At 64.8% G+C, this 42,838-nt stretch carries 33 protein-coding genes; 24 read left to right on the forward strand and 9 right to left on the reverse strand.

The features are described 5' to 3' along the window. Positions 1 to 153 precede the first annotated feature (153 nt). The 3 genes from ppk2 (at position 154) to pstA (D779_RS20010) (ending at position 4,827) form a co-directional block, all read left to right on the forward strand. The gene (gene ppk2, locus D779_RS20000) at positions 154 to 1,074 is read left to right on the forward strand and encodes a polyphosphate kinase 2 (protein ID WP_043757977.1); all 921 of its coding nucleotides are present in this window, start codon (positions 154 to 156) and stop codon (positions 1,072 to 1,074) included. A 155-nt stretch (positions 1,075 to 1,229) separates the two neighbouring features. Then, positions 1,230 to 3,590, forward strand: coding sequence for an esterase-like activity of phytase family protein (locus D779_RS20005; RefSeq protein ID WP_043757927.1), 2,361 nt, complete (start codon positions 1,230 to 1,232; stop codon positions 3,588 to 3,590). Positions 3,591 to 3,921: 331 nt separating this feature from the next. Continuing rightward, on the forward strand, positions 3,922 to 4,827 hold the full coding sequence (gene pstA / locus D779_RS20010) for a phosphate ABC transporter permease PstA (RefSeq protein ID WP_043757928.1): 906 nt from the start codon (positions 3,922 to 3,924) through the stop codon (positions 4,825 to 4,827). A 56-nt stretch (positions 4,828 to 4,883) separates the two neighbouring features. Here pstA (D779_RS20010) and D779_RS20015 read toward each other — a convergent pair whose 3' ends face one another. From D779_RS20015 to D779_RS21385, 5 genes are all read right to left on the reverse strand, one after another. Then, positions 4,884 to 6,587 (reverse strand): methyl-accepting chemotaxis protein, encoded by a 1,704-nt coding sequence (locus D779_RS20015; RefSeq protein WP_081763629.1) that lies wholly within the window; start codon positions 6,585 to 6,587, stop codon positions 4,884 to 4,886. Positions 6,588 to 6,826: 239 nt separating this feature from the next. Further along, on the reverse strand, positions 6,827 to 8,695 hold the full coding sequence (locus D779_RS20020; protein WP_043757931.1) for a methyl-accepting chemotaxis protein: 1,869 nt from the start codon (positions 8,693 to 8,695) through the stop codon (positions 6,827 to 6,829). A 104-nt stretch (positions 8,696 to 8,799) separates the two neighbouring features. Further along, a complete protein-coding gene (locus D779_RS21375) occupies positions 8,800 to 11,649 on the reverse strand; it encodes an EAL domain-containing protein (RefSeq protein WP_081763630.1) in 2,850 nt (949 codons plus the stop codon). Positions 11,650 to 11,664: 15 nt separating this feature from the next. Continuing rightward, on the reverse strand, positions 11,665 to 13,065 hold the full coding sequence (locus D779_RS21380; protein WP_052348319.1) for a diguanylate cyclase domain-containing protein: 1,401 nt from the start codon (positions 13,063 to 13,065) through the stop codon (positions 11,665 to 11,667). Continuing rightward, positions 13,065 to 13,973 carry a phosphate/phosphite/phosphonate ABC transporter substrate-binding protein gene (locus tag D779_RS21385; protein WP_052348320.1) on the reverse strand — a complete coding sequence of 303 codons (909 nt, stop codon included), beginning with the start codon at positions 13,971 to 13,973 and terminating at the stop codon, positions 13,065 to 13,067. The genes D779_RS21380 and D779_RS21385 overlap by 1 nt, the downstream gene beginning before the upstream one ends. Before the next feature lie 363 nt (positions 13,974 to 14,336). Here D779_RS21385 and pstS (D779_RS20040) point away from each other — a divergent pair, with 363 nt between their 5' ends. The 13 genes from pstS (D779_RS20040) (at position 14,337) to D779_RS23035 (ending at position 28,623) form a co-directional block, all read left to right on the forward strand. Further along, entirely contained in the window at positions 14,337 to 15,383 is a 1,047-nt protein-coding gene (pstS, locus tag D779_RS20040) for a phosphate ABC transporter substrate-binding protein PstS (protein WP_043757935.1), read from the forward strand. An 82-nt stretch (positions 15,384 to 15,465) separates the two neighbouring features. Then, positions 15,466 to 15,744 (forward strand): hypothetical protein, encoded by a 279-nt coding sequence (locus tag D779_RS20045; protein WP_052348321.1) that lies wholly within the window; start codon positions 15,466 to 15,468, stop codon positions 15,742 to 15,744. Positions 15,745 to 15,915: 171 nt separating this feature from the next. Then, the gene (pstS, locus tag D779_RS20050; protein ID WP_043757937.1) at positions 15,916 to 16,977 is read left to right on the forward strand and encodes a phosphate ABC transporter substrate-binding protein PstS; all 1,062 of its coding nucleotides are present in this window, start codon (positions 15,916 to 15,918) and stop codon (positions 16,975 to 16,977) included. A 221-nt stretch (positions 16,978 to 17,198) separates the two neighbouring features. Continuing rightward, on the forward strand, positions 17,199 to 18,173 hold the full coding sequence (gene pstC / locus D779_RS20055) for a phosphate ABC transporter permease subunit PstC (RefSeq protein WP_043757939.1): 975 nt from the start codon (positions 17,199 to 17,201) through the stop codon (positions 18,171 to 18,173). Then, a complete protein-coding gene (gene pstA, locus D779_RS20060) occupies positions 18,170 to 19,075 on the forward strand; it encodes a phosphate ABC transporter permease PstA (RefSeq protein WP_043757942.1) in 906 nt (301 codons plus the stop codon). The genes pstC and pstA (D779_RS20060) overlap by 4 nt, the downstream gene beginning before the upstream one ends. A 29-nt stretch (positions 19,076 to 19,104) precedes the next feature. Continuing rightward, a complete protein-coding gene (gene pstB / locus D779_RS20065; protein ID WP_043757945.1) occupies positions 19,105 to 19,929 on the forward strand; it encodes a phosphate ABC transporter ATP-binding protein PstB in 825 nt (274 codons plus the stop codon). Between the two features lie 22 nt (positions 19,930 to 19,951). Next, positions 19,952 to 21,016 (forward strand): phosphate ABC transporter substrate-binding protein PstS, encoded by a 1,065-nt coding sequence (gene pstS / locus D779_RS20070; RefSeq protein WP_043757948.1) that lies wholly within the window; start codon positions 19,952 to 19,954, stop codon positions 21,014 to 21,016. A gap of 93 nt (positions 21,017 to 21,109) precedes the next feature. Next, positions 21,110 to 21,814 carry a hypothetical protein gene (locus tag D779_RS20075; RefSeq protein WP_052348322.1) on the forward strand — a complete coding sequence of 235 codons (705 nt, stop codon included), beginning with the start codon at positions 21,110 to 21,112 and terminating at the stop codon, positions 21,812 to 21,814. A 59-nt stretch (positions 21,815 to 21,873) separates the two neighbouring features. After that, positions 21,874 to 22,980 carry a carboxynorspermidine decarboxylase gene (gene nspC / locus D779_RS20080; protein WP_043757950.1) on the forward strand — a complete coding sequence of 369 codons (1,107 nt, stop codon included), beginning with the start codon at positions 21,874 to 21,876 and terminating at the stop codon, positions 22,978 to 22,980. Between the two features lie 17 nt (positions 22,981 to 22,997). Next, a complete protein-coding gene (locus tag D779_RS20085) occupies positions 22,998 to 24,338 on the forward strand; it encodes a saccharopine dehydrogenase family protein (RefSeq protein WP_043757951.1) in 1,341 nt (446 codons plus the stop codon). Positions 24,339 to 24,519: 181 nt separating this feature from the next. Further along, on the forward strand, positions 24,520 to 26,772 hold the full coding sequence (locus D779_RS20090; RefSeq protein ID WP_043757954.1) for an arginine/lysine/ornithine decarboxylase: 2,253 nt from the start codon (positions 24,520 to 24,522) through the stop codon (positions 26,770 to 26,772). A 181-nt stretch (positions 26,773 to 26,953) separates the two neighbouring features. Next, complete coding sequence (locus tag D779_RS20095) at positions 26,954 to 27,418, forward strand: bacteriohemerythrin (protein ID WP_043757957.1); 465 nt, start codon at positions 26,954 to 26,956, stop codon at positions 27,416 to 27,418. Between the two features lie 104 nt (positions 27,419 to 27,522). Then, on the forward strand, positions 27,523 to 28,623 hold the full coding sequence (locus D779_RS23035; protein ID WP_232424256.1) for a hypothetical protein: 1,101 nt from the start codon (positions 27,523 to 27,525) through the stop codon (positions 28,621 to 28,623). Positions 28,624 to 28,787: 164 nt separating this feature from the next. On the opposite strand, the gene D779_RS20110 is transcribed toward D779_RS23035, so the two are convergent. Beyond that, a complete protein-coding gene (locus tag D779_RS20110; protein WP_157726477.1) occupies positions 28,788 to 29,594 on the reverse strand; it encodes a hypothetical protein in 807 nt (268 codons plus the stop codon). 228 nt (positions 29,595 to 29,822) lie between these two features. On the opposite strand from D779_RS20110, the gene D779_RS20115 reads away from it, so the two are divergent. The 8 genes from D779_RS20115 (at position 29,823) to D779_RS20150 (ending at position 37,352) form a co-directional block, all read left to right on the forward strand. Then, a complete protein-coding gene (locus tag D779_RS20115; RefSeq protein ID WP_043757961.1) occupies positions 29,823 to 30,782 on the forward strand; it encodes an AraC family transcriptional regulator in 960 nt (319 codons plus the stop codon). Positions 30,783 to 31,005: 223 nt separating this feature from the next. Continuing rightward, on the forward strand, positions 31,006 to 31,812 hold the full coding sequence (locus D779_RS23040) for a hypothetical protein (RefSeq protein WP_043758007.1): 807 nt from the start codon (positions 31,006 to 31,008) through the stop codon (positions 31,810 to 31,812). A 93-nt stretch (positions 31,813 to 31,905) separates the two neighbouring features. Continuing rightward, entirely contained in the window at positions 31,906 to 33,624 is a 1,719-nt protein-coding gene (locus tag D779_RS20125) for an alkaline phosphatase family protein (protein ID WP_052348324.1), read from the forward strand. A 91-nt stretch (positions 33,625 to 33,715) separates the two neighbouring features. Further along, positions 33,716 to 34,783 carry a DUF1214 domain-containing protein gene (locus tag D779_RS20130; RefSeq protein ID WP_081763633.1) on the forward strand — a complete coding sequence of 356 codons (1,068 nt, stop codon included), beginning with the start codon at positions 33,716 to 33,718 and terminating at the stop codon, positions 34,781 to 34,783. 18 nt (positions 34,784 to 34,801) lie between these two features. After that, positions 34,802 to 35,818, forward strand: a complete 1,017-nt coding sequence (locus D779_RS20135; protein WP_043757965.1) for a DUF1214 domain-containing protein — start codon at positions 34,802 to 34,804, stop codon at positions 35,816 to 35,818. 48 nt (positions 35,819 to 35,866) lie between these two features. After that, positions 35,867 to 36,196, forward strand: coding sequence for a glycine zipper domain-containing protein (locus D779_RS22445; RefSeq protein ID WP_043757968.1), 330 nt, complete (start codon positions 35,867 to 35,869; stop codon positions 36,194 to 36,196). A 43-nt stretch (positions 36,197 to 36,239) separates the two neighbouring features. Next, positions 36,240 to 36,545: an HdeA/HdeB family chaperone gene (locus D779_RS22450; protein WP_157726478.1), complete on the forward strand. Its 306-nt coding sequence runs from the start codon at positions 36,240 to 36,242 to the stop codon at positions 36,543 to 36,545. A 102-nt stretch (positions 36,546 to 36,647) separates the two neighbouring features. Further along, complete coding sequence (locus tag D779_RS20150) at positions 36,648 to 37,352, forward strand: DUF3313 domain-containing protein (RefSeq protein ID WP_052348325.1); 705 nt, start codon at positions 36,648 to 36,650, stop codon at positions 37,350 to 37,352. 24 nt (positions 37,353 to 37,376) lie between these two features. On the opposite strand, the gene D779_RS20155 is transcribed toward D779_RS20150, so the two are convergent. The 3 genes from D779_RS20155 to D779_RS20165 all read right to left on the reverse strand — a co-directional run bounded on the left by D779_RS20155 (position 37,377) and on the right by D779_RS20165 (position 42,674). Beyond that, positions 37,377 to 39,053 carry an aspartate:alanine exchanger family transporter gene (locus tag D779_RS20155; RefSeq protein WP_043757973.1) on the reverse strand — a complete coding sequence of 559 codons (1,677 nt, stop codon included), beginning with the start codon at positions 39,051 to 39,053 and terminating at the stop codon, positions 37,377 to 37,379. Positions 39,054 to 39,463: 410 nt separating this feature from the next. Beyond that, the gene (locus D779_RS21390; protein ID WP_232424257.1) at positions 39,464 to 40,414 is read right to left on the reverse strand and encodes a hypothetical protein; all 951 of its coding nucleotides are present in this window, start codon (positions 40,412 to 40,414) and stop codon (positions 39,464 to 39,466) included. Positions 40,415 to 40,478: 64 nt separating this feature from the next. Continuing rightward, positions 40,479 to 42,674, reverse strand: coding sequence for a DUF1156 domain-containing protein (locus D779_RS20165; RefSeq protein ID WP_043757974.1), 2,196 nt, complete (start codon positions 42,672 to 42,674; stop codon positions 40,479 to 40,481). Between the last annotated feature and the right edge of the window lie 164 nt (positions 42,675 to 42,838).

The raw sequence follows: 42,838 nt of genomic DNA on the forward strand, positions 1-42,838 counted from the left end.
CCCTAATACCGTGGGGCCGCGTTAGCGACCCCTTGCCGCTTTGAGCGGCTCACGAATTCAAAGCCCCCGGCTTTGCCGGGGGATGGTTACTCACAGCCGCCGGCTTCCAGATTCCGGCAGCCAGCTTTACACAATCACGACCGGAGCATGCCCATGAGCAGCGACGACACACAATTCGAGGGGATGGACTGGATCAGGGCCGAGCTCGAGGACACGCTCGACGAGGATTTCGAGCTCGAGATCTCGGAGCCGGCCCTGTCGATGGAGCTGCGCAGGATCTACAAGCGCAGACATCCGGACACCCTCGACCGGCGGGTCTATTTCACCGAGCTGCTCGCCCTGCAGGCCGAGCTGATCAAGCTCCAGGACTGGGTGGAGCACACGGGCGAGAAGATCGCCGTCATCTTCGAGGGCCGCGACGCCGCCGGCAAGGGCGGCGTCATCAAGCGCATCACCCAGCGGCTCAACCCGCGCGTCTGCCGCGTGGTCGCGCTCACCAAGCCGAGCGAGCGCGAGCGCACCCAGTGGTACTTCCAGCGCTACGTCTCCCATCTGCCCTCGGGCGGCGAGATCGTGCTCTTCGACCGCTCCTGGTACAACCGCTCCGGGGTCGAGCGGGTCATGGGGTTCGCCTCCGAGGATCAGGTCGAGCAGTTCTTCCAGGACGTCCCGGAGTTCGAGCGCATGCTGGTGCGATCCGGCATCCGGCTGATCAAGTACTGGTTCTCGATCACGGACGAGGAGCAGCAGCTGCGCTTCCTGATGCGCATCCACGATCCGCTCAAACAATGGAAGCTGAGCCCCATGGATCTCCAGTCCCGCGTCCGCTGGGAGGCCTACACCAAGGCCAAGGAGGAGACCTTCGCCCGGACCAACATCCCGGAGGCCCCCTGGTTCATCGTCGAGGCCAACGACAAGAAGCGCGCCAGGCTCAACTGCATCCACCACCTGCTCCAGCAGATCCCCTACGAGGAGGTGCCGCACGAGCCGATCACGCTGCCGGACCGCGTCTTCGATCCGAACTACGAGCGCGAGCCGCTGCCTCCCGAGCTGCACGTTCCCCGGCGTTACTGAAGCGTCCTAACGGCAGGGATGCCGCCAGCGTCACCCCATCGTCACCGTCCCGTCACAGAAGCTCAATAGAGCCCCCGTAGCATCGGGGCCACCTTCGCCATGCACTCGATGAGCGCGCGGTATCCAGGGTCAATCCACAGCACGAGACGACAACGATGCAGTCACGCACACGGGGAATCCTGCTCACATCCATGCTGGCCGCGGGAATGGCCGGATACGTCCAGGCCGACACGGACTCGCCCTTCGGCCTCGCCACCGCCAATGCACTCGGATCCCATGACAGGATCGAGAGCTTCCGGCGGATCGCGACGCTCGGCAACTATCGGAATCTCGCTCCGGCCGACATCGGCGAGGAGACGGTCTCCGAGATCGTCGCCGCCACCAAGAACGGCAAGACGCTGGTCTACACCGACAGCCCGGGCGAAGCGATCGGATTCGTCGACATCTCGGATCCGTCCAAGCCCTCCCCGCTCGGCCGCGTCGACATGGGCGGCGAACCGACCTCGGTCGAGGTGATCGGCAATCTTCTGGCCCTGGTCGCCGTGAACACCAGCGAGGATTTCGTCGACACCGGCGGCCGGCTGATCGTGGTGAACATCCCGCGCCAGACCATCGTCGGCTGGATCGAGCTCGGCGGCCAGCCGGACTCCATCAAGCTGAGCCCCAAGGACGACTATGCCGCCGTCGTCATCGAGAACGAACGCGACGAGGACGTCACGGTCGACGGCGTCGAGGGCGGCCTGCCCCAGTCGCCCGCCGGCTATCTGGCCATCGTCGACATCCAGGGCACCGACCCGAGCGGCTGGGACCTGCGCCGGGTCGAGCTGACCGGACTCGCCAGCTACGGCAGCAGCGATCCCGAGCCCGAGTTCGTCGACGTCAACAGCCAGGATCAGGCAGTCGTCTCGCTGCAGGAGAACAACCATCTGGTGGTCGTGGACCTGCCGACCGGCGCGATCGTCAGGGACTTCGACCTGGGCACGGTGGACCTCACCCGGATCGACGCCACCGAGGACGGCATCATCTCCCTGACCGAGAGCCTCGACGCCGTCCCGCGCGAACCGGACGCCATCGCCTGGGTCCCGCTGGACCTGCGCCGCACCCGCCATCTGATCGCCACCGCCAACGAGGGCGACCTCTTCGGCGGCAGCCGCGGATTCTCGCTCTTCGACCCCGAGGCCAAGCTCGACCCGCTGGTCTACGACAGCGGATCGAGCTTCGAGGCGATCGCCGTCCGCCACGGCCACTACCCGGAGGAACGCTCGGAGAACAAGGGCTCCGAACCCGAGGCGGTCGAGTTCGGCCGCTTCGGGCGCGACGACTATCTCTTCGTCGGCTCCGAGCGCGGCAGCTTCGTCGCCGTCTACGCCATGGAGGATGGCGAACCCAGGTTCACCCAGCTGCTGCCCGGACCTCTGGGGCCGGAAGGACTGCTGGCGATTCCGTCGCGCAACCTGCTCGTCGCCTCGGGCGAGGAGGACGATCCCGAGTACGGCGTGCGCTCGAGCATCATGATCTACGAGCTGGGACTCGGCTATCCGACCTATCCCCAGATCCTCTCGGCCGACGACGCCAACGGTTCGCCCATCCCCTGGTCGGCGCTCTCGGGAATGGTCGCAGACCCGAAAGACCCGAACCGCCTCTACGCCGTCTGGGACTCCTTCTTCTCGGAGAGCCGCATCCTCACCATCGACGTCTCGGGCTCCCCGGCGGTCATCACCGATGCCATGACCATCCGCGGCGGCACCGGCAACTATGACCCCGAGGGCATCGCCATCGCCCCGGACGGCAGCTTCTGGATCGCCAGCGAGGGCAACAAGGACGACTCGCGCCCCAATCGTCTGCTCCAGGTGAGCGCGGACACCGGGGAGGTGCTGCAGGAGATCGGCCTGCCCGAGGAGATCCTGGCCTGCCGCGCCGCCTCCGAGTCGACCGCGACCCTGGGCTCCGGATTCGAGGGACTGGCCGTGCAGGCGACGGCATCCGGATACCGGCTGCTCGTCGCCCAACAGCGCGGCTGGGACTACAGCACCGCCGCCTGCGAGGATCTGGACGACGACGCCGGCGGTCTCGACGCCAACGGACAGCCGAGACGCGCCCGTCTCTGGACCTATGATCAATCCAGCGGCGACTGGGGCCACATCGCCTGGGAGCTGTCGAACGTCCCCGAGCGTGCGAGCTGGGTCGGGCTCTCCGAGATCAGCGCCACCCCGAGCGGCTCCTACATCCTGATCGAGCGCGACAACCGCACCGGCGATTTCACCGAGATCAAGAATCTGGTCGAGGTGAACGCGGCAGCCATGACCGACGGGCTCGTCTCCGCATCCGAGAAATCGGCCTTCGATCTCATCCCCGAGCTCGAGGCCACCAACGGCTGGATCACCGACAAGCCGGAAGGCGTGGCCGTCACCGGCCGCGGTGTCGTCTATCTGGTGACCGACAACGACGGTGTCGACGACTGGTCGGGCGAGACCTGGTTCCTCAACCTCGGCTACTACCGGAACCTCTTCCGCTGAGCCTCACGCGCCCCTGAGCGGTCGGACCCCGGAGGGGCGAGCGGAGACGGACGGAATCCGCTCGACCCTCGCGACTGGCGCATACCGGAAGGTCTGACCCCGATCATGGCGGCCGTCCGGCCACGCCTGATAGGATCCCCCGCGTCCGCTTCCCTGCCCCATCAGGAATCACCGAACCAGCCGTAGACAGCCTCCCTGGCAGCCCGCAGGACTGCCGATGCCTAATGACGATCCCATGTAGGTTATATTTCGGCGATGCGACCCGCACGCCGCCGCGAACGCGTGGCCCTGGGTCCCAGCCGGCACACATCAGCCAACACCAGGAGTATCAATGGTTGAACAGGACCCAAGAACCGGTTTGAGACCGGTTCTGTCGCACCCCGACCTCACCCGCAGATTCTGGGAGCGCCGGTCGCTCACCAACGGCATTCTGACCGGCCTCACCTGGCTCGTCGCCATCGCCGCGGCCATCCCGCTGGTCTCCGTCATCTATCTGCTCCTGGTCAAGGGCGGAACACGGCTCTTCAGCGCGGATTTCATGGAGATCCTGACCGGCCTGCCGCCCGCCGGATTCGAGATGGGCGGCGGGATCGGACCCGCCATCCTCGGCACCCTCGCCATGGTGGGGATCGCCTGTCTCATCAGCATACCCATCGGGGTGCTCGCCGCCATCTATATCGGCTTCCTCGAACCCAAGAGCCGCATCGCCGGCGCCTCGCGCTTCCTGGCCAAGGTACTGACCGGATTCCCCTCGATCATGGCCGGCGTCTTCGTCTACGCCATCATCGTCATCCACTGGGGCTACTCGGCCTGGGCCGGCGGCGTCGCACTCGCCGTGCTCATGCTGAGAACCGTGGTGCTCGCCTCCGAGGAGGCGCTGGCCCAGGTGCCCCAGCTGATGAAGGACGCGGCCTACGGCATGGGCTGCACTCGCAGCCAGGTGGTCTGGAAGGTCGTGCTGCCGACCGGTCTGCCCGGGATCCTCACCGGCGTCATGCTGGCCATCGCCGGCGCGGCCGGGGAGTCCGCCCCGCTGCTCTTCACCGCGCTCTTCAGCAACTACTATCTGTCCGAGATCAGCGAGCCCACGGCCTCGCTCTCCATCCTCATCTACAACTTCTCGGGCATGCCCTTCGAGAACCAGATCGAGCTCGCCTGGACCGCCTCCCTGGTGCTGGTGCTGATCGTCCTGACCTTCAACATCCTGGCGCGTCTGCTGGAAAAACCGAAGGTCTGAGCATTCTCGGGCGAAGATACCCGCACGAAGCGGGACTTCGCCCAAGCTCCCGAGGCTCAGGCATGCAACGTCTGCATGCCCCAGGCCGGATCGATCTCGGTCGCAGGCGCATTCTGGCCGCTGGAGATTCCCCGGAACAGACCGGCCCGATTCCTGAGTTCGTCCGCAAGTCCGTTCAATTGGGCGCCCGCGGCCTCCAGCTGCGTCATGCCTGCGCTGCCCTGGTGGGTGGCGTCTCGGATCGCGACCACGTTCTGGTTGATCTCGCTGGCGACCGCGGTCTGCTCCTGGGTGGCGGAGGCGATCTGGGTCATGAAGTCGGAGATGCCGCCGACCGCGTCCCGGATGTCCGCCAGCGCCTCTCCCGCCTTCCTGGCCGCGTCCATGGCCTGGCTGGTTCCGCGCTCGCTTCGGTGCATGACCTCGCCGACGCGCTGGGAGCTGTTCTGAAGCTTCTCCACCATGGATTCGATCTCGTTGGCCGAGGTCTGGGTCCGCTGGGCCAGGGTCCTCACCTCGTCCGCGACCACGGCGAATCCGCGTCCCTGGTCGCCGGCGCGCGCCGCCTCGATGGCGGCATTGAGCGCCAGCAGATTGGTCTGTTCGGTGACACCCTGAATCACCTCGAGGACCTTGCCGATCCCCTGCATCTCGGCCCTCAGCGATTCGATGCTCTCGCCGGCCTGGGCGATGTTCTCGACCAGCGAGGACATGGCCTCCACGGTCTGGCCGACCGCGCCATTGCCCTGCTCGGCCAGTTCCCTGGCCTGCCGCGCCGCGCCGGCAGCATCGGAGGTGTTCCGGGCCACCTCCTCCGCCGTCGCCGTCATCTGCTCCATGGCGGTCGCCGCCTGCTCGGTCTCCTGGGTCTGACGGTTCGCCCCGTTGCGGGCGTCCACCAGTGAGGTCGTCATCTGTGAGGTGGCGGCCGAGAGGGTCAGGGCCGAACCGCTGATCTGCTCCACGAGATCGCGCAGACGCTCGACCATGCGATCGAAATCGGAGGCGATTTCCCCGATCTCGTTGCCGACGTCCAGATCGGCTCGGAAGGACAGATCCGAATGCTCGAGGATATGGGCCATGGCGAGACGCAGCCGTCCGAGCTGCCCGATCACGGAGCGATAGAAGAGCCAGCCCAAGAGGGCTACCAGCAGCAGCGCCGCCGTCGTTCCCGCCGCGAACAGCGTCAGGGACTCGGCGTAGAGGTGCTCGGCGTATTCCTTCTCCTCGTGGGCGACGCGCAGCTGGAGCGAGACGAGCTCGTCGATCTTGTTCGTCACCGGGTCGATGATCGCGTACAGGGGGCCGTCGAAGGCGTTCAGCTGACCGGCCACTCCACCCCGCAGACGGCCGAGCTCGGCCGTCAGGCGGTCGATGGAGGCATCGGCCGTGGCGAAGAGCGTGCTCGCCTGCTCGACCAGAGCGGCCTCCTCCTCGGTCAGCTCGGTCTGAATATAGGCCTTCCAGCGCCGATCGATTCCCTGGCGGGCCTGCTCGACCATCCGCAGCGACTCCTCGGCCGTCAGCAAGCCGCCGTTGGCCTTATTGACCGCATCGATGACCCTGACCGCGTAGTCGTCGGAGATGGCCTTCAGCTCCTGCAGCGGAACCACGCGATCGAGATAGATCCGATCGACGCCCTGATTGACCAGTCGCAGCAGATTGACCGAAACCATGCCCAGGGCAAGCATCGCCAGGCTGGGGATCAGCGCCAGCAGGATGAGTTTGGTGCGGATCTTCGTATGATCGATCCATTTCATTCGGGACACTCCCAGTGTTCGTATTGGATGTGCCCGAAGGGGACGGTCGATTCGGCTGCCGGATGCGTCCGCAGATCGCCAGGCGCGACTCGGATCGGCGCAGAACCTCTCTAGGCACGCACCGCAAGATACAGAGCCATGGGTCCGTCCGCGGTGAGATGCGTCAAGACAGGAACCGATGGAGTCGGGGAAAGGCGGTCCATTGCGTCGAACGACGGGATCGGAGCGCCCGGAGGATCTCAGTGGAGCCTGAAATAGGCGACCTGCTCCCGGAGCGCATTGGACATGCGATTCAGATTGGCGCACTGGGCGAATCCCGAATCCGCCGCGTCGGCATGATCCTGGGCCAGCTGCGCGATCTCGTTGACGCTGGCGGCGATGGTCTCGGCCATGCGGCTCTGCTCCTCGGCCGCGCTGGCGATCTGGTGGGTCATCTCCATGAGTCTCGCGACCGAGTCGGCGAAGGCGTCCAGGTTCTCGACCGCCTGTCCGTAATGCTCGACGCTCTGCCTGGCGCGATCTCGGTTGGCATGGATGACGCAGACCGCCTCCTTGGATCTGGACTGGAGCGCGCCGATCAGACCCTCGATCTCCTCGATCGACTCATGGGTGCGCAACGCCAGCTGACGCACCTCGTCGGCGACCACGGCGAAGCCCCGTCCCTGCTCGCCCGCGCGCGCCGCCTCGATCGAGGCGTTGAGCGCGAGCAGATTGGTCTGGCTGGCGATGGCACGGATGACGTCCAGCACCTGGCCCACGGCATCGCTGCGGTCGGCGAGTCCCAGGACTACGTTCGCCGCCTCCTCGATCTCGGCGCCGAGACGCTCGATCAGCTCGGTCGTCTGTTGCAGGATGCGGCGGCTGCCGATGATCCGCTCCTCGGCCTCGGTCGTGGTGCCGACCGCCCGGCTGGTGTGATCGGCGACGATCTGGGCCGAGCTGGCCAGCTGACCGACGGCGACGTCGACGTTGCCGGTCTCGGCCTTCTGGCGGTCGAACTGGATCTTGCTGGTCTGCGCCAGACGCTCGATATCGCTGGCCGAGTCGTGCAGATCGCCGCTCGCCGCATGCAGATGGGTGACGATCTCGCGAATGCGCTCGACCATGGCCTGGAGGGCGATCATGAGGACGCCGACCTCGTCCTTGCGCCGGGTCGCGAAGGAGACGTTGAGATGCCCCTCGGCCACCTGCGAGACGGCCCTGACCGCATCGTCGAGCGGACGCAATGCGCGGCGCATGTAGAGATAGAGCCCGATCGAGGCGGCCACCAGGAGCAGGAGCACGCCCGAATAGGCGATCCGCTCGAAACGGCGCTGGGCCTTGAACCCGGCGGTATCGTCCGCGATGGAGACCAGGTGGGCGATGGGTTCGCCGTCGACGCCTCGGATGGGCAGGATGGCGACGCTGTAGGCCAGATCGCCCGACAGCCTGGTCTCGCGGGCGATCCGGCCCAGAGGCGGAATCGAAGGGGCCAGCGTTTCATAGAGCGCGTTCTGGGTGCCGTACTGGAGCCCGCCGTCCGCCCCGACCAGAAAGGCCTCGGCACCATCGATGGACTTGAGTTTGGCCAGGGCCGATGCGATCGGGGACTGGAAGACGACCACACCGATGGGATCGTGACGCGAACGCAGCTGGAAGCTCAACAATGCAACCGGAGCCCCGTTACGATCGAGCCCGACACCATGATGCCGCTCGCCATCCCCCTGAGCAGCCGTCATGAGGAACCTGACGGACTCGGGCAGTTCGGCCACATCGCCGCAGCACAGTTGTTCGCCCTCCGTGTCGAACAGATGGAGGCTCCGGTAGTAGCCCTGATCGCCGATGAGATTGTCGAGCGAGGCGACGGCCTTCTCCAACCCCTGCGGGTCCCTCTTCTTGAGTGCCTGCTTGAGATAGAAATCGCGCTCGAAATCGCCGATGCCCAGCTCCATGCGCTCGAAGACGCGATCGGTGACCTGGCGCCAGACCAGGTTTTTGCCGAGCGCGACCTCCTCGGCGACGCGCGCCTCGATGCGCGCATTGCCGGCCCGCGCGACCAGAACCAGGACGGCGGCCACCGTCAGCGTGACCAGGATTGCAGCCAGAGTGACGCTCCGACGGATACTCATGTACGACTCCAACAAACATGGATGGAGCAACGGCCGGTTGGACCGTCCGCTCCTGGATCTCTAGAAATGAAACAGGCCGGGGCAGACGGCTCTTCGGCCGTTAGTTAAGCAAGCGAGCATGACCCCCTAATGACATCGGCCGGCGGATGCGATCCGGATGTCCGCTCGACTTCCTCGGGGTTCGTGCGGAACGGCCAGCCGCCGTCATCCAGATGCGCGACGAATGAGTCGAGCGGCATGGGTCGGGCGAAGAGATAGCCCTGGAAGAGGTCGCAGCCTTCCTCGACGAGCCGGAGGTGCTGCTCGCGGGTCTCCACCCCTTCGGCGATGACCTTGAGCGAGAGCGCCTTGGCCATGGCGACGGCGGCGCGCAGGATGGCCCTTCCGCGTCCGTCGTCCATGATGCCCTGCACCAGGGTGCGATCGAGCTTGAGCGCGTCGATCGGCAGCGACTTGAGCGCGCTCAGCGACGAGTATCCGGTGCCGAAATCGTCGAGCTCGATCCCGATCCCCATCGCGCGAAGCTCCTCCATCACCTTGCCCGCGTGCTCGAGATCCATGAAGAGGCTGCTTTCTGTGAGCTCCAGCTTGAGGCTCCCGGTACAGACGCCGTTCGACCGGATCACATCCCGGATCTTGCTCGCCAGGGTCGCATCGGAGAACTGCCGCGGGCTGATGTTGATCGCCACCGAGAAATCCGGCGGCAGATCATGGCGCGCCATGAGGGTCAGATCCTGGCAGACCTGGGCCATGACCCATTCCCCGATCATCAGGATCAGCCCCGTCTCCTCGGCCAGGGGTATGAAGTCTTCGGGGGGAATCAGATCCCCGTCCGGGGGCAGCCAGCGCAACAGCGCCTCGGCACCGATCAGCTCGCCCGAAATCGAGATCTGGGGTTGATAATAGAGGCACAGCTCGTCGTTCTGCAGCGCCCCCTTGAGCGCCTGCAGCATGGAGTTGCGGGAGTTGATGGCCGCCTGACGCGCATCGGTGAAGAAGCAGATGCGGTTGCGTCCGGACTCCTTGGCCTCGAACATGCCGATGTCGGCCTGGCGCAGGAGGTCGTCCACCTTCATGTCGCGCCATCCGAACAGGGTCACCCCGATACTGGCCGAGGTCTGGTGGGCCTGATTCTTGTCGCCGATCCGATAGGGCTGGATCAGGGCCGAACGGATCTTCTCGGCGATCTTCGACGCCTGAGCACGGGCCTCGGCAAGATCAGTTCCCAGCGATTCGAGCACCGCGACGAACTCGTCGCCGCCGAGCCGGGCGATGGTGTCGGAATCGCGGACGTTGTCGCGCAGACGCCTGCCGACCTCGATCAGGAGCGCGTCGCCGGCGTCGTGACCCTGGGTATCGTTCAGGGACTTGAAGTTGTCCAGATCCAGCATCAGCACCGCCCCGATGGAACAGGTGCGCCTGGAGGTCGCCACGGCATGCTCCATGCGGTCGCGCAGCAGACGCCGGTTGGCCAGCCCCGTCAGGGGATCAAACAGCGCCAGCTTGCGGATCTGATCCTCGGTCCGCTTGCGGTCGGTGATGTCCCAGATGTAGCCGTGCCAGCGCGTGCCGCCATCGGACAGACGCTCCGGCGTGGCATGTCCCTCCACCCAGACCGTTCCCAAGGCGGGATGGACGGCACGGAACTGGTCGCGCCAGATGCTGAGATCGCGCGACGAGGTCTGCAGCTTGTTCAGGACGCGCTCCACGTCCTTGTGATGGAAGGCGGCGAAGGCGGGCGTGGCGTCCTCGCGGATCTGTTCCGGCCTGACGCCGAAGAGGTCGCGAATCCCGGGACTGCAGTAGGGAAAGCGCGACGAGCCGTCGGGAAGCAGCCGGTATTGAAAGAGGAATCCGGGCACGTTCTCCGACAGCTTCTCGAGACGACGGGACAGCTCCTTGCGCTCGGTGATGTCATGCACCACGCCCGAGACCCCCAGCAGCCGATCGTCGGAACCGCGCCGGGCGACCACCTGCTGATAGACCAGACGCTCCTGTCCGTCCGGCTGGATCAGCCGGCACTCGAACCAGACCGGGGTCAGGCCCTCGCGCGCCCTGGCGATCGCGGCCAGGCAGGCGCCCCGATCGTCCGGGTGGATCAGCTGCATCGTATTGTCCGGGGTCGGCTCGAAGCCCTCGGGCGAGATGCCGAAGATGCGATAGGTCTGGAGCGACCAGGAGAGCCTGTCGCTGCCCTCGTCCCACTGCCAGTCGCCGACCATGGCCAGCTGCTGGGCGGCGATCAGACGCTCGCGGGTATCCTTGAGCTCGCTCACCGTGCGCTTGAGCGAGGAGACCGCCTCATGGATACGGCGCTCGAGCGGACGGAAGATGATCAGCGCCTCCAGGATGAGCGTGCAGAGCGCGGCGATCCAGATGCCGAGTTCCAGCCGCTCGATTGAGAGGATGGCCCGGTTGCCGATCCGCTCGTACTCGTCGACCGCCGCCTCGAACATGGGATCCATGGCATGGGGGCCATAGGTGATGAGGAAGACGTAGGGCGCGGAACCGAGGCCGAGATCGCCCTTGTCCATGTCGTAGAGCGCGCGGGCGCGCTCCAGGAAGCGGTCGAGCGCCAGATCGAGGCCCGCCACCGGATCCTCGTAGACGAGTTCCAGCCCCTCGCTCTCGACCCGGGGAATCCCCTGCTCGGCAGACCCGTCGCGGAGCACCCGGTTGGCCGATCGCATCTTGTTGATGGCCTGTCCGACCTGGGCGCGGGCGACGTTCAGCTCGACATCGTCCTCGGTGGTGACCATCAGGGTAGCGAAATAGGCGATGCGATTGGCCAGCCCGCTCTGATGGCTCGCCAGGCTGATCAGCCGCGCATAGTTGCGCTGCTCGGAGATCACCCGCTGCATGGTCATGTAGGAGGCTGTGACCAGGAGTGCGATGACACCGAGTCCGAGAAGATATCTGAAGCGCAGACTGCGCTCTGGCGAGAAGATCGTCATACGCGGTAAGGCCTCTTAACTTGCGCGGTCGTCGAGCTCATGCCGGTCGACCGCGCGTCGCAGGACGTGCGCCAGCGCCAAGCGCCGATGCGCGATCTCTTGGAGCTCTCGGGTGAAGAAGCGGAAATGTCCCGGACCCAGGGCCTTGGCCGCATACATGGCGGTATCCGCATGCTTGATCAGGGTCTCGAGACGCTCCGCGTCATGGGGATAGATGGCGATGCCGATACTCACCGAGACGACCAGCTGGCGGCCGGCGATCGCAAAGGGTGGTCCGAAGGCATCGATCATCTTCCGGGCGATCGAGTGCAAAGGGCGGTCGTCCAGAATGCCCTCGACGATGAGGGTGAACTCGTCTCCGCCCATGCGCGCCAGGGTGTCCGTATCGCGGACGATCGCGCTCAGTCGAGCGGCGACGCCGCTCAGGAGTTCGTCGCCGACGTCGTGTCCCAGGGCATCGTTGATCTCCTTGAATCGATCCAGGTCGAGAAAGAAGAGCGCGACCTGGCAGCGCCCGCGCTTGGCCTTGGCGATCGCCAGACGCAGACGGTCGTAGAAGAGATGCCGGTTCGGCAGACGGGTGAGGTTGTCGTAGTTGGCGAGCAGCATCAGCTGATCCCGCGCCCGTTCCTGCTGGCTCGCCATCTGGTTCAGGGAACGCGCCAGACGGCCGAGCTCGTCGTGCGAGCGTTCCGGAAGCTTGTGCTCCAGGTTGCCGGCGGCATATTGCTCCACCACCCGGTTCATGTCGCGCAGGGGGCGCGACAGCGAAACGGACAGACGCCAACCGATCAGCAGACTGACGACGACGGTCACCAGCACGCTGATCCAGGCGATCGACACGAAACGACGGACGAAGCTCTGCCAGGCACCGGCGACCCGGGTATGCATCGCTTGGAGCAGGACGCGATTGCGCGCGTTGGAGAGCGCGATGCGCGCATAGCCGATGATCGCTTCTCCGTAACCGATGGTGAAATACACCAGCCGACCCGAAGGGACAGTCTCGACCAGGGGCGCGCCGGGCGACAGATCCCCGGGAAGCGGATAGCGGCGGCCGTGCTCCGGATTCTCGCGGGTGCCGTCGGTGACGACGCCTCCGTCGGCATCCAGGATCAGGACCGAATCCGGGGACAGCCAGGATTCGATCCGCGCGATCTCCTCGTTCAGCGCGCTCACGTCCAATGCATAGAGGGGATCGAACAGGCGGTCTCCGAGATAGGCGCCGCTGGCGCGCAGCGCATCGATGTCATGGCCGATCTGCACCGAGGAGAAGGATTCGGTCAGATCGGCGCGCAGGCTGTTGGTGCCCTCGAAGACGAAATAGCCGGCGAGCAGGAGCACCAGTCCCATGGCCGCCAGGAGGATGGAGGCGATGAAGAGGGTGTATCTGACACTGATTCCGCGAAGTGGAGACATCAATCGGCGTCGTCGGGACGATCGAGCCTGCCCAGCACGTCCGACCAATAGTCGAGGTCGGCGCGATCCGCGTCCGTCAGGCGCTCGATCCTGGCGATGCGCGCGGCGGCCTCCAGTGCCACCCGGCCCTCGGCCTCTTCCGGCATATCCAGGAAGACTCGGATCACGGCCTCGCGAATCCGCACATCGAGCCCTGTGGAAAAGGACAGGAGCCAGCGCAGCACGGAACGCGTCCGACCGAAGATGCGAAGCTCCTGGCGGACGCTCGCGGGGATCCGCTCCCAATCGCCGTTGTTGAAGGCGCCGGCATCGGCGCGTCCGGCCTGGACCCAGTAGGCCTGGTTGAGCTCGGATCCGGCGAACAGATAGCGCACCCGGGCCGGGTCCGACGACGGCGCTCCGGACGGCGTCAGATGCAGCCCCTGCGCGCGCATGCTGGCCAGCGGAAGGAAATAGGCCGAGGTCGAGCGCGGCGACTCGAAGACGATCCGCCGTCCCCGAAGATCCTGCAGGCCCTGGATGGCACTGTCGCGACGCGCGAAGAAGACCGCATGGTACTGACGCTGTCCCTTGCGCCAGAGCAGCAGGGTCGGGAGGATCGTTCCGGAGCGTCTCCGAATGCTCAGCGTCGGCATGACCCCCTCGGCCAGGGCGTCGACCTCGCCCCTCTCGATCGCGGCGGCCATCTCGTCGAGATCCTGGCCGATGAAGAGATCGCCCACGAGGATGTCCCGCTCGGCGAGCCGCCGGGACAGATAGTCGTTCAGGGGGCCATATTGCTTGAGGGCATCGCTGGGCCGATCGGGACGTTCGTTGATCACCCCGAGACGAAAGGACGCCTCGGCGCACGCCGCGACCGACCAGACCGCACAGCAGAGAACCAGGGCGATCGGCAGGATTGGCCGCATGTAGGGGGAAATCGAGGTCGGAGCCGTCATTCGATCGATCGTATGGCTCGAATCCGGGTGCGCGACCTCGGATCTTGCCAGCAGGCGCCCTCGGTCGGCGGCGGATTCCAGGGCCGTGGTAACGGGATGCGATCAGCTTCCAGTGAGTGGCTCTAGATCGCATCCAACGGCATCGGCATGGGATGAGGCTGGAGAACTCTGGTCTACCAGACTCGACTTTCACATCATCTTAACGACGAATCGCTACGATTAGGTGACCACGCTGTCGGACGCACGCCTGATTCTGGACGGTTCTCCCGGACGGCGTATAGTCCCGCACACCCAGCTTTCGTCAAAGCGCCAACACACGAGATTCAGCATCAGATGCCATTGCCACTCACCTTCCGTTCCCTATCGCTCATCCTGGCCTGCTGGATGGCGACCTCCGTCGGCACCAGCGCCCTCGCCGCGGAGACGATGAAGATCGTCGGCGCCGGCGCCAGCTTTCCCGCGCCCATCTATCTGCGCTGGGTGCGCGACTACTACCTGGCGCACCCCGATGTGCAGATCGATTATCAGGCGATCGGAAGCGGCGGCGGGATCGCCAATCTCATCAACGGCATGCTGGATTTCGCCGGATCGGACGTCCCCATGAAGCCCGAGGACGCCGCCAAGGTCGAGGGCGGGATCGTCCAGCTCCCCATGACGGCCGGAGCCATCGTCATCGCCTATCACCTGCCGGGCTTCTCCGAGCTCAAACTGAGCCGCGAGGCGGTCTCGGGGATCTTCCTCGGCAACATCTCGAACTGGAACGACCCGGCGATCGCGGCCACCAATCCGGGCGTCGACCTGCCGGACATGCCCATCTTCGTCGTTACCCGCGGCGATTCGAGCGGAACCACCTTCGTGACCACGCGTCACCTGGGCGCCATCAGCACCCAGTTCGCCGAGGATGTCGGGATCGACATGAATCCCGACTGGCCGAAGGCGCTCAAGGAACGCGGCGCCCTGGTTCGAGGTCTTGGCAATGGCGGCGTGGCGGCCTATATCCGGGCCATTCCGGGATCGATCGGCTACCTCCAGTACGCCTATGCCCATCTCACCAACATGCAGATGGTGGAGCTGCAGAACCGCGCCGGCGAATTCGTTCCGCCGAGCGGGGAATATTTCCGCCAGGCCATCGAATCCTTCCGCGCGGATCTGGACCTGTCCGAGGTCTCCGACCCCAAGGGCGACGGCTCCTATCCGGTGCTCTCGCTCTCCTGGATGATCCTGCACAAGGACTATCCGGACGACAAGGCGGCGGTAATCAAGGACTTCCTGCGCTATGCGCTGACGGACGGCCAACAGGTCGCCGATCTGCTCGGCTATATTCCGCTTCCCGCCGAGGCCGTGAAGGCAATCCTGGAGAAGGTCGAAGAGATCCACTGACATCCTGGCCGGCGATGCGCGCGATTCCGCCTCTCAGGCGAGAGATACCCATGAATCCGCAACCACCGAACACGAGGCATGCATGACACCGCTGGAGAAGACCGAGGCACTGTATCGCGAGCTCGTCGCCTGGTACGGCGAAGGCGACGATCGCGAGACCCGCGCCGCCGCCAAGCTGCTGATGGTCGCCCTGCTCAAGCTCAAGGAGCACGGCGGGCCGGGCTGGCGGAGTCTGGTCGACGAATACCTGAGGATGCTCGAGCGCGATCCCGAGCGTTTCCTCCGCATGATCGACTCCAACCGAGGCGTCGAAAAGATCAGCCCCGATCCGCTCGATGGACAGGGCAACCTTATTGCATGACTCGCAAGGAATTCTCGCACGACCCATCCCGCAAGACTCAAGCCGTCATCGAAACGTCATCATTCCTTAACAAGAACGAACGCAGTCGAGAGCAAGAATATCGGCGCTTCGAACCATGACCTCCCCTTTCGGGGTCGACCGTCTCACCCTTTCCAACCACGGGGTACATTCATGCACAAGGCATCCGTCCTCAAGACCGCGCTCGCCGCTGGTTTCGTTTCCGTTTTCGCGCTCTCCTCCACCGCCCATGCCGACGACGTCAAGCTCAACGGCTCGGGCGCCAGCTTCCCCTTCCCGATCTACTCCAAGTGGTTCAAGGATTTCAGCAAGGCCAATGACGGCATCCGGGTCGACTACCAGTCCAAGGGCAGCGGCGCCGGCATCCAGGATCTGATCAACCACACCGTCGACTTCGCCGCCTCCGACGCCGCCATGAAGGACAAGGAGATGGCTCAGGTCGAGGAAGGCGTCGTCCTGCTGCCCATGACCGCGGGCGAGGTGGTCATCATCTACAACCTCGAGGGCGTCGACGAGCTGAAGCTGCCGCGCGCCGTCTATCCCGAGATCTTCTCCGGCAAGATCACCAAGTGGAACGATCCCAAGATCGCCGAGGCCAATCCCGGCGTCGACCTTCCGGACGAGACCATCACGGTCGTCACCCGCTCCGACTCCTCCGGAACCTCCTTCGTGTTCACCGGCCACATGTCCAACATCGACGAGGCATTCAAGGAGTCCGTCGGTCAGGGCAAGGCGCCCAACTGGCCGAGCGCTTCCAACTTCGTCGCCGCGCCCAAGAACGACGGCGTCACCGCCCAGGTCCAGCAGAACCAGGGCTCGATCGGCTACGTCGAGTACGGCTATGCCAAGCTGACCGGCTGGAAGCAGGTCGCCATGCTGGAGAACAAGTCCGGCAAATTCATCGCGCCCGGCCCCGAGAGCGGTGCCGCCGCCCTGGCCTCCGCCCAGTTCCCGGAAGGCACCCTGCCGAACAGCGACGTGCCCAACCTGATCGCCTGGGTCTGGGATCCGGCCGGTGAGGATGCCTATCCGATCGCGACCTTCACCTGGATGCTCTTCTACAAGGACCAGGACGACGACAAGGCCGCCGCCCTGCGCAAGATGGTCGCCTACGGTATCGAGGAAGGCCAGAAGATCGCCGACTCCATGGGCTACATCCCTCTGCCCGAGAACGTCCGCGAGATGGTTCTCGAGACCGCCGAGTACATCCAGTGACGGCACTCGATCGCTGAGCGTCCGATGGCGCCCGAGGGCGCCGGTCGACCGCGACAGGCGAGGCGTCGCACCCAGAACCGATCCGTCGTGCGGCGGATCGGTTCTCGCGCGAGAGACCCTGGGTCATCGAGCTGGCCGCCCTCGCCCCGCCATGGACCAAGCCCGCCCTCCCCGCTCGGCACCACCGGATCGCCGCCCATCACGTATCGATAGAGAACACCATGGAAAAGCTCTTCCAAGCCGCCAATACCTCGGGCTCGATTTCCGGACCACCGTCCGCCCGCGAGTATTTCAACGACCGCCTCTTCCGCAGCATCGCGCTCACCAGCGCCTTCCTCATCATCGTCCTGGTCGCCTACATCCTTTGGGAGATCGGACGCGAGGCCATGCCGGCCATCGGCGAATACGGACTCGGCTTCGTGACGGGCACCACCTGGAACGTCAGCAAGGGCGAGTTCGGCGTGCTGCCCGAGATCTGGGGCACCCTCTACAGTTCGCTGCTGGCCCTGCTGATCGGCGGGGTCTTCGGCATCGCGATCGCCATCTTCCTGACCCAGGATTTCATCAACCACCGTCTCGCGACCGTCTTCCGCACCGTCATCGAGATGCTGGCCGCCATCCCCTCGGTCGTCTTCGGCCTATGGGGCATCTACGTGCTCATTCCGCTGCTCAAGCCGGGCGCCGAATGGCTGCACGACAGCCTCGGCTGGTTCCCGCTGTTCGGCACCAATCTCTCCGGGCCGGGCATGGCACCCGCCGCCCTGGTGCTGGCCATCATGATCCTGCCGACGGTCGCGGCCATCTCGGTCGACGCCTTCCGCCGCATCCCCTACAAGGTCAAGGAGGCCGCCTACGGCATGGGCACCACCCGCTGGGAGGCGATCCTCAAGGTGATGCTGCCGACCGCCTCCTCCGGCGTGTTGGCCGCGCTGGTGCTGGGCTTCGGCCGCGCCCTGGGCGAGACCATGGCCCTGGCCATGCTCATCGGCAACGCCAACCAGATCAGCCTCTCGCTCTTCTCGCCGGCCAACACCCTGGCCTCGCTGCTCGCCTCCAACTTCCCCGAGGCCGGGCGCATCGAGGTCCAGGCGCTCATGTACGCCGCCCTGGTGCTCCTGGCCATCACCTTCCTGGTCAATGTCGCCGGTCTGGCTGTCCAGCAGTACACCATCCGCAAGTTCGAGGGTAAGAAATGAGCCAGCTCGATCTCACCTCCCAGGCGCTCGACATCCGCCCTCGGCCAAGGCTGCAGTATCAGGCGCTCGAGCCCAGGGCGCTCAAGAGCGGCTTCCTGACCGGACTCACCTGGCTGGCCGCGCTGCTCGCCGCGGTGCCGCTCTTCTCCGTCATCTACATGCTGCTGATCCAGGGCGGAACGCGACTGTTCGGCGCCGACATCGCCGAGGTCCTGACCGGGCTACCCCCGGCGGGCTTCGAGATGGGCGGCGGCATCGGCCCGGCCATCGTCGGCACCCTCATCATGGTCGGCATCGCCTCCGCCATCAGCATCCCGCTCGGCATCCTGGCCGCCATCTATCTGGGCGTGCTGGATTCGACCAGCAAGATCGCGAAGACGGCGCGCTTCCTGGCCAAGGTGCTCACCGGATTCCCCTCGATCCTGGCGGGCGTCTTCGTCTACGCGGTCATCGTCATCCGCTTCGGCTATTCGGCCACCGCGGGCGGCGTGGCCCTGGCCGTGCTCATGCTGCCGACCGTGGTCCTGGCCGCCGAGGAGGCCATGTCCCAGGTGCCGCAGCGCATGAAGGACGCCGCCTACGGCATGGGCTGCACCCGCACCCAGGTCATCTGGAAGGTAGTGCTGCCGACCGGGCTCCCGGGCATCCTGACCGGCGTCATGCTGGCGATCGCCGGGGCCTCGGGCGAATCCGCGCCCCTGCTTTTCACCGCGCTCTTCAGCAACTACTACATCTCGGAGCTGGCCGAGCCGACCGCCTCGCTCTCCATCCTCATCTACAACTTCTCCGGCATGCCGTTCCAAAACCAGATCGAGCTGGCCTGGACCGCCTCTCTGGTGCTGGTGCTCATCGTGCTGGTCTTCAACATCCTGGCCCGCATCCTCGGTCGGCCTAAGGTTTGACGCACAGAATCCAAGGTATAGGTATTCCCATGAACGCAACTGCCGAGGCGCTCTTCGTCGCAGAGCCCTATCAACCGACCGACGACGTCGTGATCGACTGCCAGGTCGACAAGATCTTCTACGGCGACTTCCTCGCCGTGCGCGATTCGACGGTCCCGATCGAGAAGAAGAAGATCACCGGCTTCATCGGCCCCTCCGGCTGCGGCAAGTCGACCGTGCTGCGCAGCCTCAACCGCATGAACGACCTCATCTCGGTGTTCCGCTTCCAGGGCTCCGTGATGTACCACGGCCAGGACATCTATGCGAAGAAGGTCGACCCCGTGGTGGTGCGCCGCTACATCGGCATGGTGTTCCAGCAGCCGAACCCCTTTTCCATGAGCATCTTCGACAACGTCGCCTTCGGTCTGCGGCTCAACCGCTACAAGGGCGACATCGAGGAACGGGTCGAGCGCGCCCTGCAGCGCGCGGCCCTGTGGAAGGAGGTCAAGGACAAGCTGAAGAACAGCGGGCTCTCGCTCTCGGGCGGTCAGCAGCAGCGTCTCTGCATCGCCCGCGCCATCGCCACCGAGCCCGACGTCCTGCTGATGGACGAGCCCTGCTCGGCGCTCGACCCCATCGCCACCCGTCAGGTCGAGGAACTGATGCTGGAGCTCAAGGAGAACTACACCCTGGCCCTGGTCACCCACAACATGCAGCAGGCCACCCGTGTCGCCGACACCACGGCCTTCTTCTCGGTGGACATCTCCCAGGGCGGACGCACCGGCTATCTGGTCGAGATGGGGCCGACCCGTCAGGTCTTCGAAGACCCGCGGGAGCAGCTCACCAAGGAATACATTTCCGGCGAGTTCAGCTGATCAGCGTCCGGGAGACGGCACCATGAAGTACAAGACGAGTCTCGCGAGCGCTCTCGCGGCGGCCGTGGCCGCCCTGGGTCTGCTCGCCGGCGGTCAGCCCGCCATCTCCGCCACGGCGGAGGCCACCGAACTGGTCGTTCGAGGGGCCGGAGCGACCTTCCCTCAACCGCTTTACCAGCGCTGGATGCAGGAGTACGCCAAGGTCGACACCGGGGTCAGATTCAGCTACGAGGGCGTCGGCAGCGGATCGGGCGTCAAGCGTTTCCTGGAGGGGAGCGTCGATTTCGGCGCCAGCGACGCCGCCATGAGCGACTCGGAGCTGGCCAAGGTCGACCCGAAGCGCGGGGTGGAGATGATCCCCATGACCGCCGGCATGGTGGTCCTGGCCTACAACATCCCCGGCGTACCCGAGGGGCTGCGGCTGAGCCGCGCGCTCTATGCGGACATCCTGGCCGGTAAGGTGGGCTTCTGGGACGACGCCCGGATCCAGGAGAGCAACCCGGATCTGACCCTGCCCCATCTCGCCATCGTGACCGTGGTGAGACGCGACTCCAGCGGCACCACCTACGTCATCACCAACCACCTGGCACGGATCGACCCGGACTGGGAGACGAGTGGACCGGGCATCGGCAAGCGCGTCGACTGGCCCGGCAGCGCCATGGAGGTTCAGGGCAACGAGGGTGTCGCACGGCGCGTACAGATCACGGACGGCGCCATCGGCTACATGGCCTACGAGTTCGCCAAGCAGCTGGACCTGCCGATCGCGACCCTGCAGAACAAGGCCGGCAATTTCGTCGAGCCCGGCCCGCTCACCGGCCAGGCCGCCCTGGCATCGGCCGAGGAGATCCCGGAGAATCTGCGCGTCTACCTGCCCGACCCGGCCGGGGCCGACGCCTATCCGATCGTCAGCTACACCTGGCTGCTGCTCGACGGGCGCTATCCGGATCCAGCCAAGGCCGAGGCACTGAAGGCCGCGCTCGGCTGGGGACTCGACGAGGGACAGACAATCGCCGCCGAAATGGGCTACATTCCGCTCCCCGACCGCATGATCGGCAAGGCGAAGGAGGCGCTCGGGCGGATTCGCTGATCTGGTCTCATCCCAGAGCGGCCGAGCGGAAGGTGCCCAGGAAGGGCACCTTTTCCATTCAACGATCCACCATTCGACCCGAGGGAGCGACTCGTGCCCAACGTCCGTCTGGATCTCCGCGCCATCGAGCACTCGCTACTTGGGGTTCGGGAGCATTTCGACCAGATCAACGCGACGCTGGATACGGAGCACGACCCCTTCTCCGACGAGGTGCTGGGCCACATGATGGCCGGCTACCGTTTCCTCGATCAGCTGCAGGAAGGGGATATCGACCTCTTCGCGGTCGGCAATTCCAGGCTCCTGCTCCATTTGAACTGTCTGATCGTCTGCGAGCCCCGCCAAAACGCCCTCGCGGAGTGCTCGGAGCATTTCCGCGAGACCGAGCGGCGCTTCTACGACGATTCCAATCGTGGCGGAATCCGCGCCCTGATGAACTATCTCGCCGACCACCGCCATCCGTCGGTCTGGGAGCGGGCGGCCGGGGTCTATATGCAGACGCTTTCGTCACCCCAGCTCTTCTTCGAGGGCAATCACCGCACCGGGGCACTGCTGATAAGCCATATCCTACTGCGCGGCGGCGAACCGCCGTTCGTGCTCAATGTCCAGAACGCCAAGGCGTATTTCGAGCCCTCCTCGCTCATCAAGGGCTATCGCAAGGGCAGCCTCAGGGCCATGTTCCAGGCCCCGCGTCTGCGCACGCTGCTTGCCGAACTGCTCCAGACGACGGTCGATCCGCGCCATCTGCTGACACCCGCATCGATGCGTCCGAAAACGGCGCATCCGCATTCAGCCCTATGAAGGTTCGATGCTAGACTTCGTGCCCCTTGACCAGACTCTCGACGACCGCTGAGCGCCGCATGAAAGACCTGCCGACCCCCTACTACCTGATCGACGAAACCAGGCTGCAGAAGAACCTCGAGATCATCCAGCAGGTGCGCGAATCCTCGGGCGCCAAATCGGTGCTCGCGCTCAAGTGCTTCTCGACCTGGTGCGTCTTCGACCTCATGCGCCGCTACATGGACGGAACCACCAGCAGCTCGCCGTTCGAGGCGCGCCTGGGATACGAGGAATTCGGCAAGGAGGTCCATGCCTACAGCGTCGGCTTCTCCAGAGAGGACGTCCTGGAGGTCCGCGCGTTCGCCGACAAGATGATCTTCAACTCGCTGTCGCAGCTGGAACGCTTCCTGCCCGACGTCGAGGGCGCGAACCTGGGTCTGAGGGTCAATCCCGGGATCAGCTATTCGCACTTCGACCTGGCCGACCCGGCGCGCCGCTATTCGCGTCTGGGGGTCGCCGACAAGCAGGCACTGGCCGAAGCGGCCCCATTGCTCAAGGGGCTCATGTTCCATTTCAACTGCGAGAACGACGAGGTGGACGACCTCTGCGCCTCGCTCGACACCCTGGGCCGCGAATACGGCGACCTGCTGCGCCGGATGGAATGGATGAGCCTCGGTGGCGGGATCGCCTTCACCCAGACCGGCTATCCTTTGGATCGGTTCTGCACGGCCCTGCGCGACTTCGGCCGGGAGTTCGACATCCAGATCTATCTGGAACCGGGCGAGGCCGCCGTCACCCAGAGCACCGAGCTGGTCACGACCGTGCTCGACGTCGTTCGCAACGAGATCGACATCGCCGTCATCGACGCCTCGCTGGAGGCGCACATGCTGGATCATCTGGTGTATCGGACCACCCCGTCGGTCGCCCATCCGGGTGCCGGGGATCATCATGTCATGATCGCCGGACGCACCTGTCTGGCGGGCGACGTCTTCGGCGAGTTCGACCTGGCCGAACCGCTCGCGGTCGGTAGCCGAGTCCATCTCGCCGATGCGGCCGGCTACACCATGGTCAAGTTCAACTGGTTCAACGGCGTCGCGATGCCCTCGATCGTCGTGCGCCGTCTGGACGGATCCGTCGAGCGCATCCGCTCGTTCGGATACGAGGATTTCAAACGCAGCCTTTCCTGAGGGGGAAGAGAATAGAGATGAAAGAGAACGTGCTCATCATCGGTGCCGGCGGGGTCGCGCACGTCGCAGCCCACAAGGCCGCCATGCACAACGACCAGCTGGGCGATATCTGTATCGCATCGCGCACCCAATCCAAGTGCGACGACATCATCGAGAGCATCAAGCGCAAGGGACACCTCAAGGATCCCTCCAAAAGGCTCTATTCGCGTCAGATCGATGCGCTGGACATCCCGGCCACCGTCGAGCTGATCCGGGAGACCGGTTCCCAGATCGTCATCAACCTGGGTCAGGCATTCCTCAACATGTCGGTCCTGGAGGCCTGCCTGGAGACGGGCGTCGCCTATATCGACACCGCCATCCACGAGGATCCGGACAAGGTCTGCGAGGATCCGCCCTGGTACGCCAACTACGAGTGGAAACGCAAGGACCGCTGCGCCGAGAAGGGCGTGACCGCCATCCTGGGCGCCGGATTCGATCCGGGCGTGGTCAACGCCTATTGCGCGCTGGCGGTGAAGCGTTATTTCGACACCATCGAGACGATCGACATCATCGACGTCAACGCCGGCAGCCACGGCAAGTATTTCGCGACCAACTTCGACCCCGAGATCAACTTCCGCGAGTTCGTCAAGGTCTGGACCTGGATCGACCGCCAGTGGAAGGAGTATCCGACCCACACGGTCAAGCGCGTCTACGACCTGCCGGTGGTCGGTCCCTCGCCCATCTATCTCAACGGTCACGACGAGCTGCACTCGCTGTCGCAGAACATCGACGCCGACAGCATCCGCTTCTGGATGGGCTTCGGCGATCACTACATCAACGTCTTCACCGTGCTGCGCACGCTCGGCTTCCTCGACCATCTGCCGGTCAAGCTCGCCAACGGTCAGGAGGTGGTGCCGCTCAAGGTGGTCAAGGCGCTCTTCCCCGATCCACAGACCCTGGCGCCCAACTACACCGGCAAGACCTGTATCGGCAACTTCGTCAAGGGCACCAAGGACGGCAAGCCGCGCGAGGTCCTCATCTACCAGGTCTCGGACCACAAGGCCGCCTACGAGGAGGTCGAGTCCCAGGGCATCAGCTACACCGCCGGCGTGCCACCGGTCGCCGCCGCCATGCTGATCGCCGACGGCACCTGGGACACCAAGACCATGGTCAACGTCGAGGAGCTGGATCCCGAGCCCTTCATCGCCATCCTCGACCGGATCGGCCTGCCGACCGAGGTCAAGGAGATCGAGCCGGGCAGCGCCGCCTCCTTCGACGGCCGCGTGCGCGACCTGGAGACGGAGATCGCCGAGTCGACCGCCACCGTCACGGTCTCGGCGGCGAACCCCATGATCGCCGTCGCCCCCAAACCGCGCTGATCGATAACGGCTGCCCGCACAGGGCAGCCGCCAGCCGCCAGCCGCCAGCCGCCAGCGATGCTATTGTCCCTTCATTGAAACCTTCACCGAGCGACCAAGCACTGACCGACGGACTGACTCCATCAAGCTGGAGGCCGGAGGCTGGAAGCTGGAAGCTGGAATTCTGATTTAGGAGAACGCGATGCGTTTTCGCTTTCCAGTCGTCATCATCGACGAGGACTTCCGCTCCGAGAACACGAGCGGTCTCGGCATTCGCGCGCTCGCCAAGGCGATCGAGAACGAAGGCATGGAGGTGCTCGGCGTCACCAGCTACGGCGACCTCTCCTCCTTCGCTCAGCAGCAGAGCCGCGCCTCCTGCTTCATCCTCTCGATCGACGACGAGGAATTCGGCGCCGGCTCGCCCGAGGAGATCCAGGAGGCGCTCGCCACGCTGCGCGAGTTCGTGATCGAGGTCCGGCTGCGCAACGAGGACATCCCCATCTTCCTCTACGGCGAGACCCGGACATCGCGCCACATCCCGAACGACGTGCTCAAGGAACTGCACGGCTTCATCCACATGTTCGAGGACACGCCCGAATTCATCGCCCGCTATGTCACCCGCGAGGCACGGGTCTATCTCGACAGCCTGGCGCCGCCCTTCTTCCGCGCCCTCACCCACTATGCAGCGGACAGCTCCTATTCCTGGCACTGCCCGGGACACTCGGGCGGCGTGGCCTTCCTCAAGAGCCCGCTCGGACAGATGTTCCACCAGTTCTTCGGCGAGAACCTGCTGCGCGCCGACGTCTGCAACGCCGTCGACGAGCTGGGTCAGCTGCTCGACCACTCGGGCCCCGTGGCGGCCTCGGAGCGCAACGCGGCGCGCATCTTCAACTGCGACCATCTGTTCTTCGTCACCAACGGCACCTCGACCTCGAACAAGATCGTCTGGCACTCCACGGTGGCGCCCGACGACATCGTGGTGGTGGACCGCAACTGTCACAAGTCGATCCTCCACGCCATCATCATGACCGGCGCCATCCCGGTCTTCCTGATGCCGACGCGCAACCACTACGGCATCATCGGCCCCATCCCGCTCGATGAGTTCCGGCCCGAGAACATCCGCCGCAAGATCGAGGCGAACCCCTTCGCCAAGGACAAGCAGGCGAAGCCGCGCGTGCTGACCATCACCCAGAGCACCTACGACGGCATCCTCTACAACGTGGATACCATCAAATCGCTGCTGGACGGCGAGATCCACACCTTGCTGTTCGACGAGGCATGGCTGCCGCACGCCTCCTTCCACGACTTCTACATCGGCATGCACGCCATCGGCCAGGACCGCCCGCGCTGCGGGGAGTCCATGGTCTTCGCCACCCAGTCGACCCACAAGCTGCTGGCCGGACTGTCCCAGGCATCCCAAATCCTGGTTCAGGAATCCGAGTCACGGACCCTCGATCGCGACAGCTTCATCGAGGCCTATCTGATGCATTCATCCACCAGCCCGCAATACGCCATCATCGCCTCCTGCGACGTGGCCGCCGCCATGATGGAGCCGCCCGGCGGGACCGCCCTGGTGCACGAATCCATCCTCGAGGCGCTCGACTTCCGGCGCGCCATGCGCAAGGTCGACGAGGAGTTCGGGGACGACTGGTGGTTCAAGGTCTGGGGCCCCGAGTATCTGGTCGAGGAGGAGATCGGAGACCGCGAGGACTGGGTCCTCAAGGCCGGGGACCGGTGGCACGGCTTCGGCGATCTGGCCGACGGATTCAACATGCTGGATCCGATCAAGGCGACCGTCATCACCCCCGGCCTGGACGTGGACGGCGAGTTCGCCGAATCGGGCATCCCGGCGGCCATCGTCACCAAGTATCTGGCCGAGCACGGCATCGTGGTCGAGAAGACGGGTCTCTACTCCTTCTTCATCATGTTCACCATCGGCATCACCAAGGGCCGCTGGAACACCATGGTCACCGAGCTGCAGCAGTTCAAGGACGACTACGACCGCAACCAGCCGCTGTGGCGCGTGCTGCCCGAGTTCATCCAGGCATTTCCCCGCTACGAGAAGGTCGGACTCCGCGATCTCTGCGACCAGATCCACGGCATCTACAAGGCCAACGACGTCGCCCGTCTGACCACCGATATGTATCTCTCGGAGATCGTTCCGGCCATGAAGCCGGCCGTCGCCTTCGCCAGGATGGCGCATCGCGAGATCGACCGGGTCGGCATCGACGAACTCGAGGGCCGCATCACCAGCGTGCTCCTGACCCCCTACCCGCCCGGCATCCCGCTGCTGATCCCGGGCGAGTGCTTCAACGCGACCATCGTCCGCTATCTCCAGTTCGCCCGCGAGTTCAACAGCCGCTTCCCCGGCTTCGAGACCGACATCCACGGGCTGGTGAAGGAAACGGTCAACGGCGAGGTGCAGTATTTCGTCGATTGCGTCAAGACGACGTAATCGACGATCTGCGGGTCTGTCCGCCCCTGCGGAGAAAGGGCGACCGAGGCCCGCCAGCCCATCCGCTCTCCGTTGAAAAAGGACGCGTCTGGCCGATGTATATGCGGTATGTCATAGTCATGGCTGGCCGGACACGTTCCAATTCCGATGCCGTACACCAGCATTGACCGGAGATACGCCGATGGCGAAATTCGTCGAGTGGTCGGATGCATTGAGCGTAGGAATCGAGGAGATCGATGCCCAGCACAGGGTGCTGGTCGAATTGGTCAACGAAATGCACGACGCGATCCAGGAACATCATGCCAGCGAGGCGATTCACGGCATCCTGGACAAGCTGGCCGAGTACACCCGCATCCACTTCGCGGTGGAAGAAAGCCTGATGAGAATCCTCGATTACCCGGACTACGAGGTGCACAAGCACCAGCACGAAGAGCTCATCCGCACGCTCAGGGATCTTCAGGACAAGGTGGCCAGCGGCAAGACCGCCGTCGGCTTCGAGCTGATGCATTTCCTCAAGCTCTGGCTCACCAAGCACATCATCGAGAGCGACAAGGAATACGGGTCCTACTTCCTGGCCTCCGGCGTCAGACCGAGATTGAAAAAGAAGTCCTGGGTAGCCCGTCTGTGGGACGGACTGCACGGGTAAGCGTATCTGCACACGACAAGACGCCCCCCCGGCCGGCGGCGGTCGCTCGACCGGACGGCACTCGAAACGCTCGCACGATCTCAGACCAGCTGGAGGCCCGAGCCATGTCCATGCTCCTGACCGTTCTGGGCAGCACCCTCGCCTACATCGTCCAGACATCGATCTGCACCCTGTTCGGCGGGTTGCGCCCGAAGCCACCGGCGATGCCGGATTACAGCGCTGTCTATAGCTCGCCGGAGTTCGGCGTCGAGACCCACGGCGATTGTCAGGCCGGAACCTACATCGAGGTCTATCGGCCGGCGACGCCCTTCCTCGGCGACAACGGGCGCCCCAAGGCGGTGATCTTTCTGCACGGGTTCGCGCTCGGCGCCTCGCAGATCTACCGCGCGCATCTGGAGCATCTGGTCAAACAAGGCTACAGCGTCTTCTACCCCAACTACCAGACCGGTTTCTGCCACTTCCCGGACAGCGGACTCATGACCGTCGCGGAACTGCTCGACGAGATCTTCGGGGACGGGATCATCCCCTCGCAGGAGAAATGGCTCGAGAACGCCCTGGCAAGCGTGGCCGATGCCTTCGCCCGATCCGGGTTCGGTCCCGGCCAGCCGGTGGACACCTACGTCTACGGCCACTCGCTGGGAGGGCTGTTCGCGCTCAGCTGGCCCTACTACGTGCGGCAGAAGGGCTATCCGGACAACCTGCTGCCGCTGCAGGTGCTCACCGCCGACCCGATACCCAGCACCTCCGCCGCGTCGGCCCCCGGGAAGATGGGAAAGGCGCTGAACAGCCTCGCCGACGAGGTGGATATCCGCGTCACGGGTACCGCCCTGACCATGCCGGTCGCCATCCTTCACGGCGACTCGGACTGGATCGTGCCCAAGGACCAGTGGGACACGCCCTTCGGCTACATCGCCACCGAGCAGAAACGCATGTTCCTGTCCCATACCGACACCCACGGCTGTCCGGGCCACTTCGCCAACCACGAGCAGGCCACCGACGACACCAGCTTCTTCCCGCCCCTGCTCGCGCAGCTGATGCTCGACGGCGTCGGCACTCAAGACGACCTGGACTGGCGCTACCTCTGGTCCGCGCTCGACCGGGTCATCCGCAACGGCGAGCGGGCCGACCAGCTCGTCTTCGACATGGGCGCCTGGTCCGACGGCCGTCCGGTGAACCCGGTCAGCGTCTATCTCTCCGGCGGCTGATCCGGGGCGCCTGCCCTCGCCGCCGGGCGGCGGCGGAGATGCTCAGAGGCTGCCTGAAAACCTGGTCCGAAGATTTGGTCCGCACAGCGGACCCTACCGAGGCGTGGATTGTAGGGTCCGCTGTGCGGACCAAATCGCTAGATGCGGGGACTTCAGACGGCGTCTCAAAACGCGAAGGTGACGCCGGTGGCGATGCCCGCCTGACGCACGTCGTACAGGAAATCGTCCTCTTCGTAGTCGACCTTGACCCAGCGGTAGCCCAGGCTCGCCGAGATGGTGTCGGTGAAGCGGTATCCGAGCCCGAGATAGAGATCCGCCGTGACGTCCGAGCCGATCCCGAAACCGCCGACATAGGCCCATCCCCGGGCGAAAACCTTGGCACCGAGATCGGCGTCTCCGCTGGCGCCGACGATCGGATCGACCCAGGTCTCATCGTTGGTGATCCGGCGTCCGCGCAGCAGGCCGCTGGAGAGTTCGAGGTCCGTATCCACGGACCAGAGCCGTAAGCCGCCTCCGAGACGCACACGGGTGCGTCCGTCGTCGTGCACCAGATAGCTTGCGAGTGCGGAGAAGATCAGGCTCGTGGAGCGCAGCCGCTCGCGGTCGAACAGCGGCTGCAGCGATCGGCTGTCCGCCTGGGTCTCCACGTACTGAAGGTCCGCCGCGAGCTGCAAACGATCCCGGCTCGCGGTGAAGAGCAGCATGCCCGAGGGTTCGAGATCGTCGAAGATATCGCCGAAGCTCATATCGACGTCCGCCGCCGGCAGGCCGGGAAGCGTGGCGGTCTTTCCCTCGATACCGGCGGCCCAGAAATAGGGCGAGATCGAAAAGGCCCAGTCGTCCGCCCGCGCCTCCATGGTCATGATGCTGGCCATGAGCGCGAACGCCGCTCCCGCCGCGCGGGCTAGAACGGCACCTGTGTGTCCAGGCCGGCTGTACTGAGTATGAATGCGATCGGTATTGGTGTTCATGCGCTGTCGGTCCTCGTGTTCGACACGGTCAGATCGATGGTTGCGTCAGCTGTGGCAAGCGCGAGCGATGACGGCATCCGGGCGCACGATCCTAGCCCGAGCAAGGACTTGGCGCCTGTCATCTGGTGCCATCGGCCTGCAGAGACTATCTTATGCGGACACACTCGGGATTGAAGGATGCCTATCCTGAAAACCGCATCGCCATCCATACCTGTGACGCGAGCGCTCATGCTTTCACCCTGGGTGGACTATCTGCACATCCAGGGCGCGCCGGTCGATACGCTGCTGGAGCGCTCCGGAATCCGGCCCGAGATGCTCCGCCACCCCAACGCCGCCCTCCCGCTCAGAAAGGCGCTCCACTGGATCGAGCTGGCATGCCACTCGCTCGGGACCGAGCATATCGGTTTGGAGATCGGTGGTACCACCTCGAACGAGGATCTGGGGCACTATGGCCGAGCGCTCTCGAGCGCGCTCACGCTCTACGACTACATCAATCAGGGAATAGCGCTCTACGGAACCGTGGTCGTGGGTCAATCCTTCTGGCTGAGCGGACACGGAAACCAGGCGCGAATCAATCTGGGGGCGCCCTGGGAGCCGGGACTCGGCGACTATCAGACCTATCTGAACTCCTTCGCCATCACCATCGCGAACATCCGACGATTCGCCGGACCGGATTGGCGGCCGACCGAGATCGGCTTCGGCTTCGACGCCCGGGAGGCTCCACCCGTGGCCGAATTCTTCGATTCGGCACGAGTCCTCCATCGGCCGGGTCAAACCTATATCGAGTTCCCGCGGGAGCTGCTCGGTTTGAGCGGGTTTCGTGGAGCGACGTCCGAACGGCCCACCAGTCTCGAACGGCTGCCGACGGACTTGGCCGGGCTGGCGGAGCTTCAGATCCAGTCGCTGCTGTGCGGACAGACCGTGCCGATCGATCTGGTCGCGGAGTCCCTGGGAACGAGCCGGCGCAGTCTTCAGCGCGGCCTCGCGGCCCAAGGGGTCAGCTACTCGGATCTGCTGTCCGGGGTGCGGATCCGCCGCGCCGCGCAGTGGCTGGAAGACACCGACAAGCCCGTAATGGAGATCGCGCTCGATCTGGGATACTCGGACGCCTCCAACTTCACCCGCGCCTTCCGCCGCCAGACCGGCGTATCGCCGAAGGCATTCCGGGACGCCGCCGCAAGCGTCTGAGACCCGCATCGAGCCCGAGCCTGGTGTGTCGGCGCCCGGCAGTTCGCGAACGTCCCGCAGTCCGCCGGCAACTGGCACCAGATGACAGGCGACGCTCGCTGGGCGAGGCCATACTAGCCCGCAGCCGGACCAGCCCACGAAGATTCGCCCCGGCATCGCACGACCGACAATAACCTCCCCGTGCGCGGATACCGCGCCGACAAGCGGCATGAAGGAGGAGCGGATGCACTGGAAGGACGCATTGAAAACCTTGCTCTGGGTGGTGCTAACCCTAGGGGTGGCCGGACGGGCCGTCTCGCAGGACGCCGATCTCGCCCAGGAGCTGACCAATCCACTGGCCGATCTGGTCACCGTCCCCATCCAGATGAATCTGGACCGTGGGATCGGCCCCGAGGACGACGGATCCAAGCTCACCACCAATATCCAGCCGGTGATCCCATTCCACCTCGGCAGCGACTGGAACCTCATCACCCGCACCATCGTACCCCTGGTCCATCAGGACGATCTGATTCCGGATGCGGGCTCCCAGTTCGGTCTGGGGGACATCAATCTCACCCTCTTCTTCTCCCCGAAACGGCCCACCGCCGGCGGTCTCACCTGGGGCCTGGGTCCGGTCGTTCTGCTGCCCACCGCGACCGATTCCCCGATCGGTGCCAGGAAGTGGGGGGCGGGTCCGGCCGGGGTCGCTCTGGTGCTCCGCGGGCCTTGGACGGCCGGGGTGCTGGCGAACCATATCTGGTCCTTCGCCGGAGACGATGACCGCTCGGACATCAGCAACAGCTTCGTCCAGCCCTTCGTCGCCTACACCTGGCCGAGCGCCTGGACCCTCTCGGTGCAGTCCGAGTCGAGCTACGACTGGGAGAGGGAGCAATGGTCGGTACCGGTCAACCTGGCGCTCTCCAAGCTGGTCAGGCTCGGCAGACTGCCGGTCAGCCTGCAGGGCGGCGTCGGCTATTGGGCCGAATCGCCCGACGCGGGGCCGGAGGGCTTTCGATTCAGGCTGCAAGCGAACCTTGTGCTGCCGAAATAGCGCCGCATTCGGGCGAGGCGAAGCACGTCACCTTGCGATCTGGACTCTGATTCGACCCCGCAACCCGAGCCGCTGGTGATGACAGGAGACCTTATGCAATCCGGAACAAAGCACGTACACCTATCGGCCGCGGCATGCTCAGCATTGATGTTGCTGGCCGTGATCGACGTCCATGCCCAGGACATGGCCCCCCAACCGCCCCGACTGGTTCTTCAGATCACTGTCGATCAGCTCAGGGGGGACATGCCCGCATCGGTCCGTAACCGTTGGGGAAAGGGCGGCTTCCGATACCTGTATGACAACGGCGTCGTCTACGAGAACGCCCATCACCGCCATGCCAACACCGAAACCGTGGTGGGGCATGCGACGCTGGCCACGGGCGCGGACCCGGCCGAGCACGGCATGATCGCCAACATCTGGTTCGACAAGGAACTCGGGCGGCTGGTCTACAACATCGAAGACGACCGCTATGCGCTGGTCGGCGACGGCGGCGGAGTGGACAAGGACGTCGAGCTCGATCCCACACAGAAGGTGGCAGGGACTGACGGCCGGTCCCCGGCAAACATCCTGACCACCACCCTCGGCGACGAACTGGCGTTGCGCACCAATGGCGAAGCCAAGATCTTCGGCGTATCGGTCAAGGACCGCGGCGCGGTCACCATGGCCGGCCATGCGGGCAAGGCCTTCTGGTTCTCCAAAGCCAAAGGGGAGTTCGTGACCAGCACCTATTACTACGATGCCTATCCCCCATGGGTGGACGAGTGGAACCGGAAGCGGCTCCCCCTGGCCTATGCGGGAACGAGCTGGGAGCTGACGAATGACCGGTCGACCTACACCTACGGCGACTTCGACGACATGCCCTGGGAAACCGATGTCGCCGGTTTTGGGAGGGTGTTCCCGCATCCTTTCGGCCAGGCCGACAGCGATCTCTTCACCTCGCTGCTGACCACCAGCCCGGTCGGGGACGAACTGACACTGGAATTCGCCAAGGCCCTGATGATCGGAGAAGAACTGGGGCAGGACGAGGTGCCGGATTATCTGTCCGTCAGCTTCTCCTCGACGGACTACATCGGGCACATCTTCGGTCCCGCCAGCCTGGAAAGCGAAGACAACCTGCTGCGCCTCGACAAGACCCTGTCGGAACTCTTGACCTTCGTCGACCAGCAGGTCGGCCTCGACCACACCCTCATCCTGCTCTCCGCCGATCACGGCGCGGCCGAAGCCCCGGCCCAGCTGAACCAGTTCGGCATCGATGCCCGGATCTTCGATCCCGACACGCTGGACAAGGAAGAGGCGATCGAAACCGTCAAAGCCAAGTACGGTATTGCCCAGGGGCTGATCTCGGGATTCGATCATCCCTACATCTACCTGAATCATGACGTTCTCCGCGAGCATGAGCTGGATGCCGACGAGGTATCCCGCACCATCGCGTCCGTGCTCACCCGATTCGACGGCGTGGCCTACGCGGTGCCGAGCATCGACCTGGTCGAGGGGAAGATGCCGGATACCCGGCTCTACCGGCAGATCCTGAACAACTTCAACCCGAAACGCTCCGGCGACATCTACCTCGTTCTCGAACCCCAATGGTTCGTCGCCGATTTCGACGGGTTGACCGTAACCAGCACGCATGGCTCGCCATGGCGCTATGACACCTTTGTTCCAATCATCTTCGCCGGCAACGGCCTGGCCCCGAAGACCCTGTTCAGGGAGGTTCAGACCGTCGACATCGCTCTGACGCTGGCGAAATACCTGGGGATCAAGGCGCCTTCCGGCGCAACCGGAACGCCGCTTATCGAAGTGCTCAATCAGTGAGGAACGCGATGCCCCGAGATGAGGCGACGAACCTGAATTTCCGACGTTATTTCAATGGATCGAGTCGAGGAGTCTCGAAGGGGTTAGATCAATGAACATCCAGTCTTTCAGCTGGGCGCTGGCGGTTCCGGCCGCCCTCATCGCCACGACGGCGAGTCTGGCCGCTTCCTCGCCACCCTCGGGCAAAACGCTCGAAGCCCTGGTCGAGAGCCGCGAGATCCCGGTCACCCTCGACAACTTCGTCCGCGCCGCGACGGACATCGAGTTCGACAAATATGTCTCTCTGGCGGGGGGCATCAACCGTCTCTACCACTTCCGCGACCTGACCCCCGTCGAGCATCAGACGACGATCAGCATGAATCGCGACACCCTCTACAGCGCCGCGATCGTCGACATCAGCGAGGGCGCGACCCTCACCTTGCCCGATGTGGGCGAGCGATACATGTCGGCGATGGTCGTCAACCAGGATCATTACATCAACGCGATCTTCCACGGCGGCGGTGTCTATCAGCTCGACATGGCGACCTTCGACACGCCCTACGTCAGCGTCTATGTGCGCACGCTCGTGAATGCCAATGACCCCGCCGACGTCGCCGCCGTGAACGCGATCCAGGATCGGATGAAGATCGAGGCCGTCTCGGCGAAGCCATTCGTGCCGCCGGTCTACGACGAAGCAAGCTATGCGGGCCTGGTGCGAGCCGCGCTCGGCTTCGCCCCCTTCCTGCCCGACAGCACCCGAATGTTCGGCGCGCGGGATGAGGTCTCCCCCGTGCGCCATCTCATCGGGACGGCCGCCGGCTGGGGCGGTCTGCCCGAGTCCGAGGCCCTATACGTCAGCGTCGATCCCGAGATGCCGATCGGCGAATACCGCATCGAGGTGCCGACGGACGTCCCGGTCGGCTCCTTCTGGTCCGTCAGTCTCTACAACGCCGATCGCTACTTCGTCCCGAACCCGCTGGGCGCCTATGTCGTCAATTCGGTCAGCGGCCAGCGCAACCCGGACGGCTCCATGACCATCCATCTCGGGGGCTGCGAGGACGGGCGCGCGAACTGCCTGCCGCTCGTCGAAGGCTGGCAATACACCGTGCGGCTGTATCAGCCAGGGCCTGAGGTCCTCGACGGATCCTGGAGCTTCCCGGCGGTCCAGCCCATGAATTGACCGAACAGGAGACTGAAGATGCGATTTCTGCTGATGCTCGCGTTCTGCGCCCCTGCCCTTGCCCTCGCCGAGGAGGTGACGCTCGACAACCTCGTCCGGGCCGAGTCCGACCACATGTTCCGCCTCAACATGACCGCTCAGAAAATGGGCGTGGGGCAACTCGCACACATTCGCCATCCCGTGTCCGCCGACGCCCCGCAGCCGGTGATCCGCGCCAACCAGGACACGCTCTATTCCGCCGTCGTGCTCGACCTGTCGAAGCCGGCGACGATCACACTGCCGGAGACCGGAGGCCGCTTCCAGTCCATGCTGGTGATCAGCCAGGACCACTACAACTTCGTGGAATCCAAGCCGGGCACCTACGAGCTGACCGAAGAGCTGGTGGGCACGCGTTTCGCAATGCTCCTGTTCCGCACCTTCGTCGACGTCTCCGATCCGAACGATGTCGAAGCCGCTCACGCGGCGCAGGACGGCATTGAGGTAACCGGAGGCGGCGACGGACACTTCGAGGCACCGGACTGGGATCTCGAGCGCCTGGCGGCCGCGCGGAAGGCCCTCAACGATCTTGCGGCGGAGATCGGCTTCGATGCCGCCCGCGCCTTCGGCCGCAAGGATGAGGTCGATCCCATCGACCACATGGTCGGCGCCATGGCGGGCTGGGCGGGCCAGCCGGCCACGACGGCCAGCGCCTTCATCGACAGCGTCGAGGGAAACGACGGCAAGACCCCCTATGCCGTCACCGTGAAGGACGTGCCCGTGGACGCCTTCTGGTCGATCACCGTCTACAACGCCGACGGCTATCTGGAACCCAATCCGCTCGGCGTCAACAGCTACAACAACTATTCCGCCAAACCGAACGCGGACGGCTCCTTCACCATCCATTTCGGCGCCTGCGACGACGGCCGCGCGAACTGCATCCCCATCACGCCTGGCTGGAACTATGCCGTCCGCCTCTACGAGCCGCGGCCCGAGATCCTCGACGGCACCTGGACCTTTCCGGCCATCGAGCCCGTCGCGGCCGAATCGGACGGCTAGCGTCGACGGGTGACCGCAGAACCCAAAGACCGATTCAGGGAGTCATCCATGCAACGAACGCGCTCTCAGCGAAACCGAACGATCCTCTTCTCTCTGTGCATCGCGCTCGCCGCCTCCATGCCGCAGGTCCATGCGCGATCCCCGGCCGACTGCGCGGCGCGAGCCGACCGGGCCGCGCGCGAGTCGGCCGGCTTCCTGGGCGGTGCCGTCGCCGGCGGTGCCGGTGGTGCCGCGTTCGGGGCCATCGTCAGCGACAAGAGCCGCCAGGGTGCCAGGCGCGGCGCCGCGCTCGGCGCAGCGGTCGGCGGCACGACCAGCGCCTACAACCGAGAACAGGTCTACAAGCGGGTCTACGACGACTGCATGGCCGGCCGCTGAGGCCGGCGTACTCGCACCCCAGTCACAACCACAGGAGCAACCCATGTCTTCATCGAATGTCGGCCCGGCAGTCGCTGCCACACTCTTCTGCTGCATGCTCAACGCCTCCCCCGGTTTCGCCGAGACGCCTCGCGATTTCGGCACCCTCGTCTGCAAGGACGTCATGCGTCTGTCCGGCGAGGACCGATCGGTCGCATTGGCCTTCGTCCACGGCTATGTGCTCGGCAAGAAAGGCACCACGCAATACGAGGTCGAGACGCTCGCCGGAATCACGGACCGGTTCATCGACTATTGCCTGAACCATCCGGCGGACAACGCGCTCCAGTCATTCGAGAAACTCGCCAAATGAGCACGGCATGCCGGGTATCGGATGCCCCGGCCCGCGTCTCCGGCGACGGATGAGACGGGGCCGGACCGATCGAAACAGACATAGAGTCAGGGGGAATCAGCCATGAAGGTCTCGACGGGAATCAGGATCGGCGCCATGCTGGCGGCGCTCGTGCTGGCCGGCTGCGCGAGTCAGGGGACACAGAAGACGCTCGGAGAGCAGAATTCGGGCTTCCTGAAGGATTATTCCAATCTGCAATGGACCCAGGACCGGCAAGGCAATCCGGTCCGCACCTGGATCAGCCCGAGCCTGGCGCCCGAGCGCTACGACGCCATCCTGCTCGAACCGCTCAGGCTCTATCCGGAGCCTAGACCGACCGAACAGGTGAGCCGCGAGGAGCTGGAGAGGATCCTGGCCTATGCGAACCAGGCGCTGAAGCGAGAGCTCGCCAAGCGTTTCGTCCTGGTGAACCGGCCCCAACCCGGTGCCGTGCGTCTGCGCGCGGCCATCAGCGGCGTCGCCGCCCAGGGCGAGGGGCTCGCACCCTATCAATACGTTCCCATCGCGCTCGCCGCCACCATGGCCAAGCGGGCCGTCGCCGGCACCCCGCAACGCGCCTTCATCGTCGGCGAAAGCGAGCTGCTCGACAGCGTCTCGGGCGAGCTCCTGGCGCAGCAGGTGAAGGTCGGCTCGGGCGCCGCGGCCAAGCTGCAGAAGATCGCCGGCAAGGACCGAATCACGCTGGAGACGGTCAAGCCCTTGGTGGACGAACTCGCCGCCGCCGCGCTCCCGAACCTGGAGCAGCTCGTTCGGCCGAGGGGCGGCTAGCGGCTCGCATCCTCGCGAGCCCTGTTACAGGACCATCATCATGGTCCCCGCGAAGGTGAGCAGGACGTTGGCGAAGGTGTAGGTGCCCGCGTAGCCGAGGGCGGGCACGGCACTGCCCGCCGCCTCGGTAACGACGTTCAGGGCCGGCGTGCTGGTCATGGCGCCGGTGATCGAGCCGAGCAGCAGAGCCGGATTGAGGCCCAGCACCCGGCTGCCGAAGAGGTAACCGACCAGGGCGGGCAGCAGGGTCACCAGGATGCCGCCGAGGATGATCAGCGGACCCACGCTGGTCATCGCCTCTACCACGCCGCCGCCGGCGTTCACACCCACCGAGGCCATGAAGAGCATCAGCCCGAGCTCCATCAGCACGAAACGCGCGGCCGCCGGGACGCGGCCGAAGGTGGGCATGACCGAACCGAGATAGCCGACGAGGATGCCCACGATCAGCAGTCCGCCGGCCGTGCCGAGCCCGAAGGCCAGATTGCCGAAGACCAGGCTGACCAGCCCCAGCAGGATGCCGCCGATCATGCCGAAGGCGAAGGTCGCCAGATCCGTCTTCTCGATATCACGCTCGATATAGCCGAAACGCTCGGCCAGACCCAGCAGATTGCTCCGCTCCCCGACCACCTCCAGGCGGTCGCCCTTCTGCAGCGGCAGCTCCGAGCTCAGCGGCAGATCGATGGAGGCGCGCGTCAGCCGGGTCGCGAAGCAGCCGTGCTCGGCCGGCATATCGAGCTCCTTGAGGGTTCTGCCGACGGTCTTGGGGTCAGTGACGATGATCTCGCGGGTGGTCACCTGGTAGTTGAGCAGGTCCGGATCGAGCACCTCCTCGAAGCCGAGTTCGCGCAGCCGCTGGTGATCCGGGATGCCGGCGATCATGGCGACCCGATCTCCCGCCTCGGCGACCAGATCCGGGGTGACATCCTGCAGCCGATCTCCGCGTCTCAGCTTGAGCGCCTTGCCCCGGCGCTCGCCACTGTGCTCGGAGCGCATCTGCTCGACCGTCTTGCCGACCAATCCATCGGGGATCCGATAGGCGCGCACGATCGGCAGGCTGCCGGCGCCACCACCGCGCCGGCCCCGCCCCAGACCACGCTCGCGGGCCAGCTTGGCAGCCTCTGCGCGCAGATCGATGCCGGCGAGACGGGGAAAGAAGCGCACGGCGAGAATCATCCCGACCGTCCCGAAAACATAGGTGATGGCATAGCCGACGCTGATGTTTTCGAGCACCTGGGATCGGCTGAGCCCCTCGGGCACGGCGGCGATACCGCTGTTGACCGCGTCCTGCGCGCCGGCCAGGGTGGGCGTGCTGGTCAGGGCGCCGGCCAGAAGTCCGGCGCCGAAGCCATGCTCGAGTCCGAGCAGATGCGTGAGCGCGATGCTCAGCCCCAGGGCCGTCATGGCGACGACCGCCGCGAGTGCGATGTAGCGCGCCCCGTCCGCGGCGAAGGCGCTGAAGAAGGTCGGTCCGGCCTGGATCCCGACCCCGAAGATGAAGAGCGCGAAGCCGAAGCTGCTGGCCCCGGCCGGCAGCGAGAAGCCCAGATGCCCGAAGAGCAGACCCACCAGCAGCACGCCGATGACCGGCCCCGCCTGGACGCCCGCGATGCGGATGTCGCCCAGCAGATAGCCGAAGCCGATGACCGTGAAGATCAACAGCATGGGGTTCTCCCCGAGAAGGGCGAGGATGTCGATCTCCATGTCCGGCTCCTGAGCGGGGAACGGCGGTTCGCGACCGCAGATCGGTGAGGGCCGATTCTACCAGAGCCCGAGCCAGACGGTTCCGGGGACTCAGACAGGAGACAGGCCCCGACCCACCCGGAGCGCCATGGAGCGTCGCCGCCGGGAGCGGAGAGAGCTTCGAGGATCTGCAGCCAGCCCCACCCTCGGCGACCTGGATCGAATGGCAGGATGAGGCACCCGCCCCGTCGGCGCCACGCTGACCGAGTGGTGGACGAAATCGCGGCCAACATCGATGCATTTCTGGTGGGGGACGAGCGCAACCGGGTCGCCTGACTGGCATATCGAGAATCGGCATCACGCGATGCCGACCGGGCGAGGCCGAGCAAACAGGCACCCTGCCTCCGCTTGAGCCGTGTAAATTCAGTCGACTATCGCGAACGGTACTCCCTCAACCGCGTCGATTCGACGAGTTGGTGCATATTCTGGAGCGTGAACACCTTCCCTCGGGTCGCCAGGATCAACTTTTTCATATCCTCCCGGCGCACGCCGAAGCCGCGACCGGCAATGCAGGCGACAACCTCGAATTTCGGATCGTCCGGCGACCGTCCGGTGAGACTGAGCGCACCCAGGTGCTGTACTCGCGTGACCTTGTCGCGAGCCGTACCGTCGTCCTCGGTGAGCTTGGCCTCGATGACGATCTGAGGATTGATCTCGTTGGGTATCACGAAATCGGGGGCTTGGTCGAAACCAGGCAGACGCTCAGCACGTTTTGTCTTGCGGTAGCTGATACCGGCGCGCGTGAGAACATCCTCTATGGCGTTTTCGACGATGTTGCCGACCAATTCGCTGATGGAATCGCGATGCCCGGCGAATGGGCGTCCCAGGAAACGTTCGTAGAGCAGAACGGAATAGGGCGCGACGAGATCGGCGAACGAGCGCACGCCAACCAGACCGGCGGCGGTATCCGCCTTGTCGATGCGATGAAGCCGATCCTCGGGGACGCTGGGCGCCCCGCCATGCAGAATGTCGCAGGCATCCTCGATCAACGCCCGGATACGGGCATCCGTCACACCCTCGCTACGCTTCAGCGGCCCCGTCGGATTCATGCGGATCTTGCGGTCGATGCTGCGTGCCGCACTCTGAGCGATCTCGACTCCAGTATGCCGGGTCGCGTGGTAGGCCCACTCGGGTGGGGTGAAGCCCAATATGCAGCGAAGAACGATCAGGGCGATCGGAGTCTCGTAGACGGCTGAAACGATCGCATCGGGCGTCACTCGCTCGAAGCCATTGGTTGCCCGCTTGAGCGCTTCGTAGCCCGCCTCGAAGACGGGAAATTCGACGAAGCCAGGCCCTTTCGGCATGACCAGGAACTCGGACACCAGACATGAGAAGACCTGGTCGACATAGTGATCGATATCCCGGGTGATATCCTCGAAGTCGACCTCAAAAGGGAATGGCATCGAACGGCTCTCCCCGGCTGGAAATCTCCTCGGTGTAGGGTGGCGGCCGGTCTTCGGCGACCTTCCGCTCGTCCAGCAGCGCCATGACTTCATCCAGGTGCCCGAACCCTGCCGCTGTCTCGGCGAAGGCCGCGATCTTGTCGGCCATCGGCCGCTCGCGATTCCAAACACCCCTCAGATTCCAAATCGCCATTCGAGTCAGATGACCGAAGACGATGCAGCGCGTATCGCCCTGCGTCGGTACGCGCCCTGCCAGGGTAAGCCGAGAAAGGTCTTCGGCAACGATGGCTGCGAGACCACTCGGACCATCGAACAGCCACTGACGGCGCATCTTGCCGGTGGTACGACAGACGAGCACCGTATCGACGATGGAGGATCCGGTACCGTGGATGTGAATGGAACCGCTCATCTCAGCCGGGCACGGCAACGAGGCGGAGCACACCAAACCGGCATCGAGGATCGCGATACCCACCGCATAGTAGGCATCGATTCGGTTGTGATGATAGGTGAAGGCCAGCGGGGCACCGGGCTTGAGGGCGCGTGCCATGCGGGTGTAGACGGCCGAGAGCCCCGCAGCGAAATGACCGAGGTCGCGATCCTGGGTGAGATTCCCGGTCAACTCGTGCGAGGAGCGGGTCGACTCCCGTTCGAGCCCCTCAGCCTCGCCGCCGACCAGACGACGCAGCCAGACGTAGCAGAAGTCCATCAGCTCGCCATATTGAACATTGCCGAAGTATGGGGGATCCGTAAAAACCGCGTCGAGACTCGCATCCGCCAGTTCGAGCTCGGTCGAGCTCGCACAGTGCAAGCCGATGGCACGCGACCTCGCCCCATCGCGCCGCTCTCCGATCCACTCCCCCTCGATCGGAACCTGAACCTTGCGTCCGCCCTTCTGGCGTACCTCGAACGGTGTGTCGCAGTAACGCTTGGCCTTGGTGTATTTGTCGATGATGTTGACCCAGCCGCCTGAGCCGACACCCAGTCCATTGCCGTTGCGAATGCCGAGCACGTTGGACTCGCACTGCACCAGACCGACCGGAAAGCCGTGGACCGAAAAGATGTCGAGAGACTTGAGCGCCATGGTGTCATAGCGACAGAGCATATTCTGGTATCGCAGCAGGTCCGACAGGTTGGTCGCCAGGGCATGGCGCAGGCGAGAATCGCCGACGGCGGCGATGTGGCGACAGCCGAGTTCCAGTGCCAATAGCTGTCGGGGATTGAAGAGATCGCGATAGCGACCATAGCCCCAGCGGTGCAATCGGTCGGTCTCGTCTCCCGACGGGATAGGCTGATCGGGAACGAACGTCGGCTCGAGCGAGGCGAAGCACGCCGTAGCGGCATCGGCACGCGCAAGATCTCGCGCGTCAGGCTTCTTGAAGAAGCGCCCCTCATGGAGCGATTTGCGTGCCGGGTTGTAATACTCGATCGCAAAGAGCCTGTGACGCGGAGGTCCCTCTGCCGGCCTTGGATAGATATTGGTATGACCGCAGTGCGGGCAATCGCATCGGTTGCGCTTTGCGGGTCCCGCCACCTGCAGCAACGAGCGGCAGTGTGCGCAGAGACCTGGATGCTTGCGGTCATCGACCTCGTTCAGCTCGCCACATGCGGGGCATACGAGGACATTCCTGGGGTGGCGACGATTCTCGGCGAGCAGATAGCCTGGAAATAGGTCGAATTGCCGCCCACAGGCATCGCAATCCAGGATCTTGACCCAGAGGAAATACTTGACCGGACAGTCCGGATCGCCGTAGCGGGGACAATCGGTTCGGTAATAGTCACCCACCGCCTCGGCGAGGGATCGGGTCAGCTCGCCTGCAGCCTCCGCGTAGGCACCCAGATCGATATGCTCCAGCTCCTCGCGCACGATCCAGGTCGACATGGGGTTGATATCGAAGCCCTGAACATCGCAGCCGACGCGGTTGGCTTCGATCAATGGTGTCCCACCGCCCATGAACGGATCCAGAACCCTGATCCCCGGGAAATCGTTCCTCTGGTAAAAGGTCTCCGCCAGAGGCCGATCGCCGAGCTCCGAGAGCAGCAGCGCCCGGAACAGGGTCCCGGGGCGACGTGCGAACCATTTATGGACGGCGATGATGGGGCGGTAATTCTGCTGGATCTGCTTTTCGCGAAGCGCCAGGGAGGCGACGAAGGAAACGTCGAAGTCGTGCTCGATGCTCATGAAGGTCTGGCAGATTCCTCGTCGCTTTGATGACCGAGCGACTTAGGGGCGTAAAGGAATTCGAGCATACCGGAGTAACCATCCCCCGGCAAAGCCGGGGGCTTTGAATTCGTGAGCCGCTCAAAGCGGCAAGGGGTCGCTAACGCGGCCCCACGGTATTAGGG

Source organism: Imhoffiella purpurea, from assembly GCF_000585215.1.
Lineage (GTDB): Bacteria > Pseudomonadota > Gammaproteobacteria > Chromatiales > Chromatiaceae > Imhoffiella > Imhoffiella purpurea.

Bases quoted from the DNA above. Each gene is read 5' to 3' on its own strand.
- ppk2 (WP_043757977.1), top strand. From the start codon at position 154: ATGAGCAGCGACGACACACAATTCGAGGGGATGGACTGGATCAGGGCC.
- D779_RS20005 (WP_043757927.1), top strand. From the start codon at position 1,230: ATGCAGTCACGCACACGGGGAATCCTGCTCACATCCATGCTGGCCGCG.
- pstA (WP_043757928.1), top strand. From the start codon at position 3,922: ATGGTTGAACAGGACCCAAGAACCGGTTTGAGACCGGTTCTGTCGCAC.
- D779_RS20015 (WP_081763629.1), bottom strand. From the start codon at position 6,587: ATGAAATGGATCGATCATACGAAGATCCGCACCAAACTCATCCTGCTG.
- D779_RS20020 (WP_043757931.1), bottom strand. From the start codon at position 8,695: ATGAGTATCCGTCGGAGCGTCACTCTGGCTGCAATCCTGGTCACGCTG.
- D779_RS21375 (WP_081763630.1), bottom strand. From the start codon at position 11,649: ATGACGATCTTCTCGCCAGAGCGCAGTCTGCGCTTCAGATATCTTCTC.
- D779_RS21380 (WP_052348319.1), bottom strand. From the start codon at position 13,065: ATGTCTCCACTTCGCGGAATCAGTGTCAGATACACCCTCTTCATCGCC.
- D779_RS21385 (WP_052348320.1), bottom strand. From the start codon at position 13,973: ATGCGGCCAATCCTGCCGATCGCCCTGGTTCTCTGCTGTGCGGTCTGG.
- pstS (WP_043757935.1), top strand. From the start codon at position 14,337: ATGCCATTGCCACTCACCTTCCGTTCCCTATCGCTCATCCTGGCCTGC.
- D779_RS20045 (WP_052348321.1), top strand. From the start codon at position 15,466: ATGACACCGCTGGAGAAGACCGAGGCACTGTATCGCGAGCTCGTCGCC.
- pstS (WP_043757937.1), top strand. From the start codon at position 15,916: ATGCACAAGGCATCCGTCCTCAAGACCGCGCTCGCCGCTGGTTTCGTT.
- pstC (WP_043757939.1), top strand. From the start codon at position 17,199: ATGGAAAAGCTCTTCCAAGCCGCCAATACCTCGGGCTCGATTTCCGGA.
- pstA (WP_043757942.1), top strand. From the start codon at position 18,170: ATGAGCCAGCTCGATCTCACCTCCCAGGCGCTCGACATCCGCCCTCGG.
- pstB (WP_043757945.1), top strand. From the start codon at position 19,105: ATGAACGCAACTGCCGAGGCGCTCTTCGTCGCAGAGCCCTATCAACCG.
- pstS (WP_043757948.1), top strand. From the start codon at position 19,952: ATGAAGTACAAGACGAGTCTCGCGAGCGCTCTCGCGGCGGCCGTGGCC.
- nspC (WP_043757950.1), top strand. From the start codon at position 21,874: ATGAAAGACCTGCCGACCCCCTACTACCTGATCGACGAAACCAGGCTG.
- D779_RS20085 (WP_043757951.1), top strand. From the start codon at position 22,998: ATGAAAGAGAACGTGCTCATCATCGGTGCCGGCGGGGTCGCGCACGTC.
- D779_RS20090 (WP_043757954.1), top strand. From the start codon at position 24,520: ATGCGTTTTCGCTTTCCAGTCGTCATCATCGACGAGGACTTCCGCTCC.
- D779_RS20095 (WP_043757957.1), top strand. From the start codon at position 26,954: ATGGCGAAATTCGTCGAGTGGTCGGATGCATTGAGCGTAGGAATCGAG.
- D779_RS23035 (WP_232424256.1), top strand. From the start codon at position 27,523: ATGTCCATGCTCCTGACCGTTCTGGGCAGCACCCTCGCCTACATCGTC.
- D779_RS20110 (WP_157726477.1), bottom strand. From the start codon at position 29,594: ATGAACACCAATACCGATCGCATTCATACTCAGTACAGCCGGCCTGGA.
- D779_RS20115 (WP_043757961.1), top strand. From the start codon at position 29,823: ATGCTTTCACCCTGGGTGGACTATCTGCACATCCAGGGCGCGCCGGTC.
- D779_RS23040 (WP_043758007.1), top strand. From the start codon at position 31,006: ATGCACTGGAAGGACGCATTGAAAACCTTGCTCTGGGTGGTGCTAACC.
- D779_RS20125 (WP_052348324.1), top strand. From the start codon at position 31,906: ATGCAATCCGGAACAAAGCACGTACACCTATCGGCCGCGGCATGCTCA.
- D779_RS20130 (WP_081763633.1), top strand. From the start codon at position 33,716: ATGAACATCCAGTCTTTCAGCTGGGCGCTGGCGGTTCCGGCCGCCCTC.
- D779_RS20135 (WP_043757965.1), top strand. From the start codon at position 34,802: ATGCGATTTCTGCTGATGCTCGCGTTCTGCGCCCCTGCCCTTGCCCTC.
- D779_RS22445 (WP_043757968.1), top strand. From the start codon at position 35,867: ATGCAACGAACGCGCTCTCAGCGAAACCGAACGATCCTCTTCTCTCTG.
- D779_RS22450 (WP_157726478.1), top strand. From the start codon at position 36,240: ATGTCTTCATCGAATGTCGGCCCGGCAGTCGCTGCCACACTCTTCTGC.
- D779_RS20150 (WP_052348325.1), top strand. From the start codon at position 36,648: ATGAAGGTCTCGACGGGAATCAGGATCGGCGCCATGCTGGCGGCGCTC.
- D779_RS20155 (WP_043757973.1), bottom strand. From the start codon at position 39,053: ATGGAGATCGACATCCTCGCCCTTCTCGGGGAGAACCCCATGCTGTTG.
- D779_RS20165 (WP_043757974.1), bottom strand. From the start codon at position 42,674: ATGAGCATCGAGCACGACTTCGACGTTTCCTTCGTCGCCTCCCTGGCG.